Here is a 57,671-nt window from a genome sequence, read left to right as displayed (position 1 = left end):
AAAGGGTGTTATAGTACTTACTGATCCAGATTTTGCTGGAGAAAAAATAAGAAGTATTATAAGAAAAAGAGTTAGTGGAATAAAACATGCATATATCGCTCAAGAAGATGGATTAAAAGATGGAGATATTGGTGTTGAGAATGCTTGTCCTGAAGTTATAATAAGAGCTCTAGAAGGAGCAAAAGTAACATTAGAAGAAAAGCAATCTACATATGGAATGGAAGATATGTTCTTTTTTAAATTAACAGCTGATAGTAAGGCTAGAGAAAGAAGAATGGCACTTGGAAAAGAACTAGGGATAGGATATGGCAATGCAAAGCAAATGGTATCTAGATTAAATAATTACGGAATAGATAAAGATGAGTTTGTAAAAGCTATACAAAAGGTAGAGAAAGAAATAGGAGAATAATTATTATGGAAATAAAAGATTATAAAACACAAGAACTTGTAAAGAAGTATAACTTCAGATTTTCAAAAAGTCTAGGACAAAACTTCCTTATAGATGACTCAGTACTTAATGATATAGTAAAGGGCGCTGACGTAAATAGTGAAGATTTAGTAATAGAAATTGGTCCAGGGGTTGGAACTTTAACAGCTCAATTATTAAATAAAGCAAAAAGAGTTGTTTCAATTGAGTTGGATAGTGACCTAATTCCTATATTGCAACAAGAACTTGGGGAACATCCAAATTTCTCACTTATACATAAAGATGCATTAAAGGTAGATTTTAATGAAGTAATTGGAGATGAAAAAAGCGTAAAATTAGTTGCTAACCTTCCATACTATGTTACAACTCCAATAATAGTTAATCTTTTAAAGGAAGGATATAATTTTAAGAGTTTAACTATTATGATTCAAAAAGAGGTTGCAGAGAGAATAGATGCTGAGCCAAACTGCAAAGAGTATGGTTCATTATCATTATTAGTACAATATTATTGCAACACTGAAATCATAAGGAAAGTTGCACCAAGTTCATTTATGCCAAGACCTAAGGTTGAATCTATAGTAATAAGATTAGATAGATTAGAGGAGCCAAAAGTTAAAGTTAAGGATGAGAAACTTATGTTTGAAATCATTAGAAGTTCATTCAATATGAGAAGAAAGACTTTATGGAATGGTGTAAAAAATATTGGATTAGATAAAGAGGATTTAAAGAAAGCTTTTGAAGAAGCCGAGATTGATCCTAAAAGAAGAGGGGAAACTCTATCATTAGAAGAGTTTGCAAGACTTAGCGATAAGATTTACGAATATAAATAAATTAATATTATCATAATAGTGACCTTCACGCATATACTATATGGAATAAATATATGTGGAGGTAATGGAGACTTGGCACATAATAAATTATATAGAAACTTTATAATATTACAGGAAGATGATAAGTCAAAATCTTCTTCAAATGATAAAGCTTTATCAGGATATGCAAAAATCGAGGCAAAGGGGGAAAAGTGTAAAATAACCTTTTATGCTCAGAACTTAAAAAAGGATGACGATTACGCCATAGTACTTATTTGTTATAAAAAAGACATGAAACAGATAATTGACATGGGACCACTAACTGTCAATGAAGTTGGTAAGGGAGAGGCTTGTATTGAGTACTATTCTGATAATATAGCGGGTCTAAGCTTAGGATACGATAAGATTTCAGGAGCTGGTATATGTAAAAAGAAAAGTGGAAACTTAGATTTTTCAATGTATGGTTTTATGAACGGAGAAAAGATCGAAGATGGCTGGAAGAAGATGAAAGTAGTAAACTGTTATGATAAGAGTGGTAGTACAAAGTCAAAAGAGTACTACAAGAAAGATGATGTTAAAAAATACGAAAGTAAAAAAGATAAAGATAAGAAGTGCGAAGAGAAAAAATATGAAAAGAAGCATGAGGACGGGATGCATTGTGAAAAGATGCATGAAGAAAAGAAGTCTCATGATAAGGATGATCATAAACATAAGTGTGATGATAAGAAAAGGGATATAGATGAAGATGATACTATAAACGAGAATGATATTAGAGATGATGAAATTCAAGAGCATAATGGTGAAATTCAAGAGCATCATGATGAAGACTATGATAATGAGAATTACAGCGTTGATGATGAGATTAGAGGTCATAAAAAATATTGCTCGGGTAAGAAAAATTACAAAAAACATGATAAGAAGATGCATTGTGGAAAGATGCACGGAGAAAAGATGTATGATGATAAGATGCATTGTGAAAAGATGCATGGAGAAAAGATGTATGATGATAAGATGCATTGTGAAATGATGCACGGAGAAAAGATGTATGATGATAAGATGCATGGAGAAAAGATGCATGACGATAAGATGCATTGTGGAATGATGCATGGAGAAAAGATGTATGATGATAAGATGCATTGTGGAAAGATGCACGGAGAAAAGATGTATGATAATAAGATGCATTGTGGAATGATGCATGGAGATAAGATGCATTGTGGAAAGATGCATGATAGAGATGAAGATTATACTTTAGAAGAAAATGATATTAAGGATTATGAAATCAAAGATTACCATAATGAAGACTATAACATTGATGATGAGATTAGAGATAATAAGTACTATTGTGGTAGAGATGACTTAGCAAATAATTTTGAAGAGTATGAAAGAAGAATAGAAGAACAAAAAATAGATCCTTATGATTTTAGTTTAAGAGGTGGAGTTGGAAACTTCTTTGAGAATTTAGTAAAAGAATTTGAAGAAGTAAAAGGTGGCTTTAAAGAAATATCTTACTGTAAGTGGTTTAAAATTCCTGTACGTGATATAGAAGATATGTGTAATTCAAAAGATTATAATAAATATTCAATTATATATTATCCAATGTTAAACTATTATCCATATATCAAGAAATATGGTTACTTTATGATGGGATATAAATGTGATTCAAAAGGTAACTTAAAGTACTTAGTTTATGCAATTCCAGGAAAAAGAGATAGAGAAGAACAACCTTATTGTGGAAAATCAGGCTTTGTAACATGGTGCAAGAGAGATTGTGATCGTAATGGATTCTGGTTAATGTTCTATGATTACAAAAATTCAACAGTTGTAGTACCTTCAAAGTAATAAAATCGTAATATACAATTGTTTGCCAATGATAAGTTAAAGTATTATAATTTAGATATAATTAGGAGAAGCATATGCTTCTCCTAATTACTTATATAAGGTTTGGGAGGGCATATGAGATTAGTATTATTTCAAATAGGGGATTTTAAGGTTTATAGCTACGGGCTCATGATAGCTATAGGGATAATTGTAGCGGCTACATTATTCATAAGGAGAGCAAGGAATGCTGGATATAATGAAGATAAATTATTAAATTTAATAATAGTAACAGTTATATCAGGGATCTTAGGTGGAAAATTCCTATTTATATTAACAGAATTAAATAACATAATTAATGATCCGTCAATTCTTTTAAACTTTGGAAATGGATTTGTTATATATGGAGCTATAATGGGTGGTGCATTAGGTTTATATTTATATTGTAGAAAAAATAAATTTAATTCATTAAGAATATTAGATTTTGCAGCCCCTGGAGTTGCATTAGCTCAAGGATTTGGAAGAATTGGATGCTTTTTAGCGGGATGTTGCTATGGAAGAGAGACTACACTTCCTATAGGGGTTACATTTCCACAAGATTCATTAGCTCCAAGTGGAGTGAGTTTACTTCCAACACAGCTTTTTAGTTCAGGCTTTGATTTTATATTAGCTGGAATATTACTCTGGTATAGCAGGAAAAATAGCAAAGATGGAAGAGCGTTTGCTTTATATGTAATAATATATAGTATAGGTAGATTTTTTATTGAGTTTTTTAGAAATGATCCTAGAGGTAATGTTTGGATTTTAAGTACATCTCAATTTATAGCTATTTTTACATTAATACTTGGAATTGTAGTATACAATTTAGATAAACTAAAAAAGGAGAGGTAAGCAGGTTTATGAAAAAGAGAGTAACTAAACTATTAATGCTTGGCATTATGTTTATTATTGGATCATCTATGGTTGGATGTGCACCAGTAAATGATGTTATGGTTAAACTTGGATTTAGAAATAATGACTTTGACTATATGAAAACAAATAAAGTAGATGAAATCACAATTGAAAGCACTAGAGATAGTGGTTTTAGGTTTAAAGTTACTGATCCAAAAGCCATTGATGAGATATACAATACTTTAGCAGCTGGTAATCCAGAGTCAGAGAAGAGTTCCTTAGATCCAGATTACATATTTGAGATTCACTGTGGAGATGAAATAAAAAAATATGAGTATGTTGTTGGAGTAGATGAAAGCGGTAAAGGGAACTTTTATGATGGAGAAAAAGCATATAAGGTTCCTAAGAATCTAGATCAAACAATAATAAACAATTTATCATTTATAAGAAGACCTAGAGATTTTAATTCAATTTATTATGGAACAATAATGGATGTATTAAAAATGAATAAAGATCAATTAGGAGATGGAAAACATAAAGTTGGAGTAGATATACTTGGAGATCTAGATTGTGTTAAATACTTATTCTCAGTTGAATTACAAGGGTTCCAAAATGAACTTCAAAAAATTATTCCAGGAGCCGAAATTATAAAGAATAATGAAGAAGATTATAATGTTATTGTCACAGTTCAAAATAAAGGATATGACAGTGATACATTTAGAACAATTATTACTATAGATAATAAAGTGGATAATGTTTATGAAAAGTATTATGTTGTAGGACATTATGAATTTAAGAAGTGGGAAATAACAGTTGGTAAAGATGGAAAGAAACCAGAAAAGTGGTAAGTAAGGAGGAGAAGGAATGAACGAATTAAAAACTAAAGGTATACCTATAGGAGAATTTAAAAAGAAACCTAGATACGGAAAGATAAAAAACGTAATTGGTGTTATAAGTGGTAAAGGTGGAGTTGGTAAATCAACAGTAACTGGAATTATGGCGACTATGCTTAGCAAAAAAGGATATAAAGTAGGAGTTTTGGATGCTGATATAACAGGACCATCAATGCCAAGATTTTTTGGTATAAATAATGAAAGAGCGCAAATAATATCATTAGATGAACAAAATATAAAGTTCATCCCAGCTACTACTAAGAGTGGAATAAAGGTAATGTCAATGAATCTCTTAACAGATGTAGAGGACGATCCAGTTATATGGAGAGGTCCAGTTATAACTGGTGTATTAAATCAAATGTACTTTGATACTGAGTGGGAAGAGTTAGATTATCTATTAATAGATATGCCACCAGGTACAGGTGATATAGCACTTACAGTTATGAATGATTTCCATTTAAAAGAGCTAATAATAATTTCTACACCACAAGATATGGTTTCAATGATAGTTAAAAAAGTGGTTAAAATGGCTCAAAAGGTAGGGGTACCTATAAGAGGAGTCGTAGAGAATATGGCTTATATAGTTTGTGATGGATGCGATAAAAAGTTAAGAGTATTTAGTAAAAAGTCAGCTGAAGAGCATGCTGAATATCTTGGGTTACCACTTTTAGGAGAACTTCCAATCAATTTAGAGCTTACAGAAGCTTTAGAGGAAGGTAGAGCTGAGGAGTATGTATTAGATAATCCTCTGTACTCATTAATTTTTGAAGGGTTATACTAAGATATACTCTCTATAAAAGAGAGGAGTAACTTAATATGAAAGCACATGTAGATAAGGATACTTGCATAGGATGTGGATTATGTCCTTCAATTTGCCCAGATGTATTCTCAATGGATGATGATGGAAAGGCAGTAGCTATCGAAGGAGATGTACCATCAGAACATGAAGATGGAGCTAAAGAAGGCGAAGAGAGCTGTCCAGTTAATGCCATCGAAGTAGAATAATTAAGTAATTAATAAAAATAGCAAGCTTAAATTTAAGCTTGCTATTTTTATTGAAAGAAATCATTCATAAATGGGTTTACATTACATTCGGATAAATTATGATTATTGGGTGAAATAGAATTAGATAAATAAATACTATCACCTATAGAGGCACCAGATAATTGATGAGTAGGTACAGAAACTAGACTACCTCCATCAAGTTCAACAAATGCTTCTAGACCGTTTATATCGATTATTTGTCCATGCATAACACTAACCTCCTTATTGTTTATTAGTTAGTGTTATCAAAATTAGCAATATCTATACAAAATTAGGCGCTAACATATGTTAGCGCCTTTAATAAATATCATTGTATATAATTTTAAATACTTCTAAAGCCTCTTCGATTTTAGATTTAAGTAGATATTTTTTTCTTAAATATTCTTTTTTTCCATCTGGTGTAAGGGAGTAAATTTTTCTAAACTTTTTCTTAGGATCATCCCAAGTACCAATAACCAGACCATCTTTTTCTAAGCTTTTTAATAAAGGGTATATACCACCGGTACTAGGAACCCATTTGCCCTTTGTACGCTCTCCTATATCATGAGATATATAATTGCCTGTAGTTGGTCCTATATTGAGTATATGAAGGACGTAAATCGGTAAAAGTCCTTTAGTAAAAACTTGACCTACTGCATCATTTTCTTTTTTTACTTTTTTAAGTTCAGAAACCTTCTTTTTATACTCTTCATAAAGACGCTTTTCCTCAGCCCTTATATCATTTGAATTAGAGAAATTTAAATTATTCATCAGTTATTACACCTCTTGAACTACAACTCCTAATAAGCCAGGGCCAGTGTGTACACCAAGAGCTGGTCCGATTGTTGCAGGAGCTATTGATTCTATATTATCAAGCCCTGAAATTAATTTGTATAAAGAGTCAAATTCTTCACTAGAACTTCCTCCGTTTAGAACCCAAATTTTACACTTTGACTTTTCAAGATGCTCTTTTGCTATCTTATATATTCTATTCATTGATTGTTTTCTACCACGTACTTTTGCGTAAGTGTAATAAACACCTTCTTGATCAACAGAAATAATAGGTTTTAAGTTTAAAATTTCACCTATTGTACCTGCTACTTTTCCTATTCTGCCACCTTTTTTTAAATACTCTAATGTACTTATAGTAAAGTATCCATAAGTTTTTTCTCTAAGCTTTGGAAGTTTCTCAATAATTTCCTCAAAGCTTAGACCTTCTTTAACCATTTTGGCAGTATTTAATACTAAAGCACCTTCTGCCATACTAAGTATCTTAGTATCATATACATAAGAAATTAATTTCGGGTGATCTTCAAGAGCAAGTCGTATTGCATTTCCAGTACCTGAAAGTCCACTTGAAATTGTTACTGCGATTAAATGAGTATAACCTTCATCCTCTAATTTATTCAGAATATTTTCAATTCTAGCTGTACTAGGCAGTGATGTTTTTGGAATTTCTTTCTCTAAAGAATCGTAAACTTCTTGAGGACTTAAATCTATTTTATCTTCAAATTCACCATATGAATATATAATTTTAAATGGCGCAAATTCTAGGTTATTCTCTCTTAATTCTTCTAATGTTAAATCTGATCCACTATCAGTTAAAATAGCGATTTTTTGCATTAATGATTCCTCCTAAATTTAGATTGTAATTATGAAATCTTTATCACTTATGATAATATAAACTATATCACTGCTGATATAGTTTAGCAATAAAAAAAGAAATTATTGTAAATAATTTCTTTTTTTATTGCTTAATATGTGATCACAGATTGAGAGTCTACTATATTCCATATAGTATTACCTTCTGATAAAGATATTTCTTTTCCATCTAAATCATAAAGCTTAGTATCACCATATTCTGAATCCTTAGACCATTTTATATCTAGTACTTTTCCGTTAGAGAATACATAACCCTCTCCACTGTTAACCAAGTCAATATCTAGATGAGAGTTATCAGTTTGGAGAGTTATATCAGTCTTTTGAATAACTATATTAGTAAATGTTAATGGAGAATTTGTTAAAGCGTCCTTAGCAATTTTGCCATCCATTAATTTAGTATAAACGCCGTTTTCGAATGCATAAGAAGTCTTATATATGTTATTTGGTTTAACAGTTATGTTTAAAGCTTCTCTTAAATCATTTTTATTGAAAAATTCTTTATCAAACTTTAATGATGACTCTGCTTTTAGGTTGTACTTCTTATCTTTTGTAGCTTGTATTATATTCTCACTAGAAGTATACAGATTATGAGGGGCTTTTCTATTTTTATCTCTATTATAATATTTCCCGTTAGTCATTTCATTAAGACTCATAATAGAATTATCTTTTTTTACTTCATTAAGAGCCTCTTTAGATCCACCACAATGAGCTATAGGAAGTGCATATTCTTTAGATATGGTCAAAAAGTAGGGTCTAATGCTTCTAACAGGACCAATTTTATTAGCTGTATTACTATGATACACTGCTATAAACCTTGGAATACCACCTTCAGCAGATGTTTCATATACTATATCAGCAAAGGATAAACCGCTTTGTGGTCTTGCAGCTTTTGAATTTTCAACAACGACCATATATGGGATTTTATCTTCAGGATTTTCTTTAGTTTCAAGTCCTGTAAATGGATATTTATATATTTGTTCTGTTTCTTTAGAAATAGATTCTGTAGTTTCGGAATCTGGTTGCATAGATTCTAACGAATTGCAGGATACTAATGATGAAATAACAAAAATTAAAAGTATAGATAATAATATTTTTTTTCTCATAAATTCCTCCTAAAATTAAATGCTTTCTACTTAATATATATTAATGGTTTAGGAGAAATCATGCCTAATATAAAAATTATTTTAATAGCAAAAGTACAATAAAAACCAAAAAAGAGAGATAAATAGACATAGAGAGAATTATATCTAAAAATTTAAAAATAAAATGTAATTGCACTAGAATATCTTTTGAAGTATAATAATACGGTACGAAAAAACGGTACTATATATTGTGTAATGGGGGTAGTTTAAATGCTATATGTTGTAAAAAGGGACGGTAGAGAGGTAGAATTCAATGCCGAAAAAATTGGTAACGCTATAAAGAGTGCGGCAGCAGAAATAGGCGTAAATTTAAAGACAAGTAAGACTTTGGATATCGTTCAAAAAGTTATCAAATATATAGAAATGTCAGGAGACAGTAGAATTACAGTAGAGCAAGTTCAAAATCTTGTAGAAAAAGCATTAAAGGATTCAGAACTTAATGATGTAGTTCTAGCATACCAAAATTATAGAAAAGAAAGAACTAAGGTTAGAGAAATAAAATCAGATCTTATGAGAGCTATAAGTAAAATTGGAGTTGAAACTGATAGAGATAATGCTAATGTAGGTAATAATTTTAGTTCAAAATTATTAAGAATAGCATCAGAATCAAATAAGTGGCACAATTTAGCTTCAATGCCAAAGCATTTATCAAAAGGTCATGAAATAGGAGATCTTTACTATCATGATTTAGATAGTTATAATCTAACAACTAACTGTCTTCATATACCAACTAGAGAAATATTAGAAAATGGATTCAATACAGGATATGGAACAATCAATGCTCCAAGAAGAATAGAAACAGCAGCTGAATTATCATGTATATTATTACAATCAACTCAAAACGATATGTTTGGAGGACAATCACACCCAGACTTTGATAATGATATGGCTGTATTTGTAGCGCCAACAAGAGAAGAAATAATAAGTGAATTAAAAGAGCTTGAAGTACCAGCAGAAAAAATAGAAGAATTAGCTGAAAAAAGACTAAGAAAGAGAATACATCAAGCAATGCAAGGAGTTGTATATAATTTAAACACAATGCATTCAAGAGCGGGTTCACAGGTTCCATTTAGTTCAATAAACCTTGGAATTCCTGAATCAGAAGATGCTGCATTAGTTTGTGAAATATTCCTATTAGAATATGAAAAGGGATTAGGAAAAGGTGAGCAACCAATATTCCCTAATATAATCTTTAGAGTTAAAGAAGGTGTAAATAGAGAGACAGAGGATCCATACTTCTATTTATATAAATTAGCTTGTAGAGTAGCAGCTAAGAGGATGAATCCTACATTTATGAATATAGATGCAGATTTTAATAAAAAATATTATGATATGGGCATAACTCCTGCAACAATGGGTTGTAGAACATACCTTATGAGTAATGTGAATGGAGAGCCAGGAGTTAAAGGTAGAGGTAATATAGCACCAACTACAATAAACTTACCTAGAATAGGAATACAAGCACAAGGTAATATAGATAAATTCTTTGAAATATTTGATGCTAGATTAAATCTTGCAAAAGAAGCTTTAATGCATAGATATGGGGTATTAAAGAATTTAAGAGTTAAAGATCTACCATTTGTAGCAGGACAGCACTTAATGAAAGGTGCAGAAGGATTATCACCAGATGATTCAATTGAACCAGTATTAAAGCAAGGAACTTGGGGAATTGGATTTATAGGGCTTGCTGAAACTTTAGTCGCTTTAACTGGTAAACATCATGGCGAAGATGAAGAAGCTAGAGCGCTTGGTTTAAGAATAATTGATCATTTAAGAGCTTATTGTGATAGATTAACAGAAGAAACAAAACTTAACTGGAGTGCATATGCAACACCAGCAGAAGGATTATCAGGTAAATTTATAAAACAAGACCAAAAGGTATTTGGAATCATTGAAGGCGTAACTGATAAAGAATATTATACTAATAGTTATCATGTTCCGGTTGGATGTGCTATTTCAATAAAAAATAAGATAGAGATTGAAGCACCATACCATAAGTTATGTAATGGTGGTCATATAAGCTACTTAGAAGTTGATGACTGTCCATCAGGTGAAGCTATAATGGATATCTTAAATTTTGCATATAAGAAAACTAACATCAGCTATTTGGGAATTAACTTCCATATAAGATATTGTAAGGACTGTGGAACTTACCTACAAAATCACGAAAAGAGCTGCACTAATTGTGGAAGTACAGATATACAAGGAGTTTCAAGAGTTACTGGATACCTAAGCTTAGATGAAAGATTCGGACCAGGAAAATATCATGAAAGACAAGATAGAGTAACTCATACAGGAACAAAACTAAATCACTATCAAGAATGTTAGAAATATTAAAGGCCGCTATAATAGGAAACTAATTATAGCGGCCTTTTTTACTTGTAAATAAATTATGTAAATTAGGTATGTTAATAAGGTACTTAAATAGACTTGAAAATTAAAATGAATAATATATTAAAAAACTTGCAAAAAAAGTCGATTAATAATAAAAGAATATAAAATATAGCCGTAAAATGAATGGCATATTGATATTGCTTGCAAAAATGCTTGTTCTGCAAGTTGGCTTGTGGTAAAATTAGGATATTGGGGAATTTGATATAAAGGGGGCTATAAAATGACTATTAGAAAGCTAGATAATGGAAAGCATATATATGTTGTAGATACAACATTAAGAGATGGAGAGCAGACCGCAGGAGTTGTTTTTGCAAATGATGAGAAAGTAGCTATTGCAGAACTTTTGAATGATTTAGGAATTGATCAATTAGAAGTTGGCATTCCTACAATGGGTGGTGATGAAAAAGAAGCTATAAAAAAAATAGTGAAAAGAAATTTAAAAAGTAGCATAATGGCATGGAATAGAGCTGTAATTTCAGACATCGATCAATCAATTGATTGTGGAGTAGATGCAGTTGCAATCTCAATATCCGTATCAGATATTCATATAAAGCATAAGCTTAAGACATCGAGAGAATGGGTAATAGAGAATATGTGTAAGGCAGTTGAGTATGCAAAGAGAAGTGGTCTTTATGTATCAGTAAATGGGGAAGATGCATCAAGGGCAGATAGAGACTTTTTAGTTAAATTCATTGAATCTGCAAAAAACTCAGGTGCAGATAGATTTAGGTATTGCGATACAGTTGGTATAATGGATCCGTTTAAGATCTATACAGATATAAAGTACCTAGAGGAAAAAACTAATTTTGATATAGAGATGCATACCCATAATGATTTTGGAATGGCAACAGCAAATGCGGTGGCTGGAGTAAAAGCTGGGGCAAGTTATGTTGGAGTAACTGTAAATGGTCTTGGGGAGAGAGCTGGTAATGCAGCACTTGAAGAGGTAATAATGACATTTAAATATCTATTTAATTATGATGTAGATATAGATACAAAGAAATTTAGAGAGGTTTCAGAGTATGTATCAAGAGCATCAGGAAGAGTACTTCCTGCATGGAAAGCAATAGTTGGAGATAATATGTTTGCTCATGAATCAGGAATACACGCTGATGGAGCTATAAAAAATCCTAAGAATTATGAAGCTTTTGATCCTGATGTTGTAGGTCTTGAAAGACAAATAGTAATAGGAAAACATTCAGGAAAGGCAGCTATAATAAATAAGTTTAAAGAGTATGGTATGGATCTTACTCAAGATGAATCTGATGGTATATTAAATCTTGTACGTGCCACATCAGTAAGACTTAAAAGAAGCCTTTTTGATAAAGAATTAGTTAAGCTTTATAAAGACTATAAAGAATCCTTAAAAGCAAGAGTTAATTAGGGGGCTTAAATAAATGGGAGATAATTTAGTAATTAAGATTTTAAGAAATCATCTAGTTAGTGGAATAATTGAGGAAAATGGATCTATTGGCATAAAAATAGATCAAACATTAACACAGGATTCAACAGGAACAATGGCATACCTTCAACTTGAGGCTATGGATATAGGTACTGTTAAAACAAAAAGATCTGTGGCTTTTGTTGATCATAATATGTTACAGCAAGGATTTGAAAATGCAGATGATCATAAATTTATTCAAACTGTTGCATCAAAATATGGGGTGTATTTTTCAAAGCCTGGTAATGGGATATGTCATCAAGTATTTTTAGAGAGATTTTCAAAACCAGGGGAAACTTTAATAGGATCTGATAGTCACACGCCAACGGCTGGTGGAGTAGGGATGCTTGCTATGGGTGCTGGAGGTCTTGATGTTGCACTTGCCATGGCTGGCGGTGAATATAATATTAATACTCCAAAAGTATGTAAGATAAATCTTGTTGGAAAGTTAAATAAAATGGTATCTGCAAAAGATATAATATTAGAAGTTTTAAGGAGGTTTTCAGTTAAAGGTGGAATTAATAAAGTCTTTGAGTATGGAGGAGAGGGTGTAAAGACTCTTTCGGTTCCCGAGAGAGCCACAATAACTAATATGGGGGCTGAACTTGGAGCAACTACATCAATATTTCCTAGTGATGAAAGAACATTAGAATTCTTTAAAGCTCAAGATAGAGAATCAGATTATATTGAGCTAAAGGCCGATGAATATGCTACGTATGATGAGGAGATTATAATAGATTTAAATCATCTTAAGCCTATGGTAGCAAAACCTTATTCTCCTGATAATGTTATAGAAATTTCAGAGATATCAAAAATTAAAGTTGATCAAGTGGCAATAGGTAGCTGTACTAATTCATCTTATGAAGATTTGATGAAAGTTAGTAAGATATTAAAGGGTAAAAAAGTTCATCCAGATGTTAGCTTAGTTATTGCACCAGGATCAAGGCAGGTAATGGAGATGTTAGCTAGAAATGGTGCTCTTGCTGATATTATAAGCTCTGGAGCTAGGATACTTGAAAATTCATGTGGACCATGCATTGGAATGGGTCAAGCACCTGGTACAGATGGTGTATCTCTTAGAACATTTAATAGAAATTTTTATGGAAGAAGTGGAACTTTATCTGCTAAAGTATATCTAGTAAGTCCAGAAACTGCTGCTGTTTCTGCAATAAATGGAGTACTTACAGATCCAAGAGAAATGAATGTTGATTTAAGTATTGATATGCCAAAGAAGTTTTTAATTGATGACTCTATGATATTAAAACCAGCAGAAAATAATTCAGATGTTATAGTATGTAGAGGACCCAATATTAAACCATTTCCTATTAATAAGCCATTAGGTAGAGATATAAAAGGGAAAGTTCTTATAAAGGTTCAAGATAATATTACAACTGATCATATAATGCCATCTAATTCAAAGCTTTTACCATTTAGGTCTAATATACCATATCTTTCAGAGTTCTGTTTTAATACAGTAGATGCAGAATTTCCTAAAAGAGCAAAAGAAAGTGATGGAGGTATTATAGTCGCTGGAACAAATTATGGACAAGGATCGAGTAGAGAACATGCGGCACTTGCACCGTTATATCTTGGTGTAAAAGCAGTTTTAGCAAAATCATTCTCTAGAATTCATAAAGCAAACCTTATAAATAATGGAATATTACCATTAGAATTTAAGGATGAGGAGAGCTATAATAGTATAGAGTTAATGGATGAAATAATATGTGATAACATACAAGATGCCTTAATCAAAAGAATAGTTAAGTTTAAAAATATAACTAATAAGAGTGAATTTAATACTATTTTAGATTTGACAGATAAGGAAGTAGATATAATTAGAGCTGGTGGAAGGCTAAATTATGTAAAAAATAATAGTTAATATTTATATATTGAAGGGAGTAATAGAGACAATCTATTATTCCTTTTAATTTTAAAATGTAAGCATACTAAATATGTAAATTTAAAAGAAATATAATTAATTCTAATAAGGGTATAAACAATATAAATTTATATATAGGTAAAATATATCTTAACATAGGAAACTTTAATTATATTTAATTTAGGTTTTAGCTTATAATATATTTAATGAAAAGAATAAATTATAAATACATAAGTAGTATGTGATAAATATATTAATAATTTAAATTAAGTAATAAAAAGTATCTATAAATATATGATAATAGTTATCATAGTGATATAATAATTAATTAAAGGAGTGAGCCTATGGGCAAAAAGATTAGACTTGCTGGCATAGCTTATGAGAGCTTAGTAAATGGACCAGGTATGAGAAGGGTATTTTTCTCACAAGGGTGTAAACATAATTGCAAAGGATGCTTCAATCCTGATACTCATGATTTCTCAGGTGGAGAAGAAAGAGATATGGATGAACTTATAGAGGATGTATTAGAAAATCCTATTATTAAGGGTGTTACATTTAGTGGTGGAGATCCAATGGAAAGAGCAGAAGAATTTGCTTATATGGCAAAGAAATTCAGAGAAAATGGATTAAATGTTTGGTCATTTACAGGCTATACCTTTGAGTATATCTTAGAGCATTTAGATGAAAGATTAGGATGGAGAGAGTTTATAAATAATATAGATGTTCTTATAGATGGTAGATTTGATGAAACAAAGATGGATGATGGCATAAGGTTTAGAGGTTCAAGTAATCAAAGAATTATAAATGTCAAAGAAAGCCTAGATAAAGGAAAAATAGTTTTAGTACATGAATACATGAACTAATTTATTTGTATATGAAGGGAGAGAATTATATGGACGTAAGTGCAAAGACAAAAAAATGGACAGAAGTTCAAGGTGTAATCATTTCTTTATTTGAGGATAATTTAGAATTAAAAACTCCTGAAATAAATAAGATGATAAAGCATTTAGAAAAGAGTGGCAAGTTTAGCGGAAAAGAAGGAGAAGTTTATACTTTCACTCAAGAGGTTGAAGGTAATATAGAGGATATAGTTCTATTAGGTCTTGGGAAAGAAGAAGATATAAATTTAGAAAAGATAAAAGTTAATTTATCAAAAGCTTATAAAAAGATGAAGGAACTAAAAAATGATGATATTATTGTAAGAATGATAGAAACTGAGAATTTAGATTTAAAAGAAATGGCTAAAGCTATGACAATATCTTTAATGCTTTCAGATTATGAATTTGATAAGTATAAGAGCGATAAGAAAGAGGAACAAAAAGATGTATTTGTTTCAATTTCATGCGCTAAATTAAATGATTCAATGATAGAAGAAGTTGAGGAATATATAATTGAAGGAAAAGATATAGCAGAAGGAGTAACTATAGCTAGAAACTTAGTTAATGAACCTGCAAATGAAATGTATCCAGAAGTCTTAGCTGATGAAGCTAAAATATTAGGTAATAAGTTTGGATTTGAAGTTGACATCTTTGGAAGAGAAAAAATTGAAGAGCTTGGTATGGAAGCATTTATGTCAGTTGCGAAGGGATCAAGTAAAGAACCAAAGCTTATAGTTATGAGATACTTTGGAGATAAACACAATAAAAAAGATGTTCTAGGACTTGTTGGTAAGGGATTAACTTATGATTCAGGTGGATACTCAATCAAGCCAACTGCAAGCATGGATACAATGAAATCAGATATGGGTGGTGCAGCAGCTGTTATAGGTGCCATGGCGACTATCGCAAAAAGAAATTTAAGAATGAATGTAATAGCCGTGGTTGCAGCTTGTGAAAATATGATATCAGGAAATGCCTATAAGCCAGGTGATATTATAGGAAGTATGGCAGGTAAGACAATTGAAGTTTTAAATACAGATGCTGAAGGTAGATTAACTTTAGCAGATGCAGTAACTTATATAATAAGAAAAGAAAAGGTAAATGAAGTTATTGAGATGGCTACACTTACAGGGGCCGCTCTTGTTGCACTTGGAGAGACAACAACAGCTGTTATAACTAATGATGAAGAATTATATAAAGAGTTAGAAGATGTATCAGAATATACAGGAGAGAAAGTATGGAAGTTACCAACATTTCCTGAATATAGAGAATTAATAAAATCTGATATAGCTGATATTAAAAATATAGGTGGAAGAAATGCAGGTACAATAACTGCTGGATTATTTATAGAAGAATTTGTAGATGATGGAGTATCATTCTTACATTTAGATATTGCAGGAACTGCTTGGACAGATTCAGCAAAGCATTATAAATTAAAAGGTGGAACTGGAGTACCTGTTAATTCAATATATGAATTAGCAAAAGGAAGAGAAAACCTATAATAAATATTTTCCTCTATTAAAAAGTAGCTTTTTAGCTGCTTTTTTTTATGTAAGAAGATATAGGTGTATGATAAAATGTATTAAAGAAAATAATATTATAAAATATGTTAAGTTAATAAACTTATTATTAGGAGGAGTCTATATGCTTAGCAAAGAATTGGCTCAAAATATTTCAAAAAAGATGATGGAAGTCATTCCGTATAACGTTAATATAATGAATGAAAATGGCATTATTATTGGAAGTGGAGATAATAATAGAATTGGTGATATTCATAAAGGCGCAGTTGAGACATTAGAGAAAAAATGTATTACTGAAATAGATAAAGAAGTAGGAGGCGTTAAACCTGGTGTTAACACTCCTATATTTTTTAGAGGTAAGGTAATAGGTGTTATAGGAATAACTGGAGATCCAGAAGAGGTTAGACAGTTTTCAAAACTTGTATCTGTTACAGCAGAACTTTTAATAAATCAAGAATATACATTAAATCAATATCTTATAAGGAAGCAATTGGAAGAAGAGTATATATATGAATTATTGTATTCAAATAAGGAATATGATAATGATTTTATACAAAGGGGAAAATCATTAGGTATAGATTTAAGTAAAAGGAGAGCTGTTATAATTTTAAATTACCAAAGGGAAAATGAAAGTGCAATAAAAACAAAGCTAGATAAAATTATAAACAGCAATGAGTATTTTATAAATATATCAAATAATAGATTTGCAATAATTGCTGTAGTTGATGATAAGTTTAATGAAAAGGTAAGTAGGATCGATAAGAGCTTAAGCAAATATAAGATATCAATTGGGGTTGGAAATCCCCATAAAATATTACAAAACTCTTTGATAGAAAGTATTGAGGCACTAAATATTGGACAAAAAATATATGAAAAAGATAGAGTAAATTTTTATAGCAAAATAAAACTTTTTTATTATATGGATGACTTTTTCTTTCAAGATGAGAATAAAGAAGTAATGTATAAAATTAAAAATGAAGGAGAAGAATTATTTGAAACATTTATTGCTTACTTTGATATGAATGGAGAAAAAAATAAAGTGGCAGATAAACTTCACATACACAGAAATACATTAAATTATAGATTAAATAAGATAGAGGAAGCGACAGAGTTAAATTTTGAAAATTATATTGACTTATTTCAATTTTTATCAAGTTATATAAGTTATAAACTTAAGAATTAATTGTGCATTTGAACAAAAATATTTAACGAAGTTTGTTTTAAGTAATAATGAAATTGATTACTAAAACCTTTACAATTGATATGATAACATAAGATGAAAGGAGAGATAGTGATGAATGTTACAGTTACAGCATTTGGAGCAGTAGTTGCATTGATAGTAGCTATTGTATTAATTGTAAAAAAAGTTCACCCAGCTTATGGATTAATTCTTGGAGCAATTGTTGGAGGATTAGTTGGAGGTGCAGGACTTACAGGAACAGTATCATTAATGATGGATGGCGCTAAGGGAATGATTCCTGCGATACTTAGAATATTAACAGCTGGAGTTTTAGCTGGTGTGCTTATAGAATCAGGGGCCGCAGCTAAAATAGCAGAAACTATTGTTGAAAAAATAGGGGAATCAAGAGCACTTATGGCATTAACAATTGCCACAACAGTACTTACAATGGTTGGGATATTTGTAGATGTAGCAGTAATAACTGTTTCACCTATAGCACTTGCTATAGCGCAAAAATCAAAATTAAGTAAAACAGCAATATTAATAGCAATGGTTGGTGGAGGAAAAGCAGGAAACATAATGTCACCAAATCCAAATACTATTGCAGCAGCAGATAATCTTGGAGTTCCATTAACTTCAGTAATGCTTGCAGGTATTATACCAGCTATTTTCGGAATTATAATAACATGTATTATTTCAAAAAGATTAAAACAAAAAGGAACCTTCGTAAATGAAGATGATAAATTAAAAGAAGTAGAGAATATGCCTAGTTTCTTTGCAGCTATTCTAGGACCTATAGTTGCAATAGTACTTTTAATGTTAAGACCAATAGCAGGAATAGCTATTGATCCATTAATAGCACTTCCAGTTGGAGGAATATGTGGGATATTAGCAATGGGTAAAATAAGATATTTAAATAGATATGCCACATTTGGATTAGCAAAGATGACAGGCGTTGCAGTTCTTTTAATAGGAACTGGGACATTAGCTGGAATAATAGCAAATTCAGGACTTAAAGATGTAATAATACAAGGAGTTAATGCACTAGGATTACCAAGTTTTGCATTAGCACCTATATCAGGTATATTAATGTCAGCTGCAACAGCTTCAACAACATCAGGTACAGCAGTTGCAACATCAGTATTTGGACCTACGATTGTTGGACTTGGAGTAACACCACTTGCAACAGCTGCAATGATTCATGTTGGAGCAACAGTATTAGATCATTTGCCACACGGTAGTTTCTTCCATGCAACTGGAGGAAGTGTATCAATGGATATGAAAGAAAGATTAAAACTTATACCATATGAATCATTAGTTGGGTTGACAATGACAATTGTATCAACAATAATATTTGGATTCATACTTTAAGATATAGTTAAAGGAAGGAGAAAAGTTACCATGAAATTTGTATTAGCACCAGATTCTTTCAAAGAGAGCATGACTTCAAAGGAAGCGTGTGATGCGATGGAGCGAGGAATAAAAAAAGTAATAAAAGATGCAGAATGTATTAAGGTACCTATGGCAGATGGAGGAGAAGGAACAGTTGAAGCTTTAGTTTGGGCGACAAATGGATCAATTTCAAAAGTCATGGTAAAAGGGCCTTTAGGAAATGATGTGGAAGCTAAATTTGGAATGCTTGGAAACTCAAAAACTGCAGTAATTGAAATGGCAGAAGCAAGTGGAATTGCACTTGTAGATAGAGATAAAAGAAATCCTATGATTTCAACAACATATGGTACTGGGCAGATAATAAAAAGAGCATTAGATTTAGGTGCTGAAAGAATTGTTATTGGAATTGGAGGAAGTGCTACTAATGATGGTGGAGCAGGTATGGTTCAAGCATTAGGCGGAAGATTACTTGATAAGGATGGTAATGAACTTTCTTTCGGAGGAGGAGAGCTCGGAAAACTTTCTAAAATAGATATATCAGAATTAGATAAAAGATTAAAGGATATAGATATAGAAGTTGCTTGTGATGTAACTAATCCACTTTGTGGAAAATTTGGAGCATCTCATATTTTTGGACCACAAAAAGGCGCAACAGAAGAGATGGTCTTAGAACTTGATAAAAATCTAGAGCATTATGCAGAAAAAATTAAAGAATATTTAGGCAAAGATATAAAGGATGTAGAAGGAGCTGGAGCGGCTGGAGGCCTTGGAGCTGCACTTCTAGCATTTTTGGATGGAAAGCTCAAAAGAGGAATTGATATTGTAATAGAGCATACTAGATTAGAAGAAAAATTAGAAGGTGCAGACTTATTACTTACAGGTGAGGGTAGTATTGATGATCAAACTATTTATGGAAAGACGCCAATGGGAGTTTCTGTAGTTGCAAAAGCTAAAGGTGTAAAGTCAATTGCTTTTGGAGGAAGAATTTTAGAAGGATCCGAAAATCTTTATGAAATAGGAATTAATGCTATATTTTCTATTACGCCTGGAGTTATAACATTAGATGAAGCACTAAAAGATGGAACTAAAAATTTAGAGAAAACAGTTGAGAATGTTATAAGACTTTTATAAGATATCCATAGAAGTTATACACAAATATGTGGATAAATAGCCAATAGAATTTAATATTGTGGATAAAATATAAGCACCAGATTTTTGTATATAGCTTAATAAAGCTTGTATAAAAATCTGGTGTATTTTATTTATTTTTTATAAATTTATTTCTATAATTAATAGGTGATAATCCATTATACTTTGTAAATATACGTGAAAAATATGATGGACTACTAAATCCAGTTAAGTATGCTATTTCATTTATAGAAGAAGTGCTCTTTCTTAAAAGTTCACAAGCTTTATTTAACCTATAATTTATAAGATATTGCTGTGGGCTCATTGTCATATTTGATTTGAAAAGTTTAAATAAGTGACTTCTATCGATATTTACTTCAGCAGCTATATCTGCAACAGATATTTCTTTATCATAATTTTTGTGAATGAAATCTAATGCCTCAGTAACGTAGGTAGCTGAATTACTAACGTTATAATTACTTGTCTTATTATCATATTCGCTTATAAGAGTCCCTAAAAATAAATAAAGATAACCTATAGCAAGAAATGGATCACCAGTATTACAATATTCAAATATTTTATCAAAATAAGAATTAATGGATTTGTCTTTCTGATAATTAAAAACATAGTTATCATTTGAAAAACCACATAATTTAAGCAATGACTTGCATTCAGTACCATTAAATCCTATCCATTTATATTTCCAGGGATTATCTTCACAAGGAAAGTATTTATTTTTAACTTGAGGTGGAATTAAAAAGCCATCACCTTTTTTTAAGTGATATTCTATTCCATCTATAGTTGCTATGCCTTCACCTTCTACAATATAGTGAATTAGATAGTAATCTATAGGTACATATTCAAAGGGCTTTGTGGCTTTACAATCTTCATAACCACACTCGTAAATAAATAGTTCTTTGCTAGGTCTGTTGTTAGTCTTAAATAATCCAACAAAATCTCCCATGATGAAAACCTCCTTAAAAGATGCAACAAAAGTGAAAATTAATACAACAAAATGTAATCGAAAAAATCTTTGATAGAATATAAAATGTAATTAGAAAAAATATTCAATACAATATAATTTTACCATCTAGTAAATATATTTACAAATAGATGCAAAATAGTATATACAGGATTCTATTATTTTTTACATCATTTGTAAAGGTTTACCGAAGTGGTTAGGATATTGACTTTGGATTATGGAATAATTAAAAGGTTATAAATAAGGAGGAATTAACATGGAGGATTCAAGAAGAAGGATGAGCTCTAAGGCATTAATGCTTATGACATTTACGGCTGTATTCTCATTCAACAGCATAATTAACAATAGTATAAATATAGGACTTGCATCAATACCGACTTATGTATTTGCAACAATATTTTACTTTTTCCCATTTGCACTTATGATCGGGGAGTTTTCATCAGCAAATCAAGATTCAGAATCAGGGGTTTATAGTTGGATTAAAACAGCATTAGGTGAGAAATGGGCATTCTTAGGATCTTGGGCATATTTCTTTGTTAACTTATTTTTCTTTACATCATTATTACCACAAACTTTAATATATGCTTCATACACATTCTTAGGAAGGAATATATTCCAAGGAAGTAATATGACAGTTATTATATCAATTGTATCAATAGTACTATTTTGGATTTCAACATATGTATCTACAAAAGGTGTAGATTGGATATCGAAAATAACTAATATATCAGGGATAGCTAGAATAGTAATTGGTATTGGATTTATAGTTTTAGCTTTTGGAGTGACTTTTGTATTAGAAGAAAGTCCAGCACAAGACTTTACAGCAACTACAGTAGCTCCAAAATTTAATTGGGCATACTTCATGACACTTGCATGGATACTTCAAGCAGTTGGAGGGGCCGAGAGTATTGGGGTATACGTCAAAGATGTTAAAGGTGGAACAAAAGCTTTTGTAAGAACTATGTTATTATCTACAGCTGCAATAGGATTAATTTATAGCTTAGGTTGTGTAGCTGTTGGTTTAATAGTTCCTGAATCAACTTTAAGTGGGAATTTCTCAAATGGATTATTTGATTCATTCATGATTTTAGGTAAGTACTATGGAATAGGTAACTTCATTACTAATATAGTTGGTTTAATAATGCTGTTAAGTAGTATAGGATCACTTGTTATATGGACTGCTGCACCAGCTAAAATACTTTTCTCAGAGATTCCAGAAGGAATTCTTGGAAAGTGGATTGCAAAAACAGATAAGCAAGGAACTCCAGTAAATGCATTATATATGCAAGCTATTATAGTAACTATTCTTTTAATAATACCTGCACTTGGCATAGGTTCTATGGATACATTCTTAGAAACTTTAATAAATATGACAGCAGCAACATCATTAATACCAGTATTATTCTTACTTTTTGCTTATGTAGTTTTCAGAGTTAAGAAAGATCATATAAAGAGAGATTTTAGACTTGGAAGTAGGAATGTAGGTATAGGGATTGGGATAATGATATTTGTATTATTCACATTATCATTTGTAATTTCAACAATTCCGGAACCTTCAGTAATTATTGATTATTTAAAAGGAGTACCATTAGCAGAAGGTGTTGCAAATCCAATGTTTGTACTTGGTTATAACATATTAGGGATAGTAATATTTATGGGTGTAGCATTATTCTGTTGGAATAGATATGAAAAGAGTATAAATGTTTCAAATACTATGGAAAGAAGAGGTAGAAAATCTAATTTAGTTGCTCAAGAAGTAGCTGCAACTAAAAGTAGTGATAAAGATAGATAATTTTAGAATATAAGATAATTATTAAGTAGATAAAATGGGAGGATTATTATGAAACTTTGGGAAAACATTAATGTTGATGGAATTAATAGATTAGAGGCAAGAAGTTATTTTAGAAGCTTTGATTCAATGGAAAAGGCAGAAATAAATGAAAATAGGTATAGTCATAAATTTAAAAATTTAAATGGTACATGGAAATTCTTATTCTTAGATGCACCGGAATATTCACCAGCTGGATTTAGTGATGATGACTTTAATACAGAAAGTTGGGATGATATAATCGTTCCTGGGAACTGGCAGCTTCAAGGGTATGGAAAGATGCATTATTCAGATCTGTGGTACAACTTCCCTATAAACCCTCCATATGTGCCAACAGAAAATCCAACAGGAATTTATAAGAGAAGTTTTTATATTGATGAGAGTTGGAATGATAAAAGGGTAATATTAAGATTTAATGGTGTAGATTCAGCATTTAATCTTTGGATAAATGGGGTAGAAGTTGGATATAGCAAGGGAGCTAGACTTTTAACTGAATTTGATATAACAGATCATATAAGACTTGGAGAGAATCAATGTACTGTTAGAGTATATCAATGGTCAGATGGAACATACCTAGAAGACCAAGATATGTGGTGGCTAAGTGGAATATTTAGAGATGTTGAAATTATAGGAGAACCAAAGGATGGTATTGAAGATATATATGTAGTTACAGATTTAGATGAAAATTATAATAATGCAAACCTAAATGTAAATTTAAAGCTTAGATCATTAGAATGCGATATGATTTCCTTTAAATTAGTAGATAAAGATAATAATAAAGTATTTGAGGAGTCAGTTGAGGTAAACAATGAAAAAATAACATTTAATAAAGAAGTAATGGCTCCATTAAAGTGGACAGCAGAAACTCCAAATTTATATACATTATTCATAACTGTTATGAAGTCTGGAGAAGTAATAGAAGTTATACCTCAAAGAGTTGGATTTAGAAAAATAGAATTAAAGGGTGAAGTTTTCACTGTAAATGGAGTTGCTATAAAGTTTAAAGGTGTAAATAGACATGATTATAATCCTAAGACAGGAAGAGTTGTAACAAGAGAAGAGATTGAAAAAGATATTATTTTAATGAAAGAGAATAATATAAATGCTATAAGAACAGCTCATTACCCAAATCAATATTATTTGTATGAATTATGTGATGAGTATGGAATGTATTTAATTGCAGAAACAGATTTAGAATGCCATGGATTTGAATTAACAGGAAACTACAAGTGGATAACTGATGATCCAGCTTGGGAATTAGCTTACGTTAAGAGAATGGAAAGAATGGTTGAAATGTTAAAAAACCATCCATCAATAATAATGTGGTCTTTAGGAAATGAATCAGCATTTGGATGTAACTTTAAGGCTATGACTGAAAAGACAAAGGAAATAGATCCGACTAGATTAGTACATTATGAAGGTGATTTTGATGCTGAAATAACAGATGTATACAGCACTATGTATACTTGGCTTGAGCATAAGGAAAAATTGATTATGGATAAAGTTATTAAAGAGAGTAAAAAGCCTCATATACTTTGTGAATACTGTCATGCTATGGGTAATGGCCCTGGAAATCTTAAAGAATACCAAGATTTATTCTATGCACATGATAAGCTACAAGGTGGATTTGTTTGGGAATGGTTTGATCATGGTATAGAAACTATTAGTGAAGATGGAGAAGTTTATTATAGATATGGTGGAGACTTTGGTGATGATCCAAGTAACATTAATTTCTGTATAGATGGACTTATAATGCCAGATAGAACTCCATCACCAGGATTACTTGAATACAAGAAAGTAATAGAGCCTGTTCAAACTGAAGCTGTAGATTTAAATAAGGGAATATTTAAGCTTATAAATAGATATGATTTTAATAACTTAAATACTTTAGATTTAGTATATACAATAGTTGAGGACGATAAGATAATAGAAAGCAAAAAGGTAGAGCTTCCTTCAATTGAAGCAAGGGATACTAAAGAAATAGAACTTAACTACTCTTTAGATTTCAAGAAGATTAAAGGTGCTGACTATTATGTAAACTTCTCTTATGTATTAAAGGAAGATACTATGTGGTCAAAAGCTGGAATTGAACTTGCAACAGCACAATTTAAGTTACCGATAGATACAGAGATGGTAAAGGTAAAACCAGAAGGCGATTTAGAAGTTAAAAAAGATAACTATAGATTAATAGCTAAAGGTGAAGACTTTGAAGTAGAATTCGACTTAGTTAGAGGTAATATAGTACATGTAATTAAAGATGGATATAAATTAGTAGAAGAAGGTCCAAAGTTAAACTTCTGGAGAGCTCCAATTGATAATGATATGTATGTAGTTGAAGATTATAAGAAAAAATACTTTATGCATTTAATGCACGAAATTGTAAAAGAAGTATCTTATGATGTAAAAGAAAATATATTAACTGTTACTGTAAAAGTTGTAAATGGAACAACAAATAGTTCATGGTACTATGAATCAAGCTATGAATATGTAGTATATCCAACTGGAGATATAGTAGTAAATGTAGAAGGAGTTCCTTCAGGAATGATTGAAAATGCACCAGATATGTTACCGAGAATAGGTGTTAAGCTTAAAGTTAATAAAGGTTGTAGCAATGTAACTTGGAAGGGAAGAGGTCCAGGAGAATCTTATGCAGATACTAAAGAGTGCAACATTTTTGGAGTATTCAATAAGACTGTAGATGATATGTTTACAAACTATGTTAAACCACAAGAGAATGGGAACCGTTCAGATTGTAAGTGGGCAAGCTTAGTTGATGGTAAAGGACTAGGAATAATTGCAGCTACTGAAAATAAATTTGATTTTAGTGCATCTTATTATGAAGATACAGATTTAGAATATGCTAAGCATACAATAGATCTTAAGAAAAGAGATTATATAGTATTAAATATAGACTACAAACAAAATGGTGTTGGAACTAATTCTTGTGGACAAAGCCAATTAGAAAAGTATAGATGTAAATTTGAGTCATTCAAATTATCATTTAAATTAACACCATACAATAATACAGAAGTTTCAGCAGTATCATTAGGTAGAGAAGTAATAGAAAGAAAATAGATAAATAGAAATAGAGGTAATTTGTTTTAAAAAGAGATTTTTAAATAAACTAAAAAAGAATGAGTCTTATTGACTCATTCTTTTTCTATTAAATATATTAGAAGTCTGATTGACCAGTTGTTCTTGGGAATGGTATTACGTCTCTGATATTTGACATACCAGTGATATACATTATTAATCTTTCGAATCCAAGTCCGTATCCTGAGTGCTTAGTTTCTCCGTACTTTCTAAGCTCTAAGTACCACCAGTAATCTTCTTCGTTTAAGTTAAGTTCTGCCATTCTTTGCTTTAATAGGTCAAGTCTTTCTTCTCTTTGGCTACCACCAATGATTTCTCCTATTCCAGGAACTAAAAGATCCATAGCAGCAACTGTTTTATTATCATCATTCATTCTCATGTAGAATGCCTTGATATCCTTTGGATAATCAGTTACAAATAGTGGCTTTTTGAAATGTTCTTCTGTTAAGAATCTTTCATGTTCTGTTTGAAGGTCAATTCCCCATTCAACTGGGTAGTCAAACTTCTTACCACAATTTTTTAATATTTCAACTGCATCTGTATAAGTAACTCTAGCAAAGTCTGAGTTTGCAACATGGTTTAGTCTTTCAACTAATCCTTTATCGATGAACTTATTGAAGAATTCTATTTCTTCTGGACATTCTTTCATTACATACTTAATTACGTAAGTAAGCATTTCTTCTGCAAGCTTCATGTTGTCTTCTAAATCAGCAAATGATATTTCAGGTTCAACCATCCAGAACTCTGCTGCGTGTCTTGCTGTATTTGAATTTTCTGCTCTAAATGTTGGTCCGAATGTATAAATGTTTCTAAATGCTAAAGCATATGATTCACCATTTAATTGTCCTGAAACTGTAAGGTTAGTTTCTTTTCCAAAGAAATCTTGAGTGTAATCAATAGCTCCTTCTTCAGTTTTAGCAACATCATTTAAATCAAGAGTTGTTACTCTAAACATTTCTCCTGCACCTTCGCAGTCACTTCCAGTAAGGATTGGAGTATGAGTATAAACAAATCCTTGATCCTGGAAGAACTTATGAATAGCGTAAGCTGCAACTGATCTTACTCTAAATACTGCTGAGAAAGCATTACTTCTAGGTCTTAAGTGCGCTATTGTTCTTAAGTACTCAAAAGTATGTCTTTTCTTTTGAAGAGGATAATCTGAATCTGACATCCCTTCAATTACTATTTCTTTAGCTTGAATTTCAAATGGTTGTTTTGCATTTGGAGTTTCAACTAAAGTACCAACTACTTTTAATGATGAGCAGATTGGAAGTTTTGATATTTCTTTAAAATTATCTAATTTGTTATCAAAAACAATTTGGATATTCTTAAAGAAAGAACCATCATTAACTTCTATGAAACCAAAAGCATTTGAAGCTCTTAAAGTTCTTATCCAACCAGTTATAGACACTTCTTTATCTAAGTAATCTGAAGTATTTCTGTAAATTGACTTTACTAAAGTATTTTTATCCATTATATTACCTCCTGTAATTTTAAAAATCTTTTTTATAAAATAAAAAAACCTCTCATCCCCAAAATTATGGGACGAAAGGATACTATCGCGGTACCACCCAAATTGCTATAAAATTTATAGCCAACTCAAAATGTAGGCACATTTAATTATGCCCTTCTAGAAGTTAACGGTCTAGAAAATTCCGTCTAAGTCTACTAACAATAAATGCTTTCGGTTAGAAACTCGGAGATGTTCTTCAAAATAGGCTTCATATAAGGCTTACACCATCCCTTACTCGCTAAGACTACTTCCTAAGTTTACTCTTCTCGTCACAGTTATTTTAAAAATAATATTATATTAAATTGATTTTACAATACTTTTCTAACAAATGCAACTTACTTAGCATATATTACTTATATATTAATGTTATAGGAGAAGTTTTATGATACTTGAGAAGCTTATAATGAAGAAAAATAGTGAGCTTAATGAATTAAAAAACAGACTTTTTTACAGAGGAGAAGAAGATAGGGAGGAAATTTTAGAAGATATCAAGAATGTAATTGAAGATTTAGATATCATATTAGAGGAAGAAAAAAAATTAGATATTGAAGTAGAAGAAAATAGCTTCAGAGGATATAGAGGCTACAGAGAGATTAACGAAGAACCTAATGACGCTGATAGAGCAGGTAGGGAATTTACTATGATGGATTTAGCAAAATATAATGGTCAAAATGGAGCATCAGCTTATATAGCTATAGATGGAACTGTTTATGATGTGACAGGTATTATGGGATTTGAAGATGGAAATCATTTTGGAGTAAGACCTGGAACAGATGCAAGCAAAAACTTTAAAGAATGTCACAATGGAGACAGGAAAGTACTTATGAATTTGAGGAAGGTTGGAGTGTTAAGACAGTAGAGTAATAGTGATTTACAATTGACAAAGGGGCTTATATAAATATGATATTATAATTTATATAAGCCCTCATTATAATTGTTAGCTTAGTTATTCTACGCCTGTCTCAAAAGACTTTATTAAACTTTCAGGGAATTTAAGCATTGTCATATCTTTTATTATTCTTTTAACTTCGTAAGTAATTTCTCGTATTTCAGATTTTATAGGTCTATTATTTTCAATATCTAATATACAGTAAGTTGGATTTGGACGTCCTATTTTAGGTTTTCCTATGCTACCATCATTTATAAAAAGCTTGTCTCCAAAACGTTTTACTGATGGTATATGAGTATGAGCACATACTAAAACATCTTCTTTTAGGTTTTTCATAATCTCAGAAGTATTCTCTCCATCTTCTAACATATATTCATTGATTTTATTTGGACTTCCGTGAACAAATAAAATTTTCTTTCCTTCAAATTCTAATGTGATAGAAGTTGGAAGTGAATTTAAATAAAATTTATTTACAGCTCTAAGCTCATCTACCGCCCAAGGTAGAGAGAAGGAGTTTATGCTGTTTTCTCTTATAAAAGTGTAATTTTCATCTACAACTGAAGCATCGTAATTACCCTTTAAACAAATGATATTTCTTCTTTTTATCATTGCAACTACTTCATTTGGATGAGGTCCGTATCCTACTAAATCTCCTAAGCAAATTATAGTATCTACTTTTTGATCTTCTATATCTTCTAAAGCTCTCATTAATGCGTAAAGATTTCCGTGTATATCTGAGATTACTGCTATTTTCATGTGTATATCCTCCTAAATATTATGTTAATAATATTATAGCACTTACATTAATTTATAGTTATTAAATAATACTTAAGTTGTTATGATTTGTAATTTATTCATAATAGTATATTATAATAGATAATATAAAAAATTAATAAACGGAGGGAAGAAGAATGAAAGAAAATAGAATTAAAAAAGTTATAACTGAAATGGAGAAGGAAAACTTATCACAGATGATAGTTTCATCACCATCATCACTTTTCTATTTAACAGGAAAATGGTTCCACCCAGGAAATAGAATGATAGCTTTACTTATTAAATCAAATGGTGATCATAAGTTAGTTATAAATAAATTATTCCCTGTTGAAGAAGATTTAGGGGTAGATTTAGTATGGTATGTAGATACTGAAAATCCAGTAGAAGTATTAGCAAAATATGTTGATAAGGATAAAGAACTTGGAATAGATAAAACTTGGGCATCACATTTCTTACTATCATTAATGGATTTAAATGCAGCTAAAGGATATAAAAATGCATCACCAATAATTGATAATTTAAGAATGATAAAAGATGAAGAAGAAATAGCGATAATGAAAGAATCATCAAAGCGAAATGATAAAACTATGAAAGATTTATGGAGCAACTTAAAAGAAGGCATGACAGAAATAGAATGTGTAGAATTATTAGAAAAATTATACGCTGAAAATGGGGTTCATAAATTCTCATTCTCACCTATCATTGCAGTTTCACCAAATGGAGCGGATCCACACCATAGCACTGATGATTCAGTACTTAAAAAAGGACATAGCATAGTAATAGATATGGGGGGAGTTTATAATGATTACTGTTCAGATATGACAAGAACAGTATTCTTTAAGGAAGAGCCATCAGAAGAGCATAAAAAGATATATAACATAGTAAGAGAAGCTAATGAAAGAGCTATTGCTATGATAAAACCAGGAGTTAAATTCTCAGATATAGATAATACAGCAAGAAGCTATATTACAGAACAAGGATATGGAGAATATTTTACACATAGAACAGGACATTGTATAGGAATAGACTGCCATGACTTTGGTGATGTAAGCGGAGTAAATCACAATGAAGTTAAGCCAGGAATGATATTCTCAATAGAACCAGGAATATATTTAAGTGGTAACATAGGAGTTAGAGTAGAAGATTTAGTTTTAGTTACTGAAGATGGATGTGAAAGATTAAATAAAGTAACTAAAGAATTAACAGTAATAAAATAAAAATTTTGGAGGAGTTATTTATAATAATTCCTCCTATAAATTTAAGGTGAATTTATGGGAAGATTAATGATATTTCTCTGTACTATAATTGCTGTAGGGGCTATGTTTAGTAATAGAGAAAATAATGAGCGAGCAATTACTATAATAAAGAATTTATTTATAGAAATAAACGTTACGTATTTAAATTTATTTAAAGAAAAATCAAAAATTACGAGATGGCTTCAAGGATCATTTTTTATTTTTGCTGAAATAATGACAATAATAGGTGCACTAGGAGTAGCCTTTAGAAGTATGAACAATGATATTACGAAAAAAACTTTTTTGATTCCAATACTTATAATAGGGATTGTAATTGCGGTTCATTTATCAATAGGTTACCTACTTCTTGTACTAACTAATATTCAATTATTCATAACAAAAATAGATAATAGAAATTTAAAAACAGAGCTTTTAATAGCATACTTTATTATAAGTACATACTTTTTTACATTAATAATATTCCCTGATGATTTTGAGAGTACATATATCACAGGGCTTATTGGGCTTGCCATATCTTATTATTTAAATATGAGAGTTTTAATAAAACTTATAAGAAATCCTAGAGATGTTCATAGTGAAAAGAGTGAAAGAAAATCTGGAAAGCAAAGAAATAGTGTAGTTATAGCCTCAATTCTACTTTTAATTATGATAGTTTTAAATCTATTTTTGGCTGTGAACTTAATAAATAGTGGTATTCCAGGATCATTCTCTAACAATCCATCAAATTTTGATTTGTTTTATTATACTATAGTTACATTTACAACTATCGGATATGGAGATATAGTTCCACTTACTATAGTAGGTAAGATTATAACAATAGTAATTTCAATAACAAGTGTTGTATGCTTAACTGTATTTTTAAGTAGCGTACTTTCAAGTAGTGATGAAAAGTGAAAAAATTATATTAGCTAAAAGATAATTATAATTATCTTTTAGCTTTTTTATTTAAAAAAATATTTATATGTGAGAACATTTTAATATATAAAGTTATCTAATAAATAGTTACGTAACTACATAGAAGGTTTAGTTAGGGGTGAAATGATGCAATTAACTATATTTAAAAAAGAGAGGCTTGTTAGAAAAGCTAAAAGTGGAGAGAGGGATGCCTTCAGCGAGCTTATACGTGAAAATAAGTTATCACTTTATAAAGTGGCAAGAGGAATGCTTAAAAGAGAATGTGATATTGAAGATGCAATTCAAAATACCATAATGAAGGCTTTTGAAGGTATATCTAGCTTAAGAAATAATAGTTATTTTAAAACTTGGCTGATTAGGATACTTATAAATGAATGTAATGTTATTTTAAAAAGCAATAAAAGAGAAAGTTTAACTGATGTATCAGAAGGTTTTAATGAATTAAGGCATAATGATGAGTATGAAAATTTAGATGTTACAAATGCAGTAAATATGCTAGAAGTTGACCTTAGGGAGGTAATAGTACTTTATTACTTTGAAGATTTTAAGCAGAAGGATATTTCAGAGATATTGGGTATAAAAGAGGGGACAGTTAGGACTAGACTTCTTAGGGCTAAAAAGAAATTAAAAGAAGCTTTGGGCGAAAGGGAGTAATTTTTATTATGGATAACTTTGATAAAAGAATAAAAAATAGAGTAAATGATGAAATTAAACATATACCAGAAGATTTAGATAAAAAGATAGAAAAACTATTAAATGATAAGAAGAAAAATAATAGATGGAAGAGAACAGCTGCCGTAGCAGCTATAGGATTTATAGTATTTTCAGGGTTTGGTGTGACATTTACAAGTTATGCAACTGGAAGAGATTTTAAAGATATAGTGTACTCAATTTTAGGATTTAATGATAATTATAATAAATATGCTACAGGACTTAATGAGGCGCAAAGTAGTGAAGGTATGAAGGTAACTATAACAAGTGTTGTATTTGATGGCTATAAGGTTAATATTGCTTATAAGCTTGAAGCTGAGGATGATAAACAACATTTAATAGATACCAAGGGGTTTAACCTTCAAACAAATAATTTAGGTGAGACTAAAATAAAAATAAATAATAAAAATGTGAAAACTCCAACAGAGGAGCATTGGGATTTAGATGAAGAAGGAAATCAAATTGGAGTGCTTAGTTATGGTGTAGAAGGCGGAGTGGTAGAAGAGGAAGGTTGGTTAGATCGTATATTAAGCACTAATGCTAATCTATCAAATGAGTTAATAAATAATTGGATATCAAAAGAATTAATAGGTGAAAGTGCTAAAGACTTTAATATAGAAATAGATATAAACAAATATATAGATGGAAAAGAAGCTAATTGGAAGTTTAATATTCCTATATCTAACGAAAAATTAAGAGCTGATATTAAAGAGTATAAAGTAGATAAGACTGAAGATGGAGTAAATGTAGAATCAATAGTAGTTACCCCTTTATCTATATATGTAAAGGGAAATGTAAGTAAAGAATATGAAGAATTAAATGTTATATTAGAAAATGATAAAGGCAAGAATTATGACTTTAGAACTGGAAGTATAGGTGGTACTATTGGAGAGTATAAATTTAAATATGAATTTGATAATAGGATAAAAGATTCAAAGGATATTAAGATTAAAGTTATCTATAATAATAAAGAACTTAAGAATTTAGAAACTAAATTAAATGTGGAATAAAAAAGAGTGCTTGAAATATTTCAAGCACTCTTTAAAATTATATATTATATTGAGAATAGGATACCAGCAATTGTTCCTGTTAAACAAGTTGCAAGTGCACCACCCAATAATGCTTTAAATCCTAACTTTGCAATTAAACCTTTCTTTTCTGGAGCTAAAGCACCGATACCACCAATTTGGATGGCAACTGAGCTGATATTAGCAAATCCACATAAAGCGTAAGTTAATATAAGTATTGTCTTAGGTTGTAATGTTCCAGCTGCAATATACTTAGATAATTCTGAGTAAGCAACGAACTCATTAATCATAACCTTTTGACCAAGTAAGCTACCAGCAGCTCCTAGGTCGCTAACAGGTATACCCATTGCAAATGTTAAAGGTGAGAAGATCTTACCTAAAATCCATTGGAAGCTAAGTTCTGGGAAGCCTACAAATCCACCAATGCTAGCTAATATGTAGTTAAGTAAAGCGATAAGTGCAACGAATGCTAAAAGCATAGCAGCAACGTTTAATGCAAGACCTAATCCTTCGCTTGCTCCATTAGCAGCAGCTTCAACAACGTTTGATGCAGTTTGTTCTATTTGAATATCTGTAGTATTTTTTGTTTTTGGTTCTTCAGTTTCTGGTACTAATATTTTAGCTAATATAAGTCCAGCAGGAGCAGCCATTATACTTGCAGCAAGTAAGTCACCAGCATTAACTCCCATTGCAACGTATCCAGCCATAACTCCACCAGCAACCGTTGCCATACCACCAACCATGATAGCCATAAGCTCTGACTTAGTCATGTCTTTTATAAATGGTTTAACAAGAAGTGGTGCTTCTGTTTGACCTAAGAATATGTTACCAACAGCACTTAATGTTTCAGCGCCTGATGTTCCAAGTAGCTTACAAAGCCCCTTAGCTATTATTTTAACTATAAATTGCATAATTCCTAAATAGTAAAGTATTCCCATTAAAGCTGAGAAGAAGATAATTGTTGGAAGTACTTGAAGTGCAAATATCATTCCAAAAGTATCTTGGTTCATTAAGTTACCGAATAAGAACTTTGAACCTTCAAGTGTAAAGTCAAGTAATTTAGTTATAGCTTTACTACAAAAATCAAAGAATGCTCTACCAGCAGGTACTTTTAGTATTAATAATGCGAATACTACTTGCAGTCCAATACCAATTCCAACTAAACGCCAGTTAATTTTTTTCCTGTTATCTGAGAATAGTACAGCTATTCCGATAATTGCAGCGACTCCTAATAATCCTATAAATCTACTCAATGTTAATTCTCCTTTGTTTGTAAAATTTAGTCATTTGTACTCTAGCTTTTTTTATAATCGTTTGATTATTTCTCTAGTTAAAGTCATAAAGCTATCTCTAGCCTTGGTTGAAGTTTCTATAACTTCTTCGTGGTTAAGTGGTTGTTCTAAAATTCCAGCAGCCATATTTGTTAAGCATGAGATCCCTAAAACTTCAATGCCAGAATGATTGGCTACAATTACTTCTGGTGCAGTAGACATTCCTACAGCATCACCGCCCATAAATCTTACCATTCTAATTTCGGCAGGAGTTTCATAAGTGGGCCCGCTAAACATAGTATAAACGCCTTCTTTTATGTCTATTCCTAAATCTTTTGCAGTATTTTTTGCAAGGTCTCTAAGATGTGGCTTGTAAGCTGTAGACATATCAGGGAATCTTGGGCCAAAGTCGTCTAAATTTCTTCCAATTAAAGGATTTGCTCCAGAGAAGTTAATTTGATCACTAATGATCATTAAGTCACCAGGCTTAAAGTCAGTATTAACTGCTCCAGCAGCGTTGGTAACGATTAACTTTTTGATTCCTAAAAGGTGCATTACTCTAACTGGAAATGTTACTTCTTGCATTGAATATCCTTCGTAATAATGGAATCTTCCTTGCATTGCAACAACAACTTTTCCTTCAAGCTTTCCTATAACTAGACGGCCAGCATGACCTTCTACAGTGGATACAGGGAAATTTGGTAACTCTTCATATGGATAAAATTCAGGTTCTTCAATTAAATCAGCTAAAGATCCTAAACCTGATCCAAGTATAAGTCCAATTTCAGGTTTATACTTACTTTTTGCAAGTATGTAATCTGAAGTAGTCTTAATGGTGTTTGATAAATCCATTTTAATCACCCCTATAAATATTTCGTTTTAATTATTACTTTACTGCTTATAGCAAAAAGCATAATTTTTCATTTTGTCATATTAAATTATAGAATAAAATTAAACAAATTTAAATACAAAAATTAAATTTTAGCGAAATAAATAAAAAAATGGCGAATATAACCCAAATGGTACCTAAATGAATATATTAGTATATACTATTTCTGCGAGGCGGTGGGTAAAAATAATATTTATAACATTTATTACAATAATAATATTAATAGTTTTAGATATTATCATTACTTCTTATAGAAGTAGAGGAGAAAAAAGTGATGTAATAGTGGTATTAGGATGCAATTTAGAAAGCTTTTTTATGAGGCAAAGAATTGAAAAAACAATTGAGCTATACAAAAACAATATTGCACAGCATATTATTGTAACTGGAAAAGGAAGAGGCGAAATAACGGAAGCATTAGGTATGAAAGAGAAGCTTATAGAACTTGGAATACCTAGAGAATACATATATGTAGAAGAAAAAGCAATAAATACTTATGATAATTTAAAGTTTTCAAAAGATATAATGGATATAAAGGGTTTTAAAAGTGCTGTTATTGTTTCTGATGGTTATCATTTAGCTAGAATAAAAATGATTTGTAGGAATATAAAATTAAAAGCAACTTTTGAGGGGAAGAATTGTAATTATTATGGGAGATATGAGATATTTGCCATTATAAGAGAGGTTCCTGCATACATTAAAGATTTTATTATTAGTTTTGTTCAGTACAAAATAAAAAAAGTGGCTAGTTAGCCACTTTTTATTATTTTTCTAGGAATTTTTCTCCAACTATAACAACATCTCCAGCACCAACTGTTAGTAACATATCACCAGAGTTTATATGTTGCTTTATATACTCTACAGCTTCATCATGAGAGTGTACATTTGTACATTTAACACCAGTTTTTCTTATAGCATCTCCTAATTCATCAGAAGAAACGAGGCCAGTATCCTTCTCTCTTGCAGCATAAATATCCATCAATACTAATTCATCTGTATCATTAAATGCTGTAATAAAATCATCAAATAATGTCTTTGTTCTAGTATAAGTATGTGGTTGGAAAACACAGAATGTATTTCCGTGAGGTATCTTTTTAGCTGTATTTAGAGTAGCTTTTATTTCAACTGGATGATGAGCATAGTCGTCTATTACAGTTACTCCATTAGCTTCACCTTTGTACTCGAATCTTTTATGAGCCCCTCTACATTCAGCTAATCCTTCAGCTATATCATCATATGAAAGTCCAAAGATTAAACCAACACAAACGCTAGATAATGCATTTAATACATTATGCTTTCCAGGCATGTTTAATTTAAGATTGAATAATTCCTCTCCATCTTTACAAACTGTAAATGAAGCACATCCCATATTGTTGTATTCAATATTTTTAGCTGTTACATTAGCATTAGAGAAACCATAACTTAATATATTACAATCAGCTTCTTCTAAAATTTTAGCTACATTGCTATCTTCATTGTAGCCAATTAAGTATCCATCTTTAGGAATTAACTTTGAGAATTTTTTAAATGTTTCAGTAATATGATTTAAATCTCTATAATAGTCAAGGTGATCCGCATCTATATTTAGAATTATTCCTATGTATGGGAAGAATCTTAAGAATGACTCTTTATACTCACAAGCTTCTGTCACGAAATATTCGCTATTTCCTATTCTATAGTTACCACCAATTACATCAACTTCTCCACCAACAAGAATTGTTGGATCTAGATCAGCTTTAAGAGTTATATTTGTAATCATACTCGTAGTTGTTGTTTTACCATGAGTACCAGCGACTGCTACATTGTACTTATGTCCCTTCATGATATGTCCTAAGAATTCAGCTCTATCCATAAGATGAATATTATTATCCTTAGCTTCTACAATTTCAGGATTATCCTGAGGGATAGCAGCAGTATACACAACTAAGTCAACATCTTGAATATTTTCTCTTCTATGACCTATGTGAATTTCTGCACCCTTCGCTTTTAAGCTATTAGTGATGTTTGATTCTTTAGAATCAGAACCTGAAACTTTAAATCCATTATTTAAAAGCACAGCTGCAAGACCGCTCATGCTTATACCACCAATTCCTATAAAGTGAACTTTTTTATTAGTATCTTTTAAAAAATCAAATGACATGAAATCAACCCCTTTTTATTAGTTCATTTATAATTATATACATTTTTAATTAATTGAACACAACAAAACAATTAAGAATTAAAAATTTTTTAGAAAATAAACCCATATTTAAAAAGAATTTAAAAATAATTAATGTATAAGTAGTTAAAAAATATTGCACTGGGATAGAATATAGAATAAAATATGAATATTAAGATGGTAAAAAGTAAAAATAATTCGTACAAATTCGTACGATTATGGAAATGTAGGTGATTTTAATGGAAAAATTGAGTAGAAATAGTAGAGTTGTTGTAATAACAAAGATACTAATGGAAAATCCAAATAAAATTATTGGGTTAAATAAATTTTCAGAATTATTAAATGCAGCAAAATCAACAATAAGTGAAGATATAGTTATAGTTAGAGAAATCTTAGAAAAACTTAAAATGGGAAGAGTAGAAACAATATCAGGTGCTGCTGGAGGTATAAGATACGTTCCAGAAATGAGTATTGAAAAAGGAAAAGAATTTGCGTTAGAATTATGTGATCTTTTAAAAGATGATGGAAGAGTAGTACCTGGAAATATAATTTATATGACAGATTTAATGTATAATCCTGAAATAATAAGCCGAGCAGGAACTATACTTTCATCATGGTTTGAGCAGATGGAGATAGATTATGTTATAACAGTTGAAACTAAGGGTATACCGTTAGCTTATGAAGTTGCTAGAAACTTAGGAGTTCAACTTGTAATAGCAAGAAGAGATAATCAGTTTACAGAAGGAACTACAATGACAATAAATTATGTATCAGGAACGAGTGGAAGACTTCAACAAATGTCCCTTTCAAAAAAATCAATGAAGAGCAATTCAAAATGTGTATTTATTGATGATTTTATGAAAGGTGGCGGAACTGCGCTTGGAATAAAAGACCTTTTAAAAGAGTTTGATAGTGAACTTGTTGGAATTGGTGTTTTAGTTGATAGTAAGGAAGCAAAGAAGAAGCTTGTTGATGAATATGTATCTATAGTAGAGCTTCACTCAGTTAGTGAATCATCAATAATAGATGTTCGTCCATCAAAAATATTAGAATAGAGTATATAGGTTACACCGAAGAGTAAAAAATAAATTATTTTTTAAAATATTTCCAAATAAAAAGAGGAAATTGCCAACTTATGGAGAATTATAATACCATCAAGGCAACTGGAGGTGTAGTCAAATGCAAATTACAGACGTTAGAATTAGAAAGATAGCTACGGATGGAAAAATGAAAGCAATAGTATCCATTACTTTTGATGACCAATTTGTGGTTCACGATATTAAGGTTATTGAAGGACAAAATGGATTATTTATCGCTATGCCAAGTAGAAAGACTCCTGATGGAGAGTTTAAGGATATCGCGCATCCTATAAACACAGACTCAAGAGAAACAATACAAACAGCTATTCTTGAAGCATATGATAAAGCGTTAACAGAAGACGCAAGTGCAGAATAATATTAAGACTTAAAATAAAAGGGAAATTCCCTTTTATTTTTTTGTTTTAAAATACTTGGAAATACGAATGTTGGAAAGTGAAAATTAAATATTGTAAGCAAATAATTTATTTAAAAGTTTACAAAGGTTGAAATACAAGATTGATTGAAATATAATAAAATAGAAATAGTTTGGTTTAAGAATATAGATAGCAAATAATATATACTATTTAATAAAAAAGTATCATAATAGAGGTGGTAAAGTGTATAAATGTGCATTAATACTTGCAGCAGGTCAAGGAAAGAGAATAAAATCTGATATTCCGAAGGTGCTACATAAAGTTTGCGGTAAGGAAATGGTTAACCATGTTATAGATAACATGAGAAAAGCAGAAATAGAAGATGTAAATGTAATAATCGGAAAAGGTGCTGAACTTGTAAAAGAAGGTACTAAAGATAGAATCGTTTCATATTCTATGCAAGAAGAACAACTAGGAACTGGACACGCGGTTAAGTGTGCGGCAGATTTCTTAAGAGGCAAAAAAGGAACTGTAGTAGTGTTTGCAGGTGACGCGCCATTAACAAAAAAGGCCACTATAGAAAGCTTAATAAAAGAGCATGAGGAAAATAAAAATGCTGCTACATTATTAAGTGCGATGGTAGAAGATCCAACAGGATACGGAAGAATAATAAGAGATGAAGATGGCTATGTTTTAAAGATAGTTGAGCATAAAGATTGTAATGAAGATGAGCTATTAGTTAATGAAATGAATGCAGCTATGTATTGCTTTGATATAGAGGAATTAGTTAGTTCATTAGAAAAACTTTCAAATAATAATAACCAAGGAGAATATTATCTTACAGATGTAATTGGTATTCTTAAGGATGAAGGAAAGAAAATAGGAGCTGTTGTTACAGATTACGAAGATACAATAGGAGTAAATTCAAGAGCTCAATTAGCAGAAGCAGAAGAAATATTAAGAAATAGAATAAATGGGTTACATCTTGATAATGGAGTTACTCTAATAGATCCAAAAGCTACTTATATAGGTATAGATGTTGAAATTGGGAAGGACACAGTTATTTATCCTGGAACAATATTAGAAGGAAAAACTATAATCGGATCAAACTGCTTAATTATGCAAAATTGTAGAATTAAAGATAGTAAGATAAACGAAGGTGTTACTGTTGAATCATCAGTAATATTAGATAGTGAAATTGGAGATAACACAACAGTTGGACCATTCGCATATATAAGACCTGAAAGTAAGATAGGTTCAAAAGCGAGAATAGGTGATTTTGTAGAAATTAAAAAGTCAACTATAGGAGATGGTACAAAGGTATCACATTTAACTTATATTGGAGATGCAGAAGTTGGATCAGGATGTAATTTTGGATGTGGAACAGTTGTAGTTAACTATGATGGTAAGGTAAAGAACAAGACAATAATAGGGGATCATAGCTTTATTGGATGTAATACTAACTTAGTTTCACCAGTAACAGTTCATGATAATACTTATATTGCTGCTGGTTCTACAATAACTAATGATGTTTTAGAAGGAGATCTTGCAATAGCTAGAGCTAAGCAAAGAAACATCAAAGGATGGGTAGAAAAAAAGGGACTAAAGAAGTAGATAATTAAAAATTTATATACAATTAAAGAGCTAAAGTTTGAGGAGGTCTTCATTAATTATGTTAAGTCATGTAAAGAATATAAAAATATTCACAGGGAACTCACACCCAGAATTAGCGCAAGAGATTGCTAAAATATTAGGACTAAAAGTAGGTGCTGGTGATGTAGGAACTTTTAGTGATGGAGAAATATCAGTAAATATCGGAGAAACTGTAAGAGGTGCTGACGTATTTATAGTACAATCAACTTGTTCACCTGTTAATAATAACTTAATGGAATTATTAATAATGATAGATGCATTTAAGAGAGCATCAGCAGGAAGAATAACAGCAGTTATGCCTTACTATGGATATGCAAGACAAGACAGAAAGGCTAAGTCAAGAGATCCAATAACTGCAAAACTAGTAGCAGATCTTTTAACTACAGCTGGAGCGGATAGAGTTCTAACAATGGATTTACATGCTGCTCAAATTCAAGGATATTTCAATATACCAGTTGATCACTTAGTTGGTTCACCAATCCTTTCAAGATATTTTGTAGACAAAGGATTAGCAGATCAAGACGACGTTGTAGTTGTATCACCTGACCTTGGAAGTGTTACAAGAGCTAGAAAATTTGCAGATAAATTACACGCACCAATAGCAATCATAGATAAAAGAAGACCTAAAGCAAATGTATCTGAAATAATGAATATTATTGGAGATGTTGAAGGAAAGAAATGTATTTTAATAGATGACATGATAGATACAGCTGGAACAATTGCAAATGCAGCAAATGCACTAAAGGAATTAGGAGCTAAAAATGTATATGCTTGTTGTACTCACGGAGTATTATCAGGTCCAGCATTTGAAAGAATAAATAATTCAGCAATAGAAGAATTAGTCATGTTAAACACAATCAAATTACCAGAGGGTGTAGATAAGGAAAAGTTCAAATCAATATCAGTAGCACCATTATTCGCAGAAGCAATAAAAAGAATATATGATGATGAACCAATAAGTAAATTATTTGAAGCTTAGGATTTATAGTACATAAATGGATAATAAATAATCATTTAAAACCTCTAGAAGATTAACTAGAGGTTTTAAATTTTATGAAAATAATGATTTATAGTTAATAATTTGTAACTTTTAGACAAAACTATATTAAAAAGTAATAAAAAATGATAAATTTATAATTGTTAGTTAACTGATATAATGGAAAGTTAACAATATTAAGCATGGAGGTGCCGAGATGGAAGGCGTTTTAGGAAAAGTATTAATAGTTGATGATGATGAAAATATTTGTGAAGTTATAAATATGTACGTTAAGAGTGCAGGATATGATACAAGAGTTGCACATAACGGAAAAGAAGCAGAAGAGTTATTTTTAGATTATAAACCTGACATAGTATTATTAGATGTTATGATACCAAACATAGATGGAATAGATGTATTAAAGTGGGTAAGAAAAGAAGGAACAACTCCTGTAATAATGCTTACAGCTAAGGGAGATACATTTGATAAAGTTTTAGCTTTAGAACTTGGAGCAGACGATTACATAGTTAAACCATTTGAACCAAAGGAATTACTAGCAAGAGTTAATGCTGTAATGAGAAGATATACAGCAGATAACACAAATAAGGAAGTAATCCAATATAATGATTTAACAATTGATGCTAACTCATACAGAGTTATATATAGAAATAATGAAGTTAAAATGCCACCTAAAGAATTCGAACTATTATATTACTTAGCATGTAATAAAAATAGAGTATTCACAAGAGAACAGTTATTATGCGAAGTTTGGGGATATGATTATCCAGGAGATTCAAGAACTGTTGACGTTCACGTTAAGAGATTAAGAGAAAAACTTCACTCAGGAGATACATGGCAAATAGAAACTGTTTGGGGGGTTGGCTACAAATTCGAGGTGAAATAGATGAAAAAAAGTAGCTTAGCTTATAAGCTTATAATAACCTTTACTTTAATTTTAGCCATTGCATTAGTAATAGTTGCGGGAGTACTATCTATTTGGTTTAAAGGATACTACTTTGACCAAAAGAAAGATCAGCTTAATAAAGAAAGTACAATTATTGAGAGTGCAGCTATATCGTATCTAACGTTAGATAAAAGTTCAAATTTAACAACTCTAAAAAACGTAATGGATTTCGTTGGTAAATCAGTAGATGCAGAGATATTAATTACTGACAATTTAGGATACACATATGCTGTATCTAGTAGTGAGCATGAAAGTTATAAGTTTTCTAATTTGGGAATTCCTAAGGAAGATATGGATGTCTTAAAAAAAGGTAAAGCTATAGAGTATGGTAGTATAAAAACTTCAACAAAAAATGATTATGTTTATTTAAAGCCAATATTTGATAAGGATTATTTTAGTGGAGTTATAGTTATGGTAATACCTATAGATAGTATTCTTGATCCTATAATAAGAGTTAATGAAGTAATTTGGGTTACAGCTATAATTGCTATTGTTTTAGGGGGAATAGTACTTTACTTATATAGTAAGAAATCATTAATAGAACCAATAGATGAAGTGGCTACAGCCGCTAGAAGGTTAGCTAAAGGAAGTGTAGATCAAAGGATTGAGGTAAAAGCTAATAATGAAATAGGTGAGCTTGCACAATCATTTAATACAATTGCAGAATCACTTCAGCAAGTTGATGATAATAGAAGGGCATTTATATCAAACGTATCTCATGAACTTAGATCGCCGATAACATCAATAAAAGGTTTTATATCAGGAATTCTAGATGGAGTAATTCCTAGAGATAAAGAAGGATATTATCTTAATATTGTTTATGAAGAAACAGATAGATTATCAAGACTTATAAATGACTTATTAGATATATCAAGCTTAGAAGCAGGGAAGATAAAGCTTAATAAACAAGAATTGGATATAAGTAATTTAATAAGGCATACTATTGCTAAATTTGAAGGATCAATAAATAATAAATGTCTAATCGTTGATGTTGTATTAGAAAAAGAGCATCAATATGTTATTGGTGACAATGATAGAATAACTCAAGTAGTTACGAATTTAATTGATAATGCCGTTAAGTATAGCCATGAAAATGGTAATATAAGAATTAACACTAAGTCAAAGGGAGATAAGGTGTTTGTAAGCATTTACAATGATGGTGAAACCCTAACACAAGAGCAATTAGTTAAAATTTGGGATAGATTCTATAAGGCTTATGTATCTAGAACAAATAAAGTAAGTACAGGACTTGGATTGCCAATAGTAAGATTGATACTTACAGAGCATGGTGAAGATATTTGGGTTGAAAATTATAAAGATACTGGTGTTATATTTACATTTACTTTAACTAAAAAATAGGTTTGGTGATGTATATGAAAAATAGTAAAGATAAAAACGGTACTATAAATATAAAAAGTAAGAAGAAAATTATTACACGAAAAAGTATTCTAATAGTATTAGCAGTGCTATTAGTAGCAGTGATGACTGGAGTAATATCAGTAGAGTATGTTTTAAATAAATTAAATGTACGAAATATAAATGAAAATAATGATATAAGTAGCATAAAAACAGGGGCTATAACAGAAAGAAATATAAAAAAGGTTATAAGCGAAGTGGCTCCATCTTTAGTTACTGTAGGAGAGAGCGTTAGTAATTTAGAACCACATAAATTACCAAATACAAACTCAACTGGAGTGGTTATTGCAAAGGATGGGCTTATAGCAACTTCATATAGCAATATAAAAGATTATAAAAATATTTTTGTAGAATTACCTTCAAAAGGATTTAAACCGATGAAGGGAGTTTTGCTAGGATATAATAAGAATGCTGATATAGCATTAGTCAAAATATCAGCCAATGATTTAAGCCCTATAAAGATATCTGCTGATAAGTCCATAAAGCCTGGGAACATAGTTTATGCTTTAGGAAATTCAAATGGTGATAGTTATATTGGTCTTATTACCCCAGGGATAATAACATCAACAAACCATAATGTTAAGGTTGGTGATAGCGACTATGAAGCAATTCAAACTAGTGCTATTATGAATGAAGAAAATTATGGTGGAGTTCTCTGTAATTCAAGTGGTGAACTTATTGGAATAAATAGTAAATATTTAACTGATAAGTATAGTAGAGATGAGTTATTCTTTGCTGTAAGTAGTGAGGCGCTAAAAGCTGTTACAAATGAAATAATAAAAGATGCAGATGTTTTAGGAATAAGAGGGTCAGAAGTTGAAGTAGATAATGAATATAAAAAAGGTTTCTATATTGAAAGTTTAAGTGAAGATGGAAAGGCTGCAAAGAGTGGACTTAAGCCTACGGATATAATATTGACGGCCAATGGGAAACCTATATTATCTTATGATGATTTAATAGATATTATTAAAAATTCTAAAAAAGATAGTAAGATAGAACTTCAAATTTTAAGAGATGGCAAAATGCAAAAATTGGATATGGATATATAAATACCAAAGAGGCTTTTTTTGAAAGCCTCTTTATTATTGCAAAAATTTAGTATAATATTAAGTAGTATTTGAATAGATGTATGGTTATAGTGAAAAGATTATAATATATAAGTAAGCTAGAAAGAGGAGATTACATGTTTTTAATAGTTGGACTTGGGAATCCAGGTGAAAAGTATGATAATACTAGACATAATATAGGATTTGAAGCTATAGATTATATAGCTAAAAAGTATAATATAGATATAAATAGGAAAAAATTCAAAGGTGAATATGGAGAAGGATTTATAGGAAGCGAAAAGGTTATTCTTATGAAACCAACTACATATATGAATTTAAGTGGAGAGTGTGTAAGGGAAGTTATAGATTTTTATAAACTTACAAATGAGGATATATTAGTAATATACGATGATATAAGTCTAGATGTTGGAAGGCTTAGAATAAGAGAAAAGGGAAGTGCTGGTGGACATAATGGAATTAAGAGTATAATAGCACACCTTGGAAGTGACGAATTCTCAAGAATTAAAATTGGCGTAGGACAACCTAAAGGAGATTTAGTTAATCATGTATTAGGTAAATTCTCAAAAGAAGAAAATGAAATTTTAGAAGAAAGTTTAGAAACTACAAAACTTTCAGTGGATACAATTCTAAAAGAAGATACAAGTTCAGCAATGAATAAATATAATGGATTTAAGGCGAAGAAAAGTATTTAAGGAGGATGTATAACATGAGGTTACAAGGGTTAATGGCGCCCTTAATTGAGAGTAGGGAATTTAATGAGATAAGTAATGATATAGATAATAAGAAATTTCCTTCTGCAATATATGGTTTATCTGAATCAGGTAGAACGTACTTAATGGATGCTCTATTTGAAAAGTATGATAGACCATTAGTTGTAGTTACTCATAGTGATATTGAGGCAAAAAATTTATATGAAGATTTAAATTTCTACTCTACAGAAGTCTATTATTTTCCAGTAAGAGAAGTTGTTTTCTATAATATAGACGCAATATCAGGAGATTTAAGGTGGGCTAGACTTAAGGTTATAAAAGAAATTTTAAATAAGAAGAAGAAAATAATAGTAACATCGATAGAAGCTTTTGCGGCAAATTATACTCCAAGGGAGTATTATGAAAAGCATAAAATTAAGTTGAGTGTAAATGATGAAACTAATTTCTCTAGTGTTAGTAGATTACTAATTGAAGGGGGATATGAGAGAGTTGAGATGGTGGAAGGTAAGGGAGAATTTGCTCTAAGAGGAGGTATACTTGATGTATATCCACCAGATTCAGCATACCCTTACAGAGTAGAATTATTTGGAGATGAAATTGATTCTATAAGAACCTTTAATGTAGAATCTCAAAGAAGTATAGAAAAAGTAAAGTCAGTAGATATTTTTCCTGCTAAGGAAATAATAATAGATGATGATGTTATAAGTTATGCTAAAGAGAATTTGAGAAATGAACTAAATAAATCTTTAGAGAGTAATAAAGATAAAGAAGTTAAGGAAAAGCTTTCTGAGATTATAAATAGAAATTTAGAAAGTTTAGTTCAGACTTCAAGTTTTGAAACTATAGACTCATATTTACCCTTCTTCTATGAAAAGCTTGAGAGTTTATTTGATTATTTTAAAGGGTACAATTTTATAATAGATGATACAACAAGAGTCCTTGGAAAACTAGAAGGAACCTATACTGAATTTAGAGAGAATTTTTCAATATTTCTTCAAAAGGGAAATATACTCCCAAAGCATTCAGAATTATTAATTGACTATAATAAAGTAGTCGATAGATTTGAAGAATCTAATTTAATAACTTTAGATACATTCCAAAAGAGTAGAGAGATATTTAGACCTCGTTCTATCAATAATATATCTCAATTAACTCTTCATAATTATCAAGGTCAATTAGATTTATTAATCGATGATATTAAAGATAAGAAAAATAAAGGTTTTAGAACACTAATCCTTTCAGGTACAAGAACGAGGGGAGAAAGATTAGTTGATACGTTAAGAGATAGAGATATAGAAAGTGTTTATAAAGATACTGTAGATAATATACAATGTGGAGAAGTTGTTATAACTTTTGGCAATCTTCTAAAGGGATTTGAATATCCAAATGAAAAAGTTTGTGTAATATCAGATAAAGAAGTCTTTGGTGAAGCAAAAAGAAAATTACCAAAGAAGAGAAAGCACAGAAAGGGAGTATCAAAAATAAACTCCTTTGCAGAGCTTAAAATAGGAGATTATGTTGTCCACGTAAATCACGGGGTTGGAGTATATAAAGGTATAAAGCAAATAGAAGTATCAGGTAATACTAGAGATTATTTGGATATAGTATATCAAAAGGGAGATAAGCTTTATGTACCAGTTGAGCAGCTTGACCTTATACAGAAGTATATAGGTAGTGAAGGAAAGACTCCTAAAGTTAATAAACTAGGAGGAACTGAGTGGCAAAAGGCTAAAAGTAAAGTTAGAACTTCTATAAATGAAATAGCAAAGGATTTAGTAAAACTTTATGCAACAAGAGCTACACTAAAGGGATATAAATTCAGTAGGGATACAGAATGGCAAAGACAGTTTGAAGATGAATTCCCTTATGATGAAACTCCAGACCAACTAACATCTCTTGAAGAGATTAAGAAAGATATGGAATCACAAAAGTCTATGGATAGACTTCTTTGTGGTGATGTTGGATATGGTAAGACAGAAGTAGCTGTAAGAGCTGCATTTAAAGCTGTTATGGATGGAAAGCAAGTAGCATTCTTAGTTCCTACAACAATACTTGCAGAGCAACATTATAAGAATATGGTTAAGAGATTCTCAGATTTTCCTATAAAGATAGATATGATAAGTAGATTTAGGACTGCAAAGCAGCAGAAAGCTACTATACAGGCAGCTAAAGAGGGGAATGTTGATATACTTATAGGAACACATAAACTTGTAGCTAAAGATATACAGTTTAAGGATTTAGGACTTCTTATAATTGATGAAGAGCAAAGATTTGGAGTTAAACAAAAAGAGAAAATAAAAGAGATTAAAAAGAATGTTGATGTACTAACACTTAGTGCAACACCAATTCCAAGAACCCTTCATATGTCTTTAACAGGAGCTCGTGATATTTCAGTAATAGAGACTCCGCCAGAAGAAAGATATCCTGTACAGACTTATGTTATAGAGCAAAATGATCAACTTATAAGAGATGCTATACTTAGGGAGATGAATAGAGGGGGTCAGGTTTTCTTTGTTTATAATAGAGTAGAAAGCATTGAAAGCATGGCAAACTATATTAAAGAATTAGTTCCTGAAAGTAGGGTAACATTTGCACATGGAAGAATGACAGAGAGACAACTTGAAACAGAAATGATGGATTTCGTAAATAAGGAGTATGATGTTTTAGTATGTACTACTATTATTGAAACAGGTATAGATATGCCAAATGTAAATACAATAATAGTTTATGATGCAGATAAGATGGGGCTTTCACAACTTTATCAATTAAGAGGAAGAGTTGGAAGATCTAATAAAATTGCATATGCATACCTTCTATATACTAAGGATAAAGTTTTAACAGAAGTAGCAGAAAAGAGACTTAAAGCATTAAAAGATTTTACAGAGCTAGGATCAGGCTTTAAGATTGCTATGAGAGATTTAGAAATAAGAGGTGCAGGAAATATGATGGGATCTGCGCAGCATGGTCATATGGCCACTATAGGCTATGATTTATATTGCAGGATGCTTGAAGATACAATAAAGCTTATTAAGGGTGAAATCACAAAGGAACCTATTGAAACGACTGTTGATATTAAGGTAGATGCATATATTCCAGAAAGCTTCATAAAAGATGAAAATCAAAAGATTGAAGTATACAAGAAAATTGCCGCAATTGAAAGCTATGATGAATACATGGAGATTAAGGATGAGCTTGAGGATAGATATTCAGATATTCCAGATTCTGTTTATAATTTAATGGATATAGCTTATATAAAGAGTAAGGCTAGAGAGCTGAATGTAGAAGAGATAAAAGAAACTCCAAAAGGCATATTCTTTAAATTTGTAGAAGGTGATAAGGAATATGAAAAAGTATTTAAAGTTTTATTAGAAAAATATAAAAATAATGTTATACTTAAATTTGGAAATAACCCAGAATTTGAATTTAAGCAAAATAGTGTAAAAAAAGAAGAAACCTTACCATTCTTTAAGGAAATGTTAGACAATATTATAAAAGTAATAAATACTTAAAAGTTAAATAATTGAATTGAGGTTATAATATTGTTATACTTAAAACATGTGAAATTTTAGAAATAAATCGTTATAAAATAAAATTAGTGAAGTGAGGGAAAAAACGTGGGTAAGATTAAAAAGTTAGTAGCTCTAGGATTAGTTGCGATGGCTAGTATGTCATTTGCAGGATGTAAGATGATACAAAAGACTCCAGAAGCGATACAAAAAGAAACGTTAGCTAAAGTTGGAGACCAAAAGATAACAAGACAAAACTTAACAGACGCAATGACATATTACTACAAACAATATGAACAACAATTTGGAAAAGATTATAGAAATAATGATCAAGTAAAAACTCAATTACAAGCTCAAGAAAAACAAATGCTAGAGAGTTTAGTAGATACAAAAGTAATAGTACAGGAAGCTGAAAAGAATAAATGGGTTCCAGCAAAAGAAGAGTTAGATAAGGAAGTAAATGCACAATTTGATAAAATGAAGACTGCATATAAGACAGAAGAAGAGTTCAAACAAGCATATCAACAAAGTGGACTTAAAGATGATGCTGCAGTTAAAGCAATGCTAAAAGAGAACATAATAGTAAAAACAGCTCTTGATGATCATATATATAAAGATTTAAAAGTTAGTGATGAATCTATTAAAAAGTATTATGATGAGAATAAAGACTCATTTAAAGTAGATAAGGCTGGAGCTATGATATACAATATAGTTCTTCCAGATGAAAAGACAGCAGAAAAAGTAAGAAAAGAAATTTTAGACAAATCAACAACTTTTGAAAAGGCGGCTGCAAAGTATAATACTGATAATACTAAAGCTACTGGTGGTTCATTAGGATATGTTGCTTATGATTCAACTCAATACCTACCTGAGTTTATGAGTGCGGCTAAGAAACTTAAAAATGGTGAGATATCACAACCTGTTAAGAGTAAGTATGGATATCATTTAATAAAAGTAGAAAATGTTATGGAAAAACCAGGTATAATGCCACTTGATTACGTAAAGAGCGATATAAAAGATAAATTATTAAGTTCAGAACAACAAAAGGCTTATACTGAAACTATTAAAAAATGGAAAGATGAAATTGGAGTTAAAGTATACGAAGATAAACTTCAATCATAAATTATACGTTTAAAGAACATCTAAATTGTTAGATGTTCTTTTTTTCTTTTAAATATTGGTTATATGTGCATAAAATTTCTATCTAGTTAAATAATAATAGTGCTACTAATTTTAACAGTATTTTATTAAGGAGGTTAATTATAAATGAAAGCTACAGGAATTGTAAGACGTATTGATGATTTAGGTAGAGTTGTTATACCAAAAGAAATAAGAAGAACTTTAAGAATTAGAGAAGGAGATCCACTTGAAATCTTTACAGATAGAGAAGGTGGAGTAATTCTTAAGAAGTATTCTCCTATTGGAGAACTTACAGACTTCTCAAAAGAATATGCTGAAAGCTTACAACAAGCTATTGGGCATATAATCTTAATAAGTGATAAAGATGCATTTATATCAGCAAGTGGTGTGCCTAAGAAAGATTATATAGATAGAAAAATAAGCAACGAACTTGAAACTGTTATGGAAGGTAGAAAACCAATATTGCTTGGGGACGGCAATCAAAAATTAATCCCATTACATAGTGATGAAGACGTAGAAGGAATGACATCACAAGTAGTAGCACCTATAATTGCAGAAGGTGATGCAATTGGAGCTGTTGTTATCCTATCAAAGCAATCAGGAGAAAAGATGGGAGAATTAGAACTTAAATTAGCAGAAACAGCTGCAGCTTTCCTAGGAAAGCAAATGGAACAATAAAAAATTATTCTTTATTAAGTAAAACAGAAAATAAAAGTAATAATACCTCTAAACTTACAATAATAATTATTAGTAAAAGAAAAGTTTGGAGGTATTTTATGAAGAAACAATCCCTAATAAAGGGTAGTATAATATTAGGAACTGCTGGAATACTAGCAAAATTCCTCGGTGTATTTTTTAGATGGCCTCTTATAATGCTTATAGGTGATGAAGGAATAGGGCTTTATCAAATGTCATTCCCTTTATATATGTTTTTTGTAGCCATAGCATCAGGAGTACCAGTTGCTATCTCTAAAATCGTTTCAGAAAATAATGCAATGGGTGATATAGAAGGAAGTTTTAAAGTTGTAAAATGCTCTACCTATATGATGATTATACTAGGTGCTGGGACAACATTCTTTTTATTTTTCTTTGCAAAGCCTATAATTAATTTTTTGAAATGGGACATGAAGGCTTATTATTCATTGATAGGTATATCATTTGCACCTCTCATAATTTCAATTATGACAATATTTAGAGGATTCTTTCAAGGTCTTCAAAATATGACACCATCTGCGGCATCACAAGTTCTTGAGCAGATTGGTAGAGTGGTTTTTGGAGTTGGACTAGCTGTTTTATTTCTTCCAAAAGGAATAGAATTTGCAGCTGGGGGTGCAGCTTTTGGTGCAGCAGCAGGAGGTCTACTTGGAGGTGGATACCTATATGTTAAATATCTAATTACTAAGAAAAATTATGGGATAAAGAAAGTAAAAAGTGATCCAGCTGTTATGAGTAAAATACTTAGAATTGCAATTCCTATATCACTAGGAGCTACAGTTGGAACAATAATGAATCTTATTGATTCTATATTTATTCCACAAAAATTATTAGAAGCAGGGTTTACAACGCAACAATCAACGATTCTATATGCACAGCTTACAGGTAAGGCCTCGGTCATAGTAAATATACCAATGACTCTTTCGATGGCTCTATCTATATCACTAATTCCAATAATAGCAGAACAATATATTTTAAGAAGAAATAGAGATGTTGAAAATAAAGTAAATCTAGCAATAAAAATTTCAACTGTTATATCAATACCGTGTATGTTTGGTATGTTTTTTATGGCAGAACCAATAATGAAACTTATATTTCCAGGAAGGCATGAGGGATTCGAGATTCTTAGATATCTTTCGCTTACAGTACCTTTTGTAATTTTAACTCAAACCACTACATCTATATTACAAGGAGTTGGTAGATATATACTTCCAGTTGTAAATCTTTTTATAGGTTGCGGAATAAAGCTTATATTAACTCTTATGCTAGTTCCTATGGCTAAGTTTAATATATATGGAGCTGTAATAGCGAGTATATTAGCTTATATCGTAACTACAATTTTAAATATGATTTTACTAAAAGTGAATTTAAAAACAAAAATTAAAATAAATAATAATATAATAAAACCTATAATTGCATCAGTAATAATGACAGCAGCAGTTTTATTTAGCTATAAAATTATTTTAAACTATACAATGAGTAATGGAGTATCTTGCTTATTATCAGTATTTTTAGGTATTATAGTATATATGGCTTCAATAATTTGCATGAGAGTGTTTTATGTTGAAGAAGTAAAGAGCAGATTTTATAAAAAATAAACATACAAAAGGAGAACTACCTAATGATTAAGATTATTGGTTTAGGACCAGGAGCTAGTGATGCTCTTACAGTAGGTGCACTAAGAGTATTAGAAGAAAGCGATAATATTTATTTTAGAACAGAAATTCATCCAACAGTTGAATTTATAAGAAAAAGAAATATAGAATTTAAAACATATGATCATTTTTATAATAGTGGAGAAAGTTTTGATGAAGTTTATAAAAATATAGCAGAAGACTTGGTTGAAATTCATAAAGCAACAGGAAATGTTGTATATGCGGTTCCAGGACATCCGTTAGTTGCGGAAAAGTCAGTATCAAATCTTATGGAGATTTGTGATGAAGAGAAAATAGAGTATGATATTCTTCCAGCAGTTAGCTTTATTGATGCAATGATGGATAGACTTAAAATAGATCCTATTGAAGGACTTAAAGTTATTGACGCCTTTGATATAAATAATCAAATAATGGATAAGAGAATAGGGACTATAATAACACAAGTATACAATCCATTTATTGCATCAGAAGTTAAGCTTAAACTTTTAGAGTGTTATGATGATGAAACAAAGATAATTTATGTAAGAGCGGCAGGTATTGAAGGTTTAGAGAGTATAAGGGAAATACCACTATATGAACTTGATATGCAAGAAGATATAGATTATCTAACATCTGTATATATACCTAAAGATTTAAATAATAAAAAGGACATAAATGATTTAATAACTTTAATAGATGTATTAAGAAGTGATGAGGGATGCCCTTGGGATAGAGAACAAACTCATGAAAGTATAAAAAATGGAATAGTTGAAGAAAGTTATGAAGTTAAGGATGCTATAGAAAAAGATGATGACAATGCGTTGATAGAAGAACTTGGGGATGTTTTATTACATGTAATATTCCATTCATCAATAGGAAAAGAAGATGGATATTTTGATTTTAGTGATGTAATAGAAGGAATTTATACTAAGATGATAGATAGACATCCACATATATTCAAGGGGAAAGATGTCTGTAATTCAGAAGAAGTTGTACAAAATTGGGATGAAATAAAGAAGGAAGAGAAGGGATTTGAAACAGTAACGGAAGAATTAAGAGGTGTTGCAAATGCTCTTCCAGCTTTAATTAGAGCTCATAAGATTCAAAATAAGGCTAGAAAAGTTGGATTTGATTGGGATAATGTAGAAGATGCATCAAAGAAAGTAACAGAAGAATTAAATGAAGTTTTAGATGTATATAATACAGAAGATAAGGGAAAGATAACAGAAGAAGTTGGAGATTTATTGTTTGCATGTGTAAATGTAGCAAGATTTCTAAATGTTGATGAAGAAGAAGCATTAAACAAAACAACTGATAAATTCATAAGAAGATTTAGTTTTATAGAAGAACAAGCGATTAGCAAAGGGAAAAATTTAAGAGATATGTCTCTTGAAGAAATGGATGAACTTTGGAATGAGGCTAAAAAACAAGAAAATAATTAGATTTAGAAGGAATTCCAATGTTTTTAGAGAATATAATTAAGTAATAAATTCTATACTTCTAAATTATTATATTAAATTAGCTTTTTTTTACAGGAATATGTGAATATTTATATATTCAGTATAGACGAGAATAGAAAGTAATAATATAATAAGATAATGTAAGTGTAGTACATAAAGAATTAGTTAGTACTATAAATATATAACTAGTTATTTAAGGAGGATGTAATTGTGAATAAAGCAGAATTAATTACTAGTATGGCTGAAAAGTCAAAGTTAACTAAAAAAGATGCAGAAGTAGCTTTAAAAGCATTTATAGAAAGTGTTGAAGAAGCTTTAGAAAATGGTGAAAGAGTTCAATTAGTTGGATTCGGAACTTTCGAAACTAGAGAAAGAGCAGCTAGAGAAGGAAGAAACCCAAGAACTAAAGAAACTATAAAGATTCCAGCATCAACTGTTCCAGTATTCAAAGCTGGTAAAGAGTTTAAAGAAAAAGTTAATAAGTAATTTTTTTGAACCCGAGGAGACTCGGGTTCTTTTATAAAATTAAGCTTTAATTTAAATATTAGATGCAATATATCCATCACTAAATAGTGATGGATATAAATTTAAAAAAAGAAGGTGACTTTGTATGAGATTAGACAAGTATTTAAAGGTTTCAAGACTTATAAAGAGAAGAACTATTGCTAAAGAAGCATGTGAAAGTGAAAGAGTTTCTATAAATGGTAAAATAGCAAAGTCAGGAACTCAAGTAAAAGAAGGTGACATAATAGAAATTACATTTGCAAATAGATCATTACGTGCTGAAGTTTTAAATATAGTAGAGCATGTTAAAAAAGAAGATGCAAAGGATATGTATAAGATATTAGAGGGCGCAGAAATAGAATAATTTCATAATAATCTTTAAAGACGTCAATTTAAGAATATAGAAATTAATAATCACATATATTTCTTAGTAAGAGTAATGTCTAAAGGAGATTATATATGGAAAAGAAATCTGATAACATACAAGCTTGCAAAAGTAAGATGGAACTAGAAAATAGAAAAAAACTTTCATTGACAGGTGTTGATGAAGTAATGAGCTTTGATGATGAGAAGATAGTACTTAATACTATACTTGGAAAGCTTAAAATCAATGGCCAAGGACTTAAGATGAATAAGCTAGATGTTAAAAATGGGGATGTAATAATAGAGGGACATATTACAAGCATGATATACAGTGGTAAAGTAAAGCAAAAAAGAAGAAGAATAAATCTGAAAAAGCTTATAAGTAGGTAAAAATATGCCGTTAGAGTTAGAGGTTCAATTTGAAATTGTATTTTATGCATTAGCTGCTGGATTTATTTTAGGAATTTTTTTCGACATATATAGAATATTAAGAGGAAAAAAAGGACATAAAATAATAGTAATGATACAGGATATCCTATTTTGGATATTATCAGCATTAGCTATATTTACATTTTTGCTTTACACAAACTTTGCTTTTTTGGGGCCATATGTTTATTTATGTATGGGAGTATCTTTGCTCATATATCTAAAATTGTTTAGCAAAGCCATTTATAAATTAGAAAATATAATTTTTTTCGGCACAAAGACAATAGTGAGAAGAAGCTACAAAAATGCAAGTTATCCCCTAAGAATTATATGGTCAAAGATTAATAATAAAAACTAATTTTAAATAAAAGCTAAATATAATTAAAAATAACTTGAATTAAGAGTTCAGAGTGTTTAAAATATATTTATAGAATTTAAAAAATGAGGTACTATGGATGATAAAAAAAATAAAAGGGAAGAGTTTAATAATCTTAGTACTATGCCTTGTTTTTTTACTTAGTTTTGTTAGACAAGAGAGAGCTATAAAAAGAATAGAAGATACTATAGCTCAGAAGCATACAGAATTAGAAAAGCTGAAGGAAAAAAACAAGCAGCTTGAAGAGGAAGTTAAAAGTGCTAATTCTGATGAATACATTGAGACCTTAGCGAGAGAAAGACTTAAGATGGTTAAACCAGATGAACAAGTCGTAAATGATAAAAAAGGTGACTCAAAGTCTGAAAAGTAGGTTATTATTAATAATAACATATATATTTTATTTAAATTAAGGAGGAGTCTTTTAAACATGACCTTAGAGGCAGGAAACATATTAGAGGGTACAGTGGTAAATATCACTAATTTCGGAGCTTTCGTAGAATTAGAAGGCGGAAAAACAGGTCTAGTTCATATATCAGAAGTAGCAGATTCTTTTGTAAAGGACATAAGACAACATTTAAAAGAACAAGATAAAGTAAAAGTAAAAGTTATATCAATTGATGATAACGGAAAAATTAGTTTATCAATAAAGCAAGCTGAACCTAAACCAAAAAAATCAGTTAAACCAGTTGAATTTGACTGGGCAACTGAAAAGAAAAAAGCTGGAGGGAATTTTGAAGATAAAATGTCAAAGTTCTTAAAAGATAGCGAAGAAAGAATGCAAGATGTTAAAAAACATCAAGATTTCAAAAGCAAGAGTGGTAAAAAATCATTCTAAGATACAAGACATCATATAAATTTAATATATAAATCTATATAATAAAAAGCCTTTATGTGATTAAACTAGAGGCTTTTTATTGTTTTTATAATAAAAAGTTATACTTATAAAAATATTTTCACTTAAATTATAGGAATCTATATATAAATATGTAGACTATATATAAATATATATAGATTGAAAGTAAGTGAAATAGCGAGTTTGTATACTTTTATAAAATAAAAGTAATATTAATATAAAAAAGTTTGAAATAAATGTTGACAGTATTATTACTATACTATATAATAACTATTGTCGTCAGGAAATGACAGAAAGAAAAACGCATGCCGAAGTGGCGGAACTGGCAGACGCACAGGACTTAAAATCCTGCGGTGGTTAAACACCGTACCGGTTCGATTCCGGTCTTCGGCACCAAGTTTTTTTTAATGTAATATCGCGGGATGGAGCAGTTGGTAGCTCGTCGGGCTCATAACCCGAAGGTCGTAGGTTCAAGTCCTGCTCCCGCAACCACAAATGTGGCGGAATAGCTCAGCTGGCTAGAGCATTCGGTTCATACCCGAAGTGTCGTAGGTTCAAGTCCTATTTCCGCTACCAATTAACTCATGCCGAAGTGGCGGAACTGGCAGACGCACAGGACTTAAAATCCTGCGGTGGTTAAACACCGTACCGGTTCGATTCCGGTCTTCGGCACCAAGT

Annotated in this window: 51 protein-coding genes, 4 tRNA genes, 1 pseudogene and 1 other annotated feature (1 of these 57 running past the window's edge); of the genes and pseudogenes, 46 read left to right on the top strand and 10 right to left on the bottom strand. The window is 30.5% G+C overall.

Annotated elements, in window-relative coordinates:
• From rnmV to JOC62_RS04900, 7 genes and pseudogenes are all read left to right on the top strand, one after another.
• Positions 1 to 409, top strand: the 3' portion of a protein-coding gene (gene rnmV, locus JOC62_RS04930) for a ribonuclease M5 (RefSeq protein WP_204594116.1). Its footprint begins 152 nt before the window's first position; the window shows 409 of its 561 coding nt (coding positions 153-561); its start codon lies off the left edge, out of view; it ends in the stop codon at positions 407 to 409.
• A complete protein-coding gene (rsmA, locus tag JOC62_RS04925; RefSeq protein WP_204594235.1) occupies positions 406 to 1,257 on the top strand; it encodes a 16S rRNA (adenine(1518)-N(6)/adenine(1519)-N(6))-dimethyltransferase RsmA in 852 nt (283 codons plus the stop codon). Before rnmV ends, rsmA begins: the two co-directional genes overlap by 4 nt.
• A 72-nt stretch (positions 1,258 to 1,329) precedes the next feature.
• The gene (locus JOC62_RS19125) at positions 1,330 to 3,075 is read left to right on the top strand and encodes a hypothetical protein (protein WP_243425018.1); all 1,746 of its coding nucleotides are present in this window, start codon (positions 1,330 to 1,332) and stop codon (positions 3,073 to 3,075) included.
• Between the two features lie 114 nt (positions 3,076 to 3,189).
• Positions 3,190 to 3,942 (top strand): prolipoprotein diacylglyceryl transferase, encoded by a 753-nt coding sequence (locus tag JOC62_RS04915; protein WP_204594115.1) that lies wholly within the window; start codon positions 3,190 to 3,192, stop codon positions 3,940 to 3,942.
• Between the two features lie 8 nt (positions 3,943 to 3,950).
• A complete protein-coding gene (locus JOC62_RS04910; RefSeq protein WP_204594114.1) occupies positions 3,951 to 4,790 on the top strand; it encodes a YhfM domain-containing protein in 840 nt (279 codons plus the stop codon).
• A gap of 73 nt (positions 4,791 to 4,863) precedes the next feature.
• A pseudogene (locus JOC62_RS04905) lies at positions 4,864 to 5,616 on the top strand (Mrp/NBP35 family ATP-binding protein); the annotation flags it as partial.
• Between the two features lie 35 nt (positions 5,617 to 5,651).
• On the top strand, positions 5,652 to 5,840 hold the full coding sequence (locus JOC62_RS04900) for a ferredoxin (RefSeq protein WP_204594112.1): 189 nt from the start codon (positions 5,652 to 5,654) through the stop codon (positions 5,838 to 5,840).
• 47 nt (positions 5,841 to 5,887) lie between these two features.
• Here the strand turns inward: JOC62_RS04900 and JOC62_RS04895 are convergent, their stop codons facing one another.
• The 4 genes from JOC62_RS04895 to JOC62_RS04880 form a co-directional block, all read right to left on the bottom strand.
• Positions 5,888 to 6,088 (bottom strand): hypothetical protein, encoded by a 201-nt coding sequence (locus JOC62_RS04895; RefSeq protein ID WP_204594111.1) that lies wholly within the window; start codon positions 6,086 to 6,088, stop codon positions 5,888 to 5,890.
• A gap of 88 nt (positions 6,089 to 6,176) precedes the next feature.
• Complete coding sequence (locus tag JOC62_RS04890) at positions 6,177 to 6,629, bottom strand: PadR family transcriptional regulator (RefSeq protein WP_204594110.1); 453 nt, start codon at positions 6,627 to 6,629, stop codon at positions 6,177 to 6,179.
• Between the two features lie 6 nt (positions 6,630 to 6,635).
• Positions 6,636 to 7,481: a DegV family protein gene (locus tag JOC62_RS04885; RefSeq protein WP_204594109.1), complete on the bottom strand. Its 846-nt coding sequence runs from the start codon at positions 7,479 to 7,481 to the stop codon at positions 6,636 to 6,638.
• Between the two features lie 131 nt (positions 7,482 to 7,612).
• A complete protein-coding gene (locus tag JOC62_RS04880; RefSeq protein ID WP_204594108.1) occupies positions 7,613 to 8,623 on the bottom strand; it encodes a DUF3048 domain-containing protein in 1,011 nt (336 codons plus the stop codon).
• A gap of 249 nt (positions 8,624 to 8,872) precedes the next feature.
• Here JOC62_RS04880 and nrdD point away from each other — a divergent pair, with 249 nt between their 5' ends.
• The 8 genes from nrdD to JOC62_RS04840 all read left to right on the top strand — a co-directional run bounded on the left by nrdD (position 8,873) and on the right by JOC62_RS04840 (position 20,477).
• Entirely contained in the window at positions 8,873 to 10,990 is a 2,118-nt protein-coding gene (nrdD, locus tag JOC62_RS04875) for an anaerobic ribonucleoside-triphosphate reductase (protein WP_204594107.1), read from the top strand.
• Positions 10,991 to 11,276: 286 nt separating this feature from the next.
• Positions 11,277 to 12,440: a homocitrate synthase gene (nifV, locus tag JOC62_RS04870; RefSeq protein ID WP_204594106.1), complete on the top strand. Its 1,164-nt coding sequence runs from the start codon at positions 11,277 to 11,279 to the stop codon at positions 12,438 to 12,440.
• Between the two features lie 13 nt (positions 12,441 to 12,453).
• Complete coding sequence (locus JOC62_RS04865) at positions 12,454 to 14,376, top strand: aconitate hydratase (protein WP_204594105.1); 1,923 nt, start codon at positions 12,454 to 12,456, stop codon at positions 14,374 to 14,376.
• 344 nt (positions 14,377 to 14,720) lie between these two features.
• Positions 14,721 to 15,239, top strand: coding sequence for an anaerobic ribonucleoside-triphosphate reductase activating protein (gene nrdG / locus JOC62_RS04860; protein ID WP_204594104.1), 519 nt, complete (start codon positions 14,721 to 14,723; stop codon positions 15,237 to 15,239).
• A gap of 29 nt (positions 15,240 to 15,268) precedes the next feature.
• Positions 15,269 to 16,756 (top strand): leucyl aminopeptidase, encoded by a 1,488-nt coding sequence (locus JOC62_RS04855; RefSeq protein ID WP_204594103.1) that lies wholly within the window; start codon positions 15,269 to 15,271, stop codon positions 16,754 to 16,756.
• 142 nt (positions 16,757 to 16,898) lie between these two features.
• Positions 16,899 to 17,957 (top strand): CdaR family transcriptional regulator, encoded by a 1,059-nt coding sequence (locus tag JOC62_RS04850; protein ID WP_204594102.1) that lies wholly within the window; start codon positions 16,899 to 16,901, stop codon positions 17,955 to 17,957.
• A 111-nt stretch (positions 17,958 to 18,068) separates the two neighbouring features.
• Positions 18,069 to 19,325, top strand: a complete 1,257-nt coding sequence (locus JOC62_RS04845) for a GntP family permease (RefSeq protein WP_204594101.1) — start codon at positions 18,069 to 18,071, stop codon at positions 19,323 to 19,325.
• Positions 19,326 to 19,355: 30 nt separating this feature from the next.
• Positions 19,356 to 20,477 (top strand): glycerate kinase, encoded by a 1,122-nt coding sequence (locus tag JOC62_RS04840; RefSeq protein ID WP_204594100.1) that lies wholly within the window; start codon positions 19,356 to 19,358, stop codon positions 20,475 to 20,477.
• Positions 20,478 to 20,604: 127 nt separating this feature from the next.
• Here JOC62_RS04840 and JOC62_RS04835 read toward each other — a convergent pair whose 3' ends face one another.
• On the bottom strand, positions 20,605 to 21,438 hold the full coding sequence (locus JOC62_RS04835) for an AraC family transcriptional regulator (RefSeq protein ID WP_204594099.1): 834 nt from the start codon (positions 21,436 to 21,438) through the stop codon (positions 20,605 to 20,607).
• 274 nt (positions 21,439 to 21,712) lie between these two features.
• Between JOC62_RS04835 and JOC62_RS04830 the strand changes: the two genes are divergently transcribed.
• Both JOC62_RS04830 and ebgA read left to right on the top strand, forming a co-directional pair.
• The gene (locus tag JOC62_RS04830; protein WP_204594098.1) at positions 21,713 to 23,248 is read left to right on the top strand and encodes an amino acid permease; all 1,536 of its coding nucleotides are present in this window, start codon (positions 21,713 to 21,715) and stop codon (positions 23,246 to 23,248) included.
• Positions 23,249 to 23,296: 48 nt separating this feature from the next.
• Positions 23,297 to 26,359: a beta-galactosidase subunit alpha gene (gene ebgA / locus JOC62_RS04825; RefSeq protein ID WP_204594097.1), complete on the top strand. Its 3,063-nt coding sequence runs from the start codon at positions 23,297 to 23,299 to the stop codon at positions 26,357 to 26,359.
• Positions 26,360 to 26,456: 97 nt separating this feature from the next.
• Here ebgA and asnS read toward each other — a convergent pair whose 3' ends face one another.
• Positions 26,457 to 27,851: an asparagine--tRNA ligase gene (asnS, locus tag JOC62_RS04820; protein ID WP_204594096.1), complete on the bottom strand. Its 1,395-nt coding sequence runs from the start codon at positions 27,849 to 27,851 to the stop codon at positions 26,457 to 26,459.
• 64 nt (positions 27,852 to 27,915) lie between these two features.
• Positions 27,916 to 28,172, bottom strand: a binding site (T-box leader).
• A 100-nt stretch (positions 28,173 to 28,272) separates the two neighbouring features.
• Between asnS and JOC62_RS04815 the strand changes: the two genes are divergently transcribed.
• Complete coding sequence (locus JOC62_RS04815) at positions 28,273 to 28,749, top strand: cytochrome b5 domain-containing protein (protein WP_204594095.1); 477 nt, start codon at positions 28,273 to 28,275, stop codon at positions 28,747 to 28,749.
• A gap of 87 nt (positions 28,750 to 28,836) precedes the next feature.
• Here JOC62_RS04815 and JOC62_RS04810 read toward each other — a convergent pair whose 3' ends face one another.
• On the bottom strand, positions 28,837 to 29,535 hold the full coding sequence (locus JOC62_RS04810) for a metallophosphoesterase family protein (RefSeq protein WP_204594094.1): 699 nt from the start codon (positions 29,533 to 29,535) through the stop codon (positions 28,837 to 28,839).
• 155 nt (positions 29,536 to 29,690) lie between these two features.
• Between JOC62_RS04810 and JOC62_RS04805 the strand changes: the two genes are divergently transcribed.
• The 4 genes from JOC62_RS04805 (at position 29,691) to JOC62_RS04790 (ending at position 33,445) form a co-directional block, all read left to right on the top strand.
• Positions 29,691 to 30,770, top strand: a complete 1,080-nt coding sequence (locus tag JOC62_RS04805; protein WP_204594093.1) for a M24 family metallopeptidase — start codon at positions 29,691 to 29,693, stop codon at positions 30,768 to 30,770.
• A 54-nt stretch (positions 30,771 to 30,824) separates the two neighbouring features.
• Positions 30,825 to 31,703, top strand: coding sequence for a potassium channel family protein (locus JOC62_RS04800; RefSeq protein ID WP_204594092.1), 879 nt, complete (start codon positions 30,825 to 30,827; stop codon positions 31,701 to 31,703).
• Positions 31,704 to 31,850: 147 nt separating this feature from the next.
• Positions 31,851 to 32,378, top strand: a complete 528-nt coding sequence (locus tag JOC62_RS04795) for a sigma-70 family RNA polymerase sigma factor (RefSeq protein ID WP_243425017.1) — start codon at positions 31,851 to 31,853, stop codon at positions 32,376 to 32,378.
• A gap of 8 nt (positions 32,379 to 32,386) precedes the next feature.
• Positions 32,387 to 33,445: a DUF4179 domain-containing protein gene (locus JOC62_RS04790; RefSeq protein WP_204594090.1), complete on the top strand. Its 1,059-nt coding sequence runs from the start codon at positions 32,387 to 32,389 to the stop codon at positions 33,443 to 33,445.
• Between the two features lie 44 nt (positions 33,446 to 33,489).
• Here JOC62_RS04790 and JOC62_RS04785 read toward each other — a convergent pair whose 3' ends face one another.
• Together JOC62_RS04785 and JOC62_RS04780 are read right to left on the bottom strand one after the other, a co-directional pair.
• Positions 33,490 to 34,716 carry a NupC/NupG family nucleoside CNT transporter gene (locus JOC62_RS04785; protein WP_204594089.1) on the bottom strand — a complete coding sequence of 409 codons (1,227 nt, stop codon included), beginning with the start codon at positions 34,714 to 34,716 and terminating at the stop codon, positions 33,490 to 33,492.
• Between the two features lie 51 nt (positions 34,717 to 34,767).
• Positions 34,768 to 35,586: a purine-nucleoside phosphorylase gene (locus JOC62_RS04780; protein ID WP_204594088.1), complete on the bottom strand. Its 819-nt coding sequence runs from the start codon at positions 35,584 to 35,586 to the stop codon at positions 34,768 to 34,770.
• A gap of 178 nt (positions 35,587 to 35,764) precedes the next feature.
• Here JOC62_RS04780 and JOC62_RS04775 point away from each other — a divergent pair, with 178 nt between their 5' ends.
• Positions 35,765 to 36,373, top strand: a complete 609-nt coding sequence (locus JOC62_RS04775; protein ID WP_204594087.1) for a YdcF family protein — start codon at positions 35,765 to 35,767, stop codon at positions 36,371 to 36,373.
• A gap of 10 nt (positions 36,374 to 36,383) precedes the next feature.
• On the opposite strand, the gene murC is transcribed toward JOC62_RS04775, so the two are convergent.
• Positions 36,384 to 37,760, bottom strand: coding sequence for a UDP-N-acetylmuramate--L-alanine ligase (murC, locus tag JOC62_RS04770; RefSeq protein ID WP_204594086.1), 1,377 nt, complete (start codon positions 37,758 to 37,760; stop codon positions 36,384 to 36,386).
• Positions 37,761 to 38,017: 257 nt separating this feature from the next.
• Here murC and purR point away from each other — a divergent pair, with 257 nt between their 5' ends.
• The 23 genes from purR to JOC62_RS04655 all read left to right on the top strand — a co-directional run bounded on the left by purR (position 38,018) and on the right by JOC62_RS04655 (position 57,668).
• On the top strand, positions 38,018 to 38,833 hold the full coding sequence (purR, locus tag JOC62_RS04765) for a pur operon repressor (RefSeq protein ID WP_204594085.1): 816 nt from the start codon (positions 38,018 to 38,020) through the stop codon (positions 38,831 to 38,833).
• A 124-nt stretch (positions 38,834 to 38,957) separates the two neighbouring features.
• Positions 38,958 to 39,233 carry a septation regulator SpoVG gene (spoVG, locus tag JOC62_RS04760; protein ID WP_204594084.1) on the top strand — a complete coding sequence of 92 codons (276 nt, stop codon included), beginning with the start codon at positions 38,958 to 38,960 and terminating at the stop codon, positions 39,231 to 39,233.
• A gap of 241 nt (positions 39,234 to 39,474) precedes the next feature.
• Positions 39,475 to 40,845 carry a bifunctional UDP-N-acetylglucosamine diphosphorylase/glucosamine-1-phosphate N-acetyltransferase GlmU gene (gene glmU / locus JOC62_RS04755; protein WP_204594083.1) on the top strand — a complete coding sequence of 457 codons (1,371 nt, stop codon included), beginning with the start codon at positions 39,475 to 39,477 and terminating at the stop codon, positions 40,843 to 40,845.
• Between the two features lie 58 nt (positions 40,846 to 40,903).
• Positions 40,904 to 41,863, top strand: a complete 960-nt coding sequence (locus JOC62_RS04750) for a ribose-phosphate diphosphokinase (protein WP_204594082.1) — start codon at positions 40,904 to 40,906, stop codon at positions 41,861 to 41,863.
• Positions 41,864 to 42,077: 214 nt separating this feature from the next.
• On the top strand, positions 42,078 to 42,764 hold the full coding sequence (locus tag JOC62_RS04745; protein WP_204594081.1) for a response regulator transcription factor: 687 nt from the start codon (positions 42,078 to 42,080) through the stop codon (positions 42,762 to 42,764).
• A complete protein-coding gene (locus tag JOC62_RS04740) occupies positions 42,765 to 44,183 on the top strand; it encodes a sensor histidine kinase (protein WP_204594080.1) in 1,419 nt (472 codons plus the stop codon).
• Between the two features lie 14 nt (positions 44,184 to 44,197).
• Entirely contained in the window at positions 44,198 to 45,289 is a 1,092-nt protein-coding gene (locus JOC62_RS04735; protein WP_204594079.1) for a S1C family serine protease, read from the top strand.
• 134 nt (positions 45,290 to 45,423) lie between these two features.
• On the top strand, positions 45,424 to 45,999 hold the full coding sequence (gene pth / locus JOC62_RS04730) for an aminoacyl-tRNA hydrolase (protein WP_204594078.1): 576 nt from the start codon (positions 45,424 to 45,426) through the stop codon (positions 45,997 to 45,999).
• A gap of 14 nt (positions 46,000 to 46,013) precedes the next feature.
• Complete coding sequence (gene mfd / locus JOC62_RS04725; protein WP_204594077.1) at positions 46,014 to 49,526, top strand: transcription-repair coupling factor; 3,513 nt, start codon at positions 46,014 to 46,016, stop codon at positions 49,524 to 49,526.
• A gap of 105 nt (positions 49,527 to 49,631) precedes the next feature.
• On the top strand, positions 49,632 to 50,645 hold the full coding sequence (locus JOC62_RS04720) for a peptidylprolyl isomerase (RefSeq protein ID WP_204594076.1): 1,014 nt from the start codon (positions 49,632 to 49,634) through the stop codon (positions 50,643 to 50,645).
• Positions 50,646 to 50,789: 144 nt separating this feature from the next.
• The gene (spoVT, locus tag JOC62_RS04715; protein ID WP_204594075.1) at positions 50,790 to 51,341 is read left to right on the top strand and encodes a stage V sporulation protein T; all 552 of its coding nucleotides are present in this window, start codon (positions 50,790 to 50,792) and stop codon (positions 51,339 to 51,341) included.
• A 98-nt stretch (positions 51,342 to 51,439) separates the two neighbouring features.
• On the top strand, positions 51,440 to 52,975 hold the full coding sequence (locus JOC62_RS04710) for a putative polysaccharide biosynthesis protein (RefSeq protein ID WP_204594074.1): 1,536 nt from the start codon (positions 51,440 to 51,442) through the stop codon (positions 52,973 to 52,975).
• A gap of 23 nt (positions 52,976 to 52,998) precedes the next feature.
• The gene (gene yabN / locus JOC62_RS04705; RefSeq protein WP_204594073.1) at positions 52,999 to 54,453 is read left to right on the top strand and encodes a bifunctional methyltransferase/pyrophosphohydrolase YabN; all 1,455 of its coding nucleotides are present in this window, start codon (positions 52,999 to 53,001) and stop codon (positions 54,451 to 54,453) included.
• Positions 54,454 to 54,681: 228 nt separating this feature from the next.
• Positions 54,682 to 54,957 carry an HU family DNA-binding protein gene (locus JOC62_RS04700; protein ID WP_204594072.1) on the top strand — a complete coding sequence of 92 codons (276 nt, stop codon included), beginning with the start codon at positions 54,682 to 54,684 and terminating at the stop codon, positions 54,955 to 54,957.
• 124 nt (positions 54,958 to 55,081) lie between these two features.
• Complete coding sequence (locus JOC62_RS04695; RefSeq protein ID WP_204594071.1) at positions 55,082 to 55,339, top strand: RNA-binding S4 domain-containing protein; 258 nt, start codon at positions 55,082 to 55,084, stop codon at positions 55,337 to 55,339.
• Positions 55,340 to 55,434: 95 nt separating this feature from the next.
• Positions 55,435 to 55,728, top strand: a complete 294-nt coding sequence (yabP, locus tag JOC62_RS04690; protein WP_204594070.1) for a sporulation protein YabP — start codon at positions 55,435 to 55,437, stop codon at positions 55,726 to 55,728.
• A 4-nt stretch (positions 55,729 to 55,732) separates the two neighbouring features.
• On the top strand, positions 55,733 to 56,122 hold the full coding sequence (yabQ, locus tag JOC62_RS04685) for a spore cortex biosynthesis protein YabQ (RefSeq protein ID WP_204594069.1): 390 nt from the start codon (positions 55,733 to 55,735) through the stop codon (positions 56,120 to 56,122).
• Between the two features lie 97 nt (positions 56,123 to 56,219).
• Positions 56,220 to 56,510, top strand: a complete 291-nt coding sequence (locus JOC62_RS04680; RefSeq protein WP_204594068.1) for an FtsB family cell division protein — start codon at positions 56,220 to 56,222, stop codon at positions 56,508 to 56,510.
• Between the two features lie 57 nt (positions 56,511 to 56,567).
• On the top strand, positions 56,568 to 56,975 hold the full coding sequence (locus JOC62_RS04675; RefSeq protein ID WP_204594067.1) for a S1 domain-containing RNA-binding protein: 408 nt from the start codon (positions 56,568 to 56,570) through the stop codon (positions 56,973 to 56,975).
• A 325-nt stretch (positions 56,976 to 57,300) separates the two neighbouring features.
• Positions 57,301 to 57,389: transfer RNA gene (locus JOC62_RS04670), tRNA-Leu, on the top strand.
• A gap of 20 nt (positions 57,390 to 57,409) precedes the next feature.
• Positions 57,410 to 57,485: transfer RNA gene (locus tag JOC62_RS04665), tRNA-Met, on the top strand.
• 7 nt (positions 57,486 to 57,492) lie between these two features.
• Positions 57,493 to 57,569 (top strand) — tRNA-Met (locus JOC62_RS04660).
• A gap of 10 nt (positions 57,570 to 57,579) precedes the next feature.
• Positions 57,580 to 57,668: transfer RNA gene (locus tag JOC62_RS04655), tRNA-Leu, on the top strand.
• The last annotated feature ends 3 nt before the right edge of the window (positions 57,669 to 57,671 follow it).

Source organism: Clostridium sardiniense (genome assembly GCF_016907995.1).
GTDB lineage: Bacteria > Bacillota > Clostridia > Clostridiales > Clostridiaceae > Clostridium > Clostridium sardiniense.
This window is presented reverse-complemented; position numbering and strand designations above follow the sequence as displayed.

Excerpts from the sequence above, each read along its gene's own strand:
- JOC62_RS04915 (WP_204594115.1), top strand. The coding sequence starts at position 3,190 with ATGAGATTAGTATTATTTCAAATAGGGGATTTTAAGGTTTATAGCTAC.
- JOC62_RS04910 (WP_204594114.1), top strand. The coding sequence starts at position 3,951 with ATGAAAAAGAGAGTAACTAAACTATTAATGCTTGGCATTATGTTTATT.
- JOC62_RS04900 (WP_204594112.1), top strand. The coding sequence starts at position 5,652 with ATGAAAGCACATGTAGATAAGGATACTTGCATAGGATGTGGATTATGT.
- JOC62_RS04895 (WP_204594111.1), bottom strand. The coding sequence starts at position 6,088 with ATGCATGGACAAATAATCGATATAAACGGTCTAGAAGCATTTGTTGAA.
- JOC62_RS04890 (WP_204594110.1), bottom strand. The coding sequence starts at position 6,629 with ATGAATAATTTAAATTTCTCTAATTCAAATGATATAAGGGCTGAGGAA.
- JOC62_RS04885 (WP_204594109.1), bottom strand. The coding sequence starts at position 7,481 with ATGCAAAAAATCGCTATTTTAACTGATAGTGGATCAGATTTAACATTA.
- JOC62_RS04880 (WP_204594108.1), bottom strand. The coding sequence starts at position 8,623 with ATGAGAAAAAAAATATTATTATCTATACTTTTAATTTTTGTTATTTCA.
- nrdD (WP_204594107.1), top strand. The coding sequence starts at position 8,873 with ATGCTATATGTTGTAAAAAGGGACGGTAGAGAGGTAGAATTCAATGCC.
- nifV (WP_204594106.1), top strand. The coding sequence starts at position 11,277 with ATGACTATTAGAAAGCTAGATAATGGAAAGCATATATATGTTGTAGAT.
- JOC62_RS04865 (WP_204594105.1), top strand. The coding sequence starts at position 12,454 with ATGGGAGATAATTTAGTAATTAAGATTTTAAGAAATCATCTAGTTAGT.
- nrdG (WP_204594104.1), top strand. The coding sequence starts at position 14,721 with ATGGGCAAAAAGATTAGACTTGCTGGCATAGCTTATGAGAGCTTAGTA.
- JOC62_RS04855 (WP_204594103.1), top strand. The coding sequence starts at position 15,269 with ATGGACGTAAGTGCAAAGACAAAAAAATGGACAGAAGTTCAAGGTGTA.
- JOC62_RS04850 (WP_204594102.1), top strand. The coding sequence starts at position 16,899 with ATGCTTAGCAAAGAATTGGCTCAAAATATTTCAAAAAAGATGATGGAA.
- JOC62_RS04845 (WP_204594101.1), top strand. The coding sequence starts at position 18,069 with ATGAATGTTACAGTTACAGCATTTGGAGCAGTAGTTGCATTGATAGTA.
- JOC62_RS04840 (WP_204594100.1), top strand. The coding sequence starts at position 19,356 with ATGAAATTTGTATTAGCACCAGATTCTTTCAAAGAGAGCATGACTTCA.
- JOC62_RS04835 (WP_204594099.1), bottom strand. The coding sequence starts at position 21,438 with ATGGGAGATTTTGTTGGATTATTTAAGACTAACAACAGACCTAGCAAA.
- JOC62_RS04830 (WP_204594098.1), top strand. The coding sequence starts at position 21,713 with ATGGAGGATTCAAGAAGAAGGATGAGCTCTAAGGCATTAATGCTTATG.
- ebgA (WP_204594097.1), top strand. The coding sequence starts at position 23,297 with ATGAAACTTTGGGAAAACATTAATGTTGATGGAATTAATAGATTAGAG.
- asnS (WP_204594096.1), bottom strand. The coding sequence starts at position 27,851 with ATGGATAAAAATACTTTAGTAAAGTCAATTTACAGAAATACTTCAGAT.
- JOC62_RS04815 (WP_204594095.1), top strand. The coding sequence starts at position 28,273 with ATGATACTTGAGAAGCTTATAATGAAGAAAAATAGTGAGCTTAATGAA.
- JOC62_RS04810 (WP_204594094.1), bottom strand. The coding sequence starts at position 29,535 with ATGAAAATAGCAGTAATCTCAGATATACACGGAAATCTTTACGCATTA.
- JOC62_RS04805 (WP_204594093.1), top strand. The coding sequence starts at position 29,691 with ATGAAAGAAAATAGAATTAAAAAAGTTATAACTGAAATGGAGAAGGAA.
- JOC62_RS04800 (WP_204594092.1), top strand. The coding sequence starts at position 30,825 with ATGGGAAGATTAATGATATTTCTCTGTACTATAATTGCTGTAGGGGCT.
- JOC62_RS04795 (WP_243425017.1), top strand. The coding sequence starts at position 31,851 with ATGCAATTAACTATATTTAAAAAAGAGAGGCTTGTTAGAAAAGCTAAA.
- JOC62_RS04790 (WP_204594090.1), top strand. The coding sequence starts at position 32,387 with ATGGATAACTTTGATAAAAGAATAAAAAATAGAGTAAATGATGAAATT.
- JOC62_RS04780 (WP_204594088.1), bottom strand. The coding sequence starts at position 35,586 with ATGGATTTATCAAACACCATTAAGACTACTTCAGATTACATACTTGCA.
- JOC62_RS04775 (WP_204594087.1), top strand. The coding sequence starts at position 35,765 with ATGAATATATTAGTATATACTATTTCTGCGAGGCGGTGGGTAAAAATA.
- murC (WP_204594086.1), bottom strand. The coding sequence starts at position 37,760 with ATGTCATTTGATTTTTTAAAAGATACTAATAAAAAAGTTCACTTTATA.
- purR (WP_204594085.1), top strand. The coding sequence starts at position 38,018 with ATGGAAAAATTGAGTAGAAATAGTAGAGTTGTTGTAATAACAAAGATA.
- spoVG (WP_204594084.1), top strand. The coding sequence starts at position 38,958 with ATGCAAATTACAGACGTTAGAATTAGAAAGATAGCTACGGATGGAAAA.
- JOC62_RS04750 (WP_204594082.1), top strand. The coding sequence starts at position 40,904 with ATGTTAAGTCATGTAAAGAATATAAAAATATTCACAGGGAACTCACAC.
- JOC62_RS04745 (WP_204594081.1), top strand. The coding sequence starts at position 42,078 with ATGGAAGGCGTTTTAGGAAAAGTATTAATAGTTGATGATGATGAAAAT.
- JOC62_RS04740 (WP_204594080.1), top strand. The coding sequence starts at position 42,765 with ATGAAAAAAAGTAGCTTAGCTTATAAGCTTATAATAACCTTTACTTTA.
- JOC62_RS04735 (WP_204594079.1), top strand. The coding sequence starts at position 44,198 with ATGAAAAATAGTAAAGATAAAAACGGTACTATAAATATAAAAAGTAAG.
- pth (WP_204594078.1), top strand. The coding sequence starts at position 45,424 with ATGTTTTTAATAGTTGGACTTGGGAATCCAGGTGAAAAGTATGATAAT.
- mfd (WP_204594077.1), top strand. The coding sequence starts at position 46,014 with ATGAGGTTACAAGGGTTAATGGCGCCCTTAATTGAGAGTAGGGAATTT.
- spoVT (WP_204594075.1), top strand. The coding sequence starts at position 50,790 with ATGAAAGCTACAGGAATTGTAAGACGTATTGATGATTTAGGTAGAGTT.
- JOC62_RS04710 (WP_204594074.1), top strand. The coding sequence starts at position 51,440 with ATGAAGAAACAATCCCTAATAAAGGGTAGTATAATATTAGGAACTGCT.
- yabN (WP_204594073.1), top strand. The coding sequence starts at position 52,999 with ATGATTAAGATTATTGGTTTAGGACCAGGAGCTAGTGATGCTCTTACA.
- JOC62_RS04695 (WP_204594071.1), top strand. The coding sequence starts at position 55,082 with ATGAGATTAGACAAGTATTTAAAGGTTTCAAGACTTATAAAGAGAAGA.
- yabP (WP_204594070.1), top strand. The coding sequence starts at position 55,435 with ATGGAAAAGAAATCTGATAACATACAAGCTTGCAAAAGTAAGATGGAA.
- yabQ (WP_204594069.1), top strand. The coding sequence starts at position 55,733 with ATGCCGTTAGAGTTAGAGGTTCAATTTGAAATTGTATTTTATGCATTA.
- JOC62_RS04680 (WP_204594068.1), top strand. The coding sequence starts at position 56,220 with ATGATAAAAAAAATAAAAGGGAAGAGTTTAATAATCTTAGTACTATGC.
- JOC62_RS04675 (WP_204594067.1), top strand. The coding sequence starts at position 56,568 with ATGACCTTAGAGGCAGGAAACATATTAGAGGGTACAGTGGTAAATATC.